This is a genomic window from Duganella sp. OV510, from assembly GCF_900100205.1.
In the GTDB taxonomy this organism is placed as follows: Bacteria; Pseudomonadota; Gammaproteobacteria; order Burkholderiales; family Burkholderiaceae_D; genus Rugamonas.
The window spans coordinates 1-57,671 of record NZ_FNEQ01000014.1 but is presented as its reverse complement, the minus strand read 5'-3'; the positions used below and the strand labels follow the sequence as shown (position 1 = coordinate 57,671).

At 65.2% G+C, this 57,671-nt stretch carries 38 protein-coding genes (1 of these 38 running past the window's edge); 20 read left to right on the top strand and 18 right to left on the bottom strand.

Annotated features, from left to right (window positions below; translation table 11 throughout):
- Positions 1-719 carry the end of a M28 family peptidase gene (locus tag BLS51_RS27430; RefSeq protein WP_090192091.1) on the top strand. It extends 877 nt beyond the left edge of the window, so the window shows 719 of its 1,596 coding nt (coding positions 878-1,596); its start codon lies off the left edge, out of view; it ends in the stop codon at positions 717-719.
- A 14-nt stretch (positions 720-733) separates the two neighbouring features.
- On the opposite strand, the gene BLS51_RS27425 is transcribed toward BLS51_RS27430, so the two are convergent.
- The 3 genes from BLS51_RS27425 to nudC are packed head-to-tail and all read right to left on the bottom strand — an operon-like array spanning position 734 to position 3,501.
- On the bottom strand, positions 734-2,065 hold the full coding sequence (locus BLS51_RS27425; RefSeq protein ID WP_090192093.1) for a thioredoxin family protein: 1,332 nt from the start codon (positions 2,063-2,065) through the stop codon (positions 734-736).
- A gap of 5 nt (positions 2,066-2,070) precedes the next feature.
- Positions 2,071-2,631: a GTP cyclohydrolase I FolE gene (gene folE / locus BLS51_RS27420; protein ID WP_090192096.1), complete on the bottom strand. Its 561-nt coding sequence runs from the start codon at positions 2,629-2,631 to the stop codon at positions 2,071-2,073.
- A 51-nt stretch (positions 2,632-2,682) separates the two neighbouring features.
- Positions 2,683-3,501 carry an NAD(+) diphosphatase gene (gene nudC / locus BLS51_RS27415; protein WP_090192201.1) on the bottom strand — a complete coding sequence of 273 codons (819 nt, stop codon included), beginning with the start codon at positions 3,499-3,501 and terminating at the stop codon, positions 2,683-2,685.
- 206 nt (positions 3,502-3,707) lie between these two features.
- Between nudC and BLS51_RS27410 the strand changes: the two genes are divergently transcribed.
- The 7 genes from BLS51_RS27410 to BLS51_RS27380 all read left to right on the top strand — a co-directional run bounded on the left by BLS51_RS27410 (position 3,708) and on the right by BLS51_RS27380 (position 25,778).
- A complete protein-coding gene (locus BLS51_RS27410; RefSeq protein ID WP_090192099.1) occupies positions 3,708-18,506 on the top strand; it encodes a hypothetical protein in 14,799 nt (4,932 codons plus the stop codon).
- A gap of 168 nt (positions 18,507-18,674) precedes the next feature.
- On the top strand, positions 18,675-21,881 hold the full coding sequence (locus tag BLS51_RS27405; protein WP_090192101.1) for an O-linked N-acetylglucosamine transferase family protein: 3,207 nt from the start codon (positions 18,675-18,677) through the stop codon (positions 21,879-21,881).
- 15 nt (positions 21,882-21,896) lie between these two features.
- Entirely contained in the window at positions 21,897-22,787 is an 891-nt protein-coding gene (locus BLS51_RS27400) for a glycosyltransferase family 2 protein (RefSeq protein WP_090192104.1), read from the top strand.
- A 15-nt stretch (positions 22,788-22,802) separates the two neighbouring features.
- Positions 22,803-23,678 carry a glycosyltransferase family 2 protein gene (locus BLS51_RS27395; RefSeq protein WP_090192107.1) on the top strand — a complete coding sequence of 292 codons (876 nt, stop codon included), beginning with the start codon at positions 22,803-22,805 and terminating at the stop codon, positions 23,676-23,678.
- A 14-nt stretch (positions 23,679-23,692) separates the two neighbouring features.
- A complete protein-coding gene (locus BLS51_RS27390; RefSeq protein WP_090192110.1) occupies positions 23,693-24,109 on the top strand; it encodes a sugar 3,4-ketoisomerase in 417 nt (138 codons plus the stop codon).
- A 7-nt stretch (positions 24,110-24,116) separates the two neighbouring features.
- On the top strand, positions 24,117-25,229 hold the full coding sequence (locus tag BLS51_RS27385) for a DegT/DnrJ/EryC1/StrS family aminotransferase (RefSeq protein ID WP_090192114.1): 1,113 nt from the start codon (positions 24,117-24,119) through the stop codon (positions 25,227-25,229).
- A gap of 3 nt (positions 25,230-25,232) precedes the next feature.
- On the top strand, positions 25,233-25,778 hold the full coding sequence (locus BLS51_RS27380) for a GNAT family N-acetyltransferase (protein WP_090192117.1): 546 nt from the start codon (positions 25,233-25,235) through the stop codon (positions 25,776-25,778).
- Here the strand turns inward: BLS51_RS27380 and BLS51_RS27375 are convergent, their stop codons facing one another.
- Genes BLS51_RS27375 through BLS51_RS27335 form a run of 9 tightly spaced genes read right to left on the bottom strand, consistent with a single transcriptional unit; the run spans position 25,779 to position 33,752 of the window.
- On the bottom strand, positions 25,779-27,119 hold the full coding sequence (locus tag BLS51_RS27375) for a class I adenylate-forming enzyme family protein (RefSeq protein ID WP_175472710.1): 1,341 nt from the start codon (positions 27,117-27,119) through the stop codon (positions 25,779-25,781).
- 2 nt (positions 27,120-27,121) lie between these two features.
- Complete coding sequence (locus BLS51_RS27370; protein WP_090192121.1) at positions 27,122-27,355, bottom strand: acyl carrier protein; 234 nt, start codon at positions 27,353-27,355, stop codon at positions 27,122-27,124.
- Positions 27,345-29,207 (bottom strand): HAD-IIIC family phosphatase, encoded by a 1,863-nt coding sequence (locus BLS51_RS27365; protein WP_090192123.1) that lies wholly within the window; start codon positions 29,205-29,207, stop codon positions 27,345-27,347. The genes BLS51_RS27370 and BLS51_RS27365 overlap by 11 nt, the downstream gene beginning before the upstream one ends.
- Entirely contained in the window at positions 29,204-30,451 is a 1,248-nt protein-coding gene (locus BLS51_RS27360; RefSeq protein ID WP_229207777.1) for an SDR family oxidoreductase, read from the bottom strand. Before BLS51_RS27360 ends, BLS51_RS27365 begins: the two co-directional genes overlap by 4 nt.
- Positions 30,415-31,431: a 3-oxoacyl-ACP synthase III family protein gene (locus BLS51_RS27355; protein WP_090192125.1), complete on the bottom strand. Its 1,017-nt coding sequence runs from the start codon at positions 31,429-31,431 to the stop codon at positions 30,415-30,417. Before BLS51_RS27355 ends, BLS51_RS27360 begins: the two co-directional genes overlap by 37 nt.
- The gene (locus tag BLS51_RS27350; RefSeq protein ID WP_090192127.1) at positions 31,428-32,126 is read right to left on the bottom strand and encodes an MBL fold metallo-hydrolase; all 699 of its coding nucleotides are present in this window, start codon (positions 32,124-32,126) and stop codon (positions 31,428-31,430) included. The genes BLS51_RS27355 and BLS51_RS27350 overlap by 4 nt, the downstream gene beginning before the upstream one ends.
- A 1-nt stretch (position 32,127) precedes the next feature.
- Entirely contained in the window at positions 32,128-32,850 is a 723-nt protein-coding gene (locus BLS51_RS27345; protein ID WP_229207778.1) for an SDR family NAD(P)-dependent oxidoreductase, read from the bottom strand.
- Positions 32,847-33,149, bottom strand: coding sequence for a hypothetical protein (locus BLS51_RS27340; protein WP_090192131.1), 303 nt, complete (start codon positions 33,147-33,149; stop codon positions 32,847-32,849). The genes BLS51_RS27345 and BLS51_RS27340 overlap by 4 nt, the downstream gene beginning before the upstream one ends.
- 18 nt (positions 33,150-33,167) lie before the next feature.
- On the bottom strand, positions 33,168-33,752 hold the full coding sequence (locus tag BLS51_RS27335; protein WP_229207779.1) for a GNAT family N-acetyltransferase: 585 nt from the start codon (positions 33,750-33,752) through the stop codon (positions 33,168-33,170).
- Between the two features lie 161 nt (positions 33,753-33,913).
- Between BLS51_RS27335 and scpA the strand changes: the two genes are divergently transcribed.
- From scpA to BLS51_RS27320, 3 genes are all read left to right on the top strand, one after another.
- Entirely contained in the window at positions 33,914-36,196 is a 2,283-nt protein-coding gene (gene scpA, locus BLS51_RS27330) for a methylmalonyl-CoA mutase (RefSeq protein ID WP_090192133.1), read from the top strand.
- Between the two features lie 4 nt (positions 36,197-36,200).
- Positions 36,201-37,199: a methylmalonyl Co-A mutase-associated GTPase MeaB gene (gene meaB, locus BLS51_RS27325; RefSeq protein ID WP_090192135.1), complete on the top strand. Its 999-nt coding sequence runs from the start codon at positions 36,201-36,203 to the stop codon at positions 37,197-37,199.
- Between the two features lie 114 nt (positions 37,200-37,313).
- Complete coding sequence (locus BLS51_RS27320; RefSeq protein ID WP_090192138.1) at positions 37,314-37,967, top strand: hydrolase; 654 nt, start codon at positions 37,314-37,316, stop codon at positions 37,965-37,967.
- 69 nt (positions 37,968-38,036) lie between these two features.
- Here BLS51_RS27320 and BLS51_RS27315 read toward each other — a convergent pair whose 3' ends face one another.
- Both BLS51_RS27315 and BLS51_RS27310 read right to left on the bottom strand, forming a co-directional pair.
- Positions 38,037-38,459: a CBS domain-containing protein gene (locus BLS51_RS27315; protein WP_090192139.1), complete on the bottom strand. Its 423-nt coding sequence runs from the start codon at positions 38,457-38,459 to the stop codon at positions 38,037-38,039.
- Positions 38,449-38,928: a VOC family protein gene (locus tag BLS51_RS27310; protein WP_217636506.1), complete on the bottom strand. Its 480-nt coding sequence runs from the start codon at positions 38,926-38,928 to the stop codon at positions 38,449-38,451. The genes BLS51_RS27315 and BLS51_RS27310 overlap by 11 nt, the downstream gene beginning before the upstream one ends.
- A gap of 66 nt (positions 38,929-38,994) precedes the next feature.
- Between BLS51_RS27310 and BLS51_RS27305 the strand changes: the two genes are divergently transcribed.
- The 9 genes from BLS51_RS27305 (at position 38,995) to BLS51_RS27270 (ending at position 48,278) form a co-directional block, all read left to right on the top strand.
- The gene (locus BLS51_RS27305; RefSeq protein WP_090192143.1) at positions 38,995-41,841 is read left to right on the top strand and encodes an O-linked N-acetylglucosamine transferase family protein; all 2,847 of its coding nucleotides are present in this window, start codon (positions 38,995-38,997) and stop codon (positions 41,839-41,841) included.
- A gap of 124 nt (positions 41,842-41,965) precedes the next feature.
- Entirely contained in the window at positions 41,966-42,193 is a 228-nt protein-coding gene (locus BLS51_RS29610; RefSeq protein ID WP_090192145.1) for a hypothetical protein, read from the top strand.
- Between the two features lie 61 nt (positions 42,194-42,254).
- A complete protein-coding gene (gene rfbF, locus BLS51_RS27300; protein ID WP_090192147.1) occupies positions 42,255-43,028 on the top strand; it encodes a glucose-1-phosphate cytidylyltransferase in 774 nt (257 codons plus the stop codon).
- Positions 43,025-44,101, top strand: a complete 1,077-nt coding sequence (gene rfbG / locus BLS51_RS27295; RefSeq protein WP_175472709.1) for a CDP-glucose 4,6-dehydratase — start codon at positions 43,025-43,027, stop codon at positions 44,099-44,101. The genes rfbF and rfbG overlap by 4 nt, the downstream gene beginning before the upstream one ends.
- A gap of 10 nt (positions 44,102-44,111) precedes the next feature.
- Positions 44,112-45,431, top strand: a complete 1,320-nt coding sequence (gene rfbH, locus BLS51_RS27290; protein ID WP_090192151.1) for a lipopolysaccharide biosynthesis protein RfbH — start codon at positions 44,112-44,114, stop codon at positions 45,429-45,431.
- Between the two features lie 7 nt (positions 45,432-45,438).
- The gene (locus tag BLS51_RS27285) at positions 45,439-46,038 is read left to right on the top strand and encodes a hypothetical protein (protein ID WP_090192153.1); all 600 of its coding nucleotides are present in this window, start codon (positions 45,439-45,441) and stop codon (positions 46,036-46,038) included.
- Entirely contained in the window at positions 46,035-46,802 is a 768-nt protein-coding gene (locus BLS51_RS27280; protein ID WP_139168807.1) for a hypothetical protein, read from the top strand. Before BLS51_RS27285 ends, BLS51_RS27280 begins: the two co-directional genes overlap by 4 nt.
- A 10-nt stretch (positions 46,803-46,812) precedes the next feature.
- On the top strand, positions 46,813-47,373 hold the full coding sequence (rfbC, locus tag BLS51_RS27275) for a dTDP-4-dehydrorhamnose 3,5-epimerase (protein WP_090192158.1): 561 nt from the start codon (positions 46,813-46,815) through the stop codon (positions 47,371-47,373).
- A complete protein-coding gene (locus BLS51_RS27270) occupies positions 47,370-48,278 on the top strand; it encodes an NAD-dependent epimerase/dehydratase family protein (protein WP_090192161.1) in 909 nt (302 codons plus the stop codon). The genes rfbC and BLS51_RS27270 overlap by 4 nt, the downstream gene beginning before the upstream one ends.
- 39 nt (positions 48,279-48,317) lie before the next feature.
- Here BLS51_RS27270 and BLS51_RS27265 read toward each other — a convergent pair whose 3' ends face one another.
- The 4 genes from BLS51_RS27265 to BLS51_RS27250 form a co-directional block, all read right to left on the bottom strand.
- A complete protein-coding gene (locus BLS51_RS27265; RefSeq protein WP_090192163.1) occupies positions 48,318-49,103 on the bottom strand; it encodes a glycosyltransferase family 2 protein in 786 nt (261 codons plus the stop codon).
- Between the two features lie 20 nt (positions 49,104-49,123).
- A complete protein-coding gene (locus BLS51_RS27260; protein ID WP_090192166.1) occupies positions 49,124-50,488 on the bottom strand; it encodes an HlyD family type I secretion periplasmic adaptor subunit in 1,365 nt (454 codons plus the stop codon).
- Positions 50,461-52,575 (bottom strand): peptidase domain-containing ABC transporter, encoded by a 2,115-nt coding sequence (locus BLS51_RS27255; RefSeq protein ID WP_229207780.1) that lies wholly within the window; start codon positions 52,573-52,575, stop codon positions 50,461-50,463. The genes BLS51_RS27260 and BLS51_RS27255 overlap by 28 nt, the downstream gene beginning before the upstream one ends.
- Before the next feature lie 233 nt (positions 52,576-52,808).
- Positions 52,809-57,671, bottom strand: a 4,863-nt coding sequence (locus BLS51_RS27250) for a beta strand repeat-containing protein (protein WP_229208075.1), incomplete at its 5' end; no start/stop codon positions are given.

Below are 57,671 nucleotides of genomic sequence, written 5' to 3'. Positions count from 1 at the left end.
CGCACAACGTCGTGGCGCGCATCCCCGGTTCCGATCCCAAGCTGAAAGATGAAGTGGTGGTGTACACCGCGCACTGGGACCATTTCGGCATCGACGAGACGCTGCCCGGCCCGCGCACGCAGCAGATCTTCCACGGCGCAGTCGACAACGCCAGCGGTGTCGCCGCGCTGTTGCAGATCGCCCGCGCCTACAAGGCGCTGCCGGTGGCGCCGAAGCGCAGCATCGTATTTGTCGCCACCACCGCGCAAGAGCGCGGCCTGCTGGGCGCACAATACTATGTGCGCCATCCGCTGTACCCGATCAGCAAGACGGTACTCAACCTCAACATCGACGGCATGAACCTGTGGGGCCGCACGCGCGACATCGAGCTGAGCGGCATGGGCAAATCGACGGCGGACGAGTTGGTGAAAGCGATCGCCGCCAAGCAAGGCCGCGCTGTCCGCGCGGACAGCAACATCAGCTACGGCAGCTACTACCGTGGCGACCAGCTGGAATTTGCACGCGCCGGCGTGCCGACGGTCTACCTGCGCAGCAGCGCCGGCAAACAGCTGTACTACACGGCGCACCAGTTCCATACCGTGCACGACACCGTGCAACCCAACTGGAACACCACCGGTGCGATCGACGATATCCAGCTGCTATACCAGGCCGGCTACCAGGCCGCCCAAGCCAAAGACCAGCCCAAGTGGCACCCCGACGCCGAATTCCAGCGCCACTAACCCCCAATCCGGGGTCAGTTCTGCCAAATGTACATGAGCTTGTGTGCGTTTGGCAGAACTGACCCCGGATTGAGGGTGGCGATTTTGGGGGCGAGTTTTTGGAGTTGGCTGAGGTTGCGTTGTTGGCGGGCGTCGGGGCCGGCGGCGTCGATGTCGGCTTGCAGGCTTTGCAGCGCTTGCGCGATGCGGGCGCTGTCTTGCGGCGTGAGGTCGATCAGGCTGAGCAGGTAGGTGACGCCCCATTGCAGCCGCGTCGCCGGACCCACGGCGGCCGCCCAGGCGCGGGCGTACCAGTCCAGCACGGCGGCGCTGTCGTTGCGGCGCCGGGCGCTTGCGGCCAGGCTCAGCATGAAGTAGTACGGGGAATGTGAACGCGGCAGTTCGGCCAGCAGCACTTGCTCGGCCTGCGCCGCCAGGCCGGCGTCGTTCAGCGCGCTGACGGCGGTGTTGACCAGCGTGTGGCGTTCGTATGGATCGTCCGATTCCGCCAGCGCTGCTGCCACGCGCTCGCTGACTTGCTGTTGCAGGCCTTGCGCCGGTGCCAGCAGCCGCGCCAGGCGCATTTGCAGGCGCACCGCCATCAGGCGGTCAGGCGCACTCAGCCAGAAGTCGTCTGCCCATTGCGCCGCCACGCTGCTTAGCGCCGCCGCCAGTTCTTCGCGGCGGCTGGCGATCTTGATCAGGTTCAGGCCGCTGTTGTTGAAGATGTCCATGTTGGAGCGCGCCAGCCGCGCATCGGCCAGCACCGACAGCAGCATCGCCGCGTCGGCCACGCCGGTCGCCAGTTGCGCGTGCAGGCTCAGGCGCACGGCGGCGTCCGGATTGCTGCTGGCAGCCGCCAGCGCAGTCAGCGTCGGCGCCAATGCGCGTTCGCCCAGTAGCGTGCCTTCGTCGGTGTCCCAGGAGTAATTACTCAGTAGCGACCACTCGTCGGCGCTCGGCGCGCGCGTGCCGACCAGCGCGGCGTCCAGCGCGGCGGCGGCCGATGAGCCGGCCGCATGCACGGCCAAGGCGGTGTCGAAGGCGGCAACAAACAATTCGCCGTCCAGCTCGCACGGCAGGCGCGTGATTTCGCTGCCATCCGGTGCATACAGCACCAGCGTCGGGTAGCTGCGCAGGCGGTACTGCGCCGCCAGCGCTTGCGCGCCCGGGCTGTCGCCGTCAAGGTGGTAGCACAGCACGGCGGCGGTGCGCTGGACGAATTCATCGCGCGCGAAAATCTCGGCCTTGACGCGATTGCACGGCGGGCACCATGCGGCGCCCCAGTACAGGAACAGCGGACGCTGCTGCGCCCGCGCCAGTGCAAAGGCAGCGTCGATGCTGCCGTCCAGCCACGCGATCGCCATCGTCCTTAATCCCTGGCCAGCGCCAGGAATTCGGTGCGCATCGCCAGGTTGGGCTGCAATTCGCCCAGCATGGCCGAGGTCACCGTTTCTTCGCCCGGCGTGCGGATGCCGCGGCTTTCCATGCACAGGTGGCGGCATTTGACGATGACGCCCACCGCTTTCGGTTCCAGCACTTCCATCAGCGCGTTGGCGATCTGCATGGTCATGCGTTCCTGCACCTGCAGGCGCTTGGCGAAGCAGTCGACCAGGCGGGTCAGCTTCGACAGGCCGACGATCTTGCCGTTCGGGATGTAGCCGATGGTGGCCTTGCCGAAGAACGGCGCCAGGTGGTGCTCGCAATGGCTGTACACCGGGATGTTGCGCACGATGATGAATTCGTTGTACTGCTCGGCGCCGTCCTCGAACGCCTTCAGCAGCTCTGCCGGTTTCTGTTCATAGCCCGAGGTCCAGTGCTTCCACGCCTTGGCGACGCGCGCCGGCGTCTCCAGCAGACCGGGACGGTCCGGGTCCTCGCCGATGCTGGCAATCAGCCGGCGCCAGTCGTTTTCAGTAAATTCTTGGGACATGATGAAACACCTTTTTTTAAATTTGCCCGACAGTATATCGGACCTGCGGCCCTACCGCTTGGGCCGGTGGGCGTCGATCAGCCGCGCCGCCACCGACACCTTGACCGGCAGTTCCGGCCATTCATCATCCGGGCCGAACCAGCGCGCGTCGGCGATTTCCTCCGGCTGCACGCGGATCTCGCCGTCCAGATAGTCGGCGGTGAAGGCGATCATCAGCGAATGCGGGAACGGCCACGACTGGCTGGCGAAGTATTGCAGGTTGTGCACCTTGAGGCCGACCTCTTCCTCCACTTCGCGGTGGATCGCTTCCTCGATCGATTCGCCGGCCTCCAGGAAACCGGCCAGCGCCGTATAGCGCTTGTACGGCGAGTTGGTATGCATTGCCAGCAGCACCTGCTCGCCCTTGCGGATCAGCACCATCATCGCCGGCGAGATGCGCGGATAGGCGCTGTGCCCGCAGTTCGGACACTTGTAGCAGCGCTCGCCGTCCAGCAGCTGCAACGCGGTTGCGCAGACGCCGCAATAGCGGTGCGTGCGCGCCCACTCGACCAGCTGGGCGCCGCGCCCGGCCAGGCCGAGAAAGCTGTCATCGAGCGTGCCGAACAGCGCGCGCAGGCCGTGATAGGCGAAATCCGGCCCCGGCAACAGCGCTTCGTCCAGCCAGGCGGCCTGGTAATACCGGCCGTCCCACGTGCCCAGCGGGTGGATGCGGTCCGCCGCCAGCGGTAGCGCAGCCAGGTCCGCTGCATCCGGCAAGCCCATATTACTGTTGCGCAAAAGCAACTGGCCGTGATGAAAGACAAAAGTGTGCGCCGCAGCAGTCACTTGCGAACGAATAGTCGGAATAAATGTGGCGGGAGTTTGCAGCATGGCCGGGAAATAAGGGATCAACGCGAATCGGCATCTTACAGTGTTTCCGGATTACTTATTTTGCGCGAAGAATTTATGACCGTCCGATGACAAAAATGAGCGCTAAGTCATTGTTTTCAGGCCAAGAATTGGCACCAATTTAAGCCTTTTTTCTCCAGTTAATATCGTTTAACGGTACTATATATTTCCCCTGGGAGATTATAAACATGGCATCCACTGTACCTGACCTGACGACCGACCAAATTCAAGCCCTGAGCAACGCGCAAATCGCCGCCTTCACAACGGCCGATGCCGCTGCCTTGAGCACGCTGCAAATGAGCGTGCTGAGCCCGAGCCAGCTGAGCGCGCTGGGCACGGCGCCGCTGCGCGTCCTGTCGGCGCAGGTACTGCAAGCGATGACCACGCAACAGATCAACACCGGCCTGAGCACGCGCCAGGTGGCAGCCTTCACGCCGGAGCAGTTTTCCCTGCTGACGACCGCCCAGCTGACTGCCGGCCTCAACGCCGAGCAGTTCAGCAGCCTCACCACCGCCCAACTGTCGGTGCTGACGCTGGCGCGCATGGCCATCCTGCAGACCGAAGACGTCGCCGCGCTGCGCACCGCCCAGTTGGTGTCCTTGGCGCCGGAGCAGGTACGCGCGCTGACCACCGCCCAGATCCAGGCCCTGACCACCGCCCAGACCACCTCGCTGAAGACCTCGCAGGTGGTGGCGCTGACCACCGCGCAAGTAGCCGCCATTGCGCTGGATGACGTGGTGGCGCTGACCACCGCCCAGCTGAACGTGCTGGACCCGAACCAGCTGGCCGCCTTGGGCACCGCGCAAATGGCCGTGCTCAGCACGCGCCAGATCACCAGCCTGTCGGTCGGCCAGATCGGCCTGCTTGGCACGGCACAACTGGCCGCGCTGGGCAATGATGGCTTCAGCGTGCTGAAGTCCCAGCAGATCGCCAGCCTGACCAACCAGCAGCTCAGTGCCCTCAGCACCGACCAGATCATTGCGCTGACCACCGCGCAAGTGGTGGCGCTGACGCCGCAGCAGCTGGGCCTGCTTTCCAGCCGCCAGTTGAACGCGATGGAAGCGCAGGACCTGGCCGCGCTGCGCACCAACCAGGTAGCGGCGCTGAGTACCAGCGCCACCGCCTCGCTCAGCGTCAGCCTGATGGCCGCGCTGACCACGGCGCAGATCGCCGCCCTGCCGGGCACCCATGTGCGCGCCTTGACCACCGACCAGATCGTCGCCCTGAGCATGAACCAGGTGGCAGCGATGACCACGCTGCAAGTCCAGGCGCTCAGCAACGCCCAATTGGCGGCGATTGAAAACGCCGACATCGCCGCACTGAAGAGCGCACAGCTGAACGCGCTCAGCACGGCACAGCTGAACGCCTTCGGTACCGACCAGATCATCGCCCTCAGCACCCAGCAGGCCGCCAGCCTGGCGGTGACGCAGGTTGCCGCCCTCAGCACCGCCCAGCTGGCCGCGCTGGAAATCGCCGATCTGGTGGCGCTGCGCTCGCAGCAGGTGGCCGCCATCAGCAGCCAGGGCATCGCCGCGCTGGAACTCAGCCAGGTGGCCGCGCTCACCACGCTGCAGGTTGCCGCGTTGCAGAACAACCAGCTGGCCGCGCTCAGTAGCGACCAGATCGCCGTGTTCAGCACGGGGCAGGCAAATGCGCTCAGCACGCTGCAGATCGGCGCGCTGTCGACGCGCCAGGTAGCGGCGCTGACCGCCGACAGCCTGGCCAGCCTGAAAACCTCGCAGATCGCCGCCCTCGGCAGCGCCGCGATTGCCGCGCTGACCACCGATCAGATCGTCGCCCTGAAAACCGCGCAAGCCGGCGCACTCAGCGCGCAGCAGCTGGCGGCGCTGTCCAGCGACCAGCTGGCCGCATTGGAAAACACCGACCTGGCCGCACTGAAGACGGCGCAGCTGAGCGGCCTCAGCACCGCCAACATCGCCGCCCTCAGCACCGATCAGGTAGCGGCACTGACCACCGCCCAACTGTCGACGCTGGCCACGCGCCAGCTGAACGCGCTCGGCACCGACCAGATCGTCGCCCTGACCACCGCCCAGGCCAGCACGCTGACCACGCTGCAAATCGCCACACTGGCCACCAGCCAGGTGGCGGCGCTGGAAAACCGCGACCTGGCGGCGCTGAAGACCGCGCAGATCGCCGCACTGACCACCAATCAGCTGAGCGCACTGGGCACCGACCAGATCAACGCCCTCAGCTCGCTGCAGGTATCGGTGCTGACCACCCAGCAGGTGGCCGCGCTGAGCAGCGATCAAGTGCTGGCCTTGCAGGCCTCGGCACTGGCGGCGCTGAAATCGCAGCAGGTAGCGGCGCTGACCAGCGCCAATGTCAACGCGCTGACCACCGCCCAGGTGGCGGCGCTGAGCACCGCCGTGTTGACCTCGTTCACCACCAGCCAGATCGCCTCGCTGACCACCGACCAGATCGTCGCGCTGACCACGCAGCAAAGCGCCGCGCTGCTCACCCGCCAGGTGGCGGCGCTGACCTCGGACCAGGTCGCCGCGCTGGAAGTCCAGGACCTGGCCGCCTTCAAGAGCGCGCAGATCGTCGTGCTCGGCACCGCCCAGATTGCCGCGCTGAACACCGCGCAAATCGTCGGCCTCGGCTCGCAGCAGGTCGCCGCGCTGAGCACCGCGCAAGTCGCCACGCTCAACAGTGAGCAACTGGCGGCGATGGAAACCCGCGACCTCGCCGCACTGAATTCGGTGCAGGCGGCCGCGCTGAACGCCAATGCCGTCGCCGCGCTGGACGTCACCCAGTTTGCCGCACTGACCACCAATGTGCTGAGCAACCTCGGCACCGCCCAAATCAGCGCGCTGACCACCGACCAGATCGTCGCCCTGACCACCGCGCAAGCCAGCATGCTGTCCACGCGCCAGATCGCCACGCTGTCGGCCGACCAGCTGGCCGCGATGGAGTCGCGTGACTTCGCCGCCCTGAAAACCGCGCAGATCGCCGCCCTCGGCACCGCGCAGATCAGTGCGCTGGGCACCGACCAGGCCGCCGCCCTGACCTCGCTGCAAATCGCCGGCCTGAGCACGCTGCAAGCGGCCACGCTGAGCGCCGAACAGCTGGCGGTCATCCGCACCAACGGCCTGGCCGCGCTGCAATCGCGCCAGGTCGTGGCGCTGAGCACCGACGCCATTGCCGCGCTGACCACCAGCCAGTTCGCCGCGCTCAGCTCGACTGTGCTGAGTTCGCTGACCAACGCCCAGGTGGCGGCACTGACCACCGACCAGATCGTCGCGCTGACCACCGCGCAAAGCGGCGTGCTGAGCACCCGCGAAATCGCCGCGCTGTCGTCCGACCAATTGAATGCGCTGGAAACGCAGGACCTGGCCGCGCTGAAAACCGCGCAGATCGCCGCCCTCGGCACAGCACAGGTCAGCGCGCTGAGCACCAGCCTGATCGTCGCGCTGGCGTCGCAACAGGTGGCGGCGCTGAGCACGCAGCAAATCGCCGCGCTGAATGCCGACCAGATGGCCGCGCTGGAAACCCGCGACCTGGTGGCGCTGCAATCGCGCCAGGTGGTGGCGCTGGGCACCGACGCCATCGCCGCCCTGACCACCGGCCAGTTTGCCGCGCTGACCACCGCCGTGCTGAGCGCGCTCACCAACGCCCAGCTGGCCGCACTGAGCACCGACCACATCGTGGCGCTGACCACCTTGCAGGCCGGCGCGCTGAGCACCCGCGAAATCGCCGCCCTGTCCGACGACCAGCTGGCGGCATTGGAAACCCGCGACCTGGCCGCCTTGAAAACCAGCCAGACCGTCGCCCTGTCCACCAGCCAGATCGCCGCGCTCGGCACCGCCCAGGTGGCGGCGCTGACTTCGGCCCAGGCCGGCACACTGACCACCCAGCAACTGGCGGCGCTGAGCGCCAGCCAGGCTGCGGCCCTGCAAACCGCCGCGCTGGCCGCGCTGCAAACACGCCAGGTGGCAGCACTCCCCACCGACGCCGTTGCCGCGTTGACCACCGCGCAGTTCGCCGCGCTGACCACCGCCGTGCTGACCTCCTTCAGCACGGCCCAGGTCGCCGCGCTGAGCACCGACCAGATTGTTGCGCTGAGCACGCTGCAAGCCAGCGTGCTGACCACGCGTGAAATCGCCGCGCTGTCGTCCGACCAGGTGGCGGCCTTGCAGACACAGGACTTTGCCGCGCTGAAAACCAGCCAGATCATCGCCATCGGTTCCGACCAGATGGCCGCCCTCAGCACCGACCAGATCGTCGCGCTGACCACCGCCCAGGCCGCCGCGCTGACCCAGTCGCAGCTGAACGCGCTGTCCACCGAACAGCTGGCCGCGATGGAAACCCAGGACTTCGCCGCGCTGCGCACCAGCCAGCTGCTGGCCCTCGGCACGCGCAGCATCGCCACCCTGAGTCCGGCGCAAGTGGCGTCGCTGAAGACCGAACAGATTGCCCAGCTGAGCTCGGACCAGATCCAGGTGCTCAGCAGCGCCCAGCTGCGCGCGCTGACCACCATGCAGGTCAACGCCCTCAGCACCGCGCAGATCGGCTACCTGCTGACCCAGCAAGTGGCGGTACTCACCACCGCCGACTGGGCCGCGCTGAAGACCACCCAGCTGAACGCACTCAGCTCCGACCAGCTGGCCGCCGTCACCAGCGCGCAGATCGTCGCGCTGACCACGCTGCAAGCCAGCCAGCTGTCGACCCGCCACATCGCGGCGCTGTCGACCGACCAGCTGAACGCACTGGAAACGCAGGACCTGGCCGCACTGACCAGCGCCCAGATCGGCGCCCTCGGCAGCGATGCCGTGGCGGCGCTGGACCTGGCGCACCTGGCCGCCTTGGCCACCCGTCAGATCGTCGCGCTGAGCACCGCGCAAGTGCAGGCGCTGGGCACCGACCAGGTGGCGGCACTGACCACGCTGCAAGTCAGCAACCTGGGCACCGCGCAGATTGCCGCGCTCGGCAGCGACCAGCTGCTGGCGGTTGAAACCGTCGACCTGGCGGCGCTGAACTCGCGCCAGATTCAGGCGCTGGGCACCGAGCAGGTCAGCCTGCTGAGCACGCAGCAAATCGTCGCGCTGAGCTCGCAACAATTCAATGCCATGAGCTCGCGCCAGCTGGCCGCGCTGACCACCGACCAGATCGCAGCGATCGAATCGCGCGACCTGGTGGCGCTGCAAACCGCGCAGATCGGCGGCCTCGGCACCGACAACCTGAACGCGCTGACCAGCAACCAGCTGCGAACGCTGACGTCGCAACAACTGGCGGCCATCGGCACCGCGCAGCTGAGCCAGTTGAACACCGCGCAGATTGCCGCACTGAGCACGCAGCAGGTAGCCAGCCTGCTGACCCAGCAGATTGCCGCGCTGACCACCGACCAGATCGACGCACTCGGCACGCTGGACATTTCTGTGTTGAAAACCGCCCAGGTGGCGGCACTCGGCACCAGCCAGATCAGCAGCCTGGCCACCAGCCTGATCGTCGCGCTGAGCTCGCAACAAGTGGCGGCGCTGAGCAGCAAGCAGCTGGCCGCGCTGTCGTCCGACCAGGTGGCGGCGATTGAAACCCGCGACCTGCTGGCGCTGCAAACGGCGCAAATCGCCGGTCTGTCCAGCGACAGCCTGAACGCCCTGACCACCGCACAATTGCAGGCCTTGAACAGCGCCCAGCTGGGCGCGCTCAACACCGCGCAGCTGCAAGCGCTGGGCACCGACCTGATCGCCGCGCTGAGCACGCTGCAAGCCAGCAGCCTGACCACCGCCCAGATCGCCGCCCTGAGCAGCGACCAGCTGGCCGCGCTGGAAACGCAAGACCTGGCGGCACTGAAAACCAGCCAGCTGAACGCCCTGGGCAGCGCCCAGATCGGCCTGCTGAGCACGGCGCAAATCGTCGCCCTCGGCAGCCAGCAGTTCGCCGGCCTCTCCAGCAAGCAGCTGGCGGCACTCAATAGCGACCAGATCGCCGCGATTGAAACCCGCGACCTGGTGGCGCTGCAAACCGCCCAAATCGTCGGCCTGTCCAGCGACAGCCTGGCCGCGCTGACCACCGCGCAATTGCAGGCGCTGACCACGGCACAGATTGGCGCCCTCAGCACCAGCCAGCTGCGCGTGCTGGGCAGCGACCAGATCTCCGCGCTGAGCACCTTGCAAGCCAGCACGCTGACCACCGCCCAGATCGCCGCACTGACCAGCGACCAGCTGGCCGCACTGGAAACCAGGGACCTGGCCGCGCTGCGCACCGCGCAGGTGGCAGCCCTCAGCACCGTCCAGATCAGCCAGCTCAGCACCGCGCAGATTGTTGCGCTAGGCACCCAGCATTTCATCGGCCTCAGCACCAAACAGCTGGCGGCGCTCGACAGCGACCAGTTCGCCGCCATCGAAACCCGCGACCTGGCGGCGCTGCAAACCGCGCAGATCGCCGGCATCAGCACCGCCAACCTGACCGCACTCAGCACCGCCCAGCTGCAAGCACTGAACTCGGCACAGATTGCCGCACTCAGCACCAACCAGCTGCGCGCGCTGGATACCTTGCAGATTGCCGGCCTCAACACGCTGCAAGCCGCCAGCCTGACCACCGCGCAGATCGCCTCCCTCAGTAGCGACCAGTTGCAGGCGCTGGAGTCAGCCGATCTGGCCGCACTGAAAACCAGCCAGATCGCCGCCCTCGGCAGCGCCCAGGTCGGCCTGCTGACCACCGCGCAGATCGTCGCGCTCGGTTCGCAGCAGGTTGCCGCGCTGAGCAGCCGCCAGTTGGCCGCGCTCGACAGCGACCAGATCGCCGCGATTGAAACCCGCGACCTGGTGGCCATCCAGACCGCCCAGCTCGCCAGCCTCGGCAGCGACAGCCTGAACGCACTGGGCAGCGCCCAGGTACAAGCGCTGAGCTCGCAACAACTGGCCGCGATCAGCAGCAACACGCTGCGCGCGCTGGCCTCCGAACAGATCGCCGCGCTGACCACGCTGCAAGTCAGCAACCTGCTGACCAGCCAGATCGCCGCGCTGACCAGCGACCACCTGGCCGCCCTCAATGCCGCCGACATCGGCGCGCTGAAGACCGCCCAGATCGCCGCACTGAACACCAGCCAGATCACCCAGCTGAGCACCGCGCAAATCGTCGCGCTGACGTCGCAGCAGATCGCCGCCCTGAGCACCCGCCAGGCCAGCGCGCTGACCACCGAGCAGTTGGTGGCGATTGAAACCCGCGACATCGGCGCCCTGCTGACCGCGCAAATCGCCAACCTCGGCACCGCCGGCCTGGCCGCGCTGACCACGGCGCAATGGCAGGCGCTGTCCACCGGCCAGATCGCCGCACTGAGCAGCGTGCAGTTCCGCGCGCTGGAAACAGCGCAGATCGCCGCCCTCAGCACGCTGCAAGCCAGCAGCCTGGGCACCGCCCAGATCGCTGCGCTGAACAGCGACCAGCTGCGCGCGCTGGAAACCGACGACCTGGCCGCGCTGCGTACCGCGCAGATCGCCGCGCTGTCGACCGAACAGGTCAGCCTGCTGACCAGCCAGCAGATCGTTGCCCTCAACACGCTGCAAATCTCCACGCTGAGCACGCGCCAGCTGGACGCGCTGGAAACCAGCCAGGTGATCGCGCTGGAAACCCGCGACCTGGCCGCGCTGCGCACCGCGCAGATGATCGGCCTGTCGAGCGACAGCCTGAATGCGCTCAGCAGCACGCAAATGCAGGCGCTGACCAGTGCGCAATTGCAGGCGCTCAGCAGCGTGCAACTGCAAAACCTGGCCACGCGCCAGCTGGCGGCGCTGAGCAGCGCCCAGCTGGTCAACCTGGCCACGGCGCAGATGCCGCAACTCAGCAACGCCCAGCTGGTCGCCATCGGCACCGCCATGCTGGCCCTGCTGAAGACCCAGCAGATCGCCGCACTGAACAGCAGCCAGGTCGCCGCGCTGAACAGCGCGCAGATCGTCGCCCTGACCACGCTGCAAGTCAGCAACCTCGGCACGCAGCAAGTTGCGGCGCTGGGCAGCGACCAGCTGAACGCGCTGGAAAGCCAGGACCTGAGCGCGCTCAAGTCGCAGCACATTGCCGCGCTGAGCTCGCAACAAATCGCCGGCCTGAACACCACTCAGGCGGAAGCGCTGACCACCGCGCAAGTGGCTGCCCTGAACAGCGCGCAACTCGGCGCTGTCGGCACGGCCCAGTTGCAAACCTTCTCCACCGCTGATATCGCCGCGCTGAAAACCACCCAGCTGGGCGGCCTCAGCGGCGACCAGCTCGACGCGCTGCTGAGCGACCAGTTCCGCGCGCTCAACACGGCGCAGCTGAATGCGCTGACCACCAGCCAGTTCCAGTCGCTCGGCAGCCAGCAGATTGTTGCCCTGAGCACGCTGCAAGCCAGCAACCTGTCCAGCGCGCAGTTGCAGGCGCTGAGCAACAGCCAGCTGGCCGCGCTGGAAACCGAAGACCTGGCGGCACTGAAAACCGCCCAGATCAACGTCCTCAGCACCAGCCAGATCGTGCAGCTGAACAGCGCGCAGATCGCCGCCCTGAGCACGCTGCAAGTCAGCAACCTGAACACGCAGCAAGTCGGCGCGCTGGCCACCAGCCAGATCCAGGCGCTGGAAACCCAGGATCTGGCCGCGCTGAAGACCGCGCAGATGCAGGTGCTGAACAGCAACCAGCTGGGCGCCATCACCACCGACCAGTTGCAGGCGGTCACCACGGCCCAGCTGTCGTCGCTGAGCACGGCGCAATTCCAGACGCTGCTCACCGCCCAGATCGCCGCACTGACCACCCGCCAGGTCAGCACCCTCGCCACCGCGCAGATCGCCGCGCTGGCCAGCGGCCAGTTGGCCGCCTTCAACTCGGATGAAATCGCCGCGCTGCGCAGCGCCCAGATCGGCGCGCTGCGCACCGAACAGGTGGTGACGCTGAGCACCGACCAGATCGTCGCGCTGAGCAGCAACCAGGTGGGCGCCATGACGACCGCCCAGCTGTCGTCGCTGACCTCGAACCAGGTATCGGTGTTGAGCGCCGACGACTTTGCCGCGATGAACACCGCGCAACTGGCCGCGCTCGGCTCGCTGGGCAACCTCAGCACCGACCAGATCCAGGCACTCACCACGGCGCAGATCGCCGCTCTCAGTACCGTCCAGATCGCCGCGCTGAACAGCGCCCAGGTGATCGCCCTGACCACGCGCCAGATCGGCGCCGTCAGCACCGACGGCGTGGCCGCGCTGAGCAGCAGCCAGCTGGCAGTGCTGGAACTGGAAGACCTGGCCGCGATGCGCACCGCGCAGATCGCCGCGCTGTCGACCGGCCAGATCACTCTGCTGAGCACCGACCAGATCCAGGCACTGACCTCGGCGCAGATCAGCAACCTGTCTACCCAGCAGTTTGCCGCGCTCGGCACGGCGCAAGTGCAGGCGCTGGGCAGCGACGACCTGGCGGTATTGAAAACCGCCCAGATCAGCGTACTCAGCACCGACCAGATCCACGCACTGGCGCCGGAGCAGGTGCAATCGCTGGGTGTCACCCAGCTGAACGCGCTGAGCAGCACCCAGTTGCAGTCGCTGAGCACCGACCAGAGCATCGCCCTGACCACACAACAATATGCGGCGCTGTCGACCGCCCTGATTGCCGTGCTGACCACCCGTCAGCTGAGCGTGATTGAACTGGAAGACCTGGCCGCACTGAAAACCGCGCAGATCGCCGCGCTGGACACCGCCCAGTTGCAGGCGCTGGCGCCGGACCGCATCGCCTCGCTGAGCGTCACCCAGGTGCAGGCACTCAGCAGCGCCCAGTTGCAAGCGCTGACCTCGGACCAGCTGCAGGCAATGGAAACCCAGGACCTGGCCGCGCTGAAAACCGCGCAAATCATCGCGCTGAGCACGCAGCAACTGAACACCCTGCTGGAGCCGCAGCTGCAAAGCCTGGGCCTGACCCAGCTGCAAGCGCTGACCAGCACCCAGTTGCAAGCGCTGGGCAGCGACCAGATCTACAGCCTGACCACGCAACAATTCGGCATGCTGACCACGGCGCAGATCGCGCTGCTGACCACCGCCCAGCTCGGCGCCATCGCGCTGGAAGACCTGGCCGTGCTGAGCAGCGCGCAAATCCTGGCGCTCGGTTCCGACCAGCTGCAATCGCTGACGCTGGACCGCATCGCCGCGCTGACCACTGCCCAGGCGCAAGCCTTGAGCACCAGCCAGCTTTCATTGCTGACCACTGCGCAGATCCAGGCGCTGGAAACCGAGGACATCAACGCGCTGCGCACCGCGCAGTTGCAGGCGCTGGGCAGCGACCAGCTGAACGCGCTGCTGCAACACCAGATCCAGGGCCTGGGCTCGGCCCAGTTGAACGGCCTGAGCACGGCGCAATTCCACGCGCTGGGCAGCGACCAGATCATCGAGCTGACCACCGCCCAGATGGTGCAACTGGCCACCGCGCAGATCGCCGCGCTGAGCGCGTCGCAACTGGCAGCGATGGAACTGGAAGACCTGGCAGCCCTGCTGACCAGCCAGCTGGCAGTGCTGAGTACGCAACAAATCAGCCAGCTCGACCTGGCCCACATCGCCGCGCTGACCACGCAGCAGGCGGCCGGCCTCACCACCGGCCAGCTGTCCTCGCTGACCACCGGCCAGTTCCAGGCGCTCGGCACCGACGCGCTGCAAGCGCTGAGCGGCACCCAGGTCGGCGCGCTGACCACCGATCAGCTGAGCACGCTGACGCCTGACCAGCTGCAAAACCTGCGCACCGACCAGATCGAAGCGCTGAACTCGGCGCAGGCGCAATCGCTGACCACCGCGCAGATCGACGCGCTGACCGCGACGCAGATCACCAGCCTGAGCACGCGCGCGCTGAACGCGCTGAGCAGCCAGCAGATCGCCGCCATCAGCACCGACAACTTCGCCGTGCTGTCCAGCAACCAGATCGCCTCGCTGAACGCGGCGCAGTTTGGCGCCATCAGCACCAGCCAGATGGTGGCGCTGACCTCGTCCCAAGCCGCCTCGCTGAGCACCGCGCAAATCGCCGCCTTTAGCAGCGACCAGCTGGACGCGCTGGAGACCCGCGACTTCGTTCTGCTGAAAACCGCGCAGATCGCCGCCATCACCACCAGCAACATCGCGGCGCTGACCACCGACATCGTGCACGTGCTGACCACCGCCCAGGTGGCCGGCCTGAGCAGCGACCAGATCGCCGCGCTGGGCACCGACCACATCGAAGCATTGACCAGCGCCCAGGTCACCACGCTGAATTCGGCGCAAATCGGCGCGCTCAACACCGACCAGGTCGGCGCGCTGAGCACCGAAGACTTCATCGCGCTGCGCAGCAACCAGCTGGCCGCCTTCAACACCGCGCAGTTCGCCGCACTGACCAGCGCCCAGCTGAACGCGCTGTCGACCAGTGCCTTCACCGCGCTGACCACGGCCATGCTGGCGTCGCTGACGGCGTCGCAGTTCAGCCAGCTGAATACGGCGCAGGTGGGCGCGCTGACCTCGTCCCAGGCCTACGCCTTGAGCACCGACCAGCTGGCGGCGCTGAACACCGACCAGTTCAGCGTCATCAACACCAACGCCATCCGCAACCTGCAATCCGACCAGATCGGCGCGCTGTCCACCGACCAGATCGTCGCACTGGCCACGCAACAGGTGCGCGCGCTGACCAGCACGCAGCTGAACGCGCTGCTGACCGATCAGATCGTCGCGCTGGAAACCGCCGATCTGGCCGCGCTCACCACGGCCCAGTTCACCCAGCTGTCGACCGACCAGTTGCAGGCGCTGCTGACCGACCAGCTGGCAACGCTGTCGACCGCGCAGATCAGCACGCTAACCACCGACCAGCTCAGCGCCGGACTGAACACCGACCAGATCGTCGCGCTGACCACCGCGCAAGCGGCAGCGCTGGCCACCCGCCAGGTCGCCGCATTGACCAGCGACCAGGTCATCGCGCTGGAAACCGATGACCTGTCCGCCTTCAGCACACGCCAGATCGTCGCCCTGACCAGCGACCAGCTTGCCGTGCTCGGCACCGACCAGCTGAACGGCCTGACCACCGCCCAGCTGGCGGCGCTGACCACCAGCCAGCTGATCAACGGCCTCGGCACGCAGCAACTGGTGGCGCTGGACACCAATCACATCAGCGCGCTGACCACCGCGCAGCTTGCCTACGGCCTGAGCGCCGACAGCATCGCCGCCCTTGGCACCGACCAGATCGCCGCGCTGCGCACCGCGCAATCGGCCGCGCTGGCAACGCTGCAAGTGGCGGCGCTGAGCACCGACCAGGTGGTCGCGCTGACCACCGCGCAGGCCGCCACGCTGACTACGCAGCAGGTTGCCGCGCTGACCACCGACCAGGTGGTGGCGCTGGAAACCGTGGACCTGTCGTCGTTCAGCACGCGCCAGATCCAGGCGCTGACCATCGAGCAGGTGGCCGCGTTGGCGAGCCTGCAACTGAACAGCCTGACCACCGCCGAATTCGCCGCGCTGACCACCAACCAGCTGAGCCTGGGCCTGACCACCGACCAGCTGGTAACGCTGGACAGCGCCCACATCAGCACGCTGACCACCAGTCAGCTGGTGGCCGGCCTCGGCATCGCGGTCGCCGCGCTGACCACCGACCAGATCGCCGCACTGCGCACCGCGCAGTCGGCCGCGCTGGGCACGCTGCAAGTGCAGGTGCTGGGCACCGACCAGATCGTCGCGCTGACCAGCGACCAGGCCGCAACGCTGACCACCCAGCAGATCGCCGCGCTCAGCAATGAGCAGGTGGCGGCGCTGGAAACCATCGACGTCAACGCCCTCAGCACCCGCCAGCTGAACGCCCTCAGTGCCGCCCAGCTCGGCGCGCTGGGTTCCGACCAACTGAACGCGCTGGGCACCACGCAGTTCGCCGCGCTGGGCACCAGCCAGCTGGCCAACGGCCTGGCCAGCGCGCAACTGGCGGCGCTGGATACCGATCACATCAGCGCACTGACCACCGCCCAGCTGGCTTACGGCCTGACGCTGGACAACCTGGCGGCGCTGACCAACACCCAGTTGCAGGCACTGCGCACCGCGCAGATCGCCGCGCTGACCTCGTTGCAAGCCAGCGCGCTGGGCACCGACCAGATCGCCGCGCTGTTGCCGTCGCAGATGACCGGCCTGTCCACCGCGCAGATGCCGGCGCTCAGCGCCGACCAGCTGGCCGCGATGAACACCGATCAGATCGCCGCGCTTGACACGCAAGACGTCGCCGCGCTGAGTGCCGGCCAGTTCATCGGCCTGTCGACCGACCAGACGGTGGCGCTGACCACCGCCCAGGTACGCGGCCTGAAAACCGCGCAGATCGCCGCCATCGACGGCGGCCAGATCAGCGTCTTCACCAGCGACCAGTTGCAGGCGCTGAGCACGCAGCAGGCCAACGCGCTGAGCGTAGCGGCAGTGACCACGCTGTCGACCGACCAGCTGGGCGTGCTGAGCACCGCCACCATCGCCGCACTCGGCACGGTGCAGATCGCCAGCCTGAGCGTCAGCCAGCTGCATGGCATCAACACCGAACAGGTACAGGCGCTGACCAGCGCGCAGCTGGGCGCGATGACCGCCGACCAGCTGTTCGCCTTCAGCACCAGCCAGATCGTGGCGCTGCGTACCACGCAGATCGGCTACCTGACCACCACCCAACTGGCGGCGCTGTCCAACACCCAGGTGCAGGCGCTGTCGACCGAGCAGATCGCCTCGATCAAGCTGAGCCAGATCACCGCGCTGACCATCGACCAGGTCGGCGTGCTGGGCAGCGACCAGCTGCAGGCGCTGACCACCGCGCAGATCCAGACCCTGTCGAACACCCAGCTGACTGCGCTGACCACGCCGCAGGCGGGCGCGCTGACCACCACCCAGATGGCGGCGCTGAAGAACGCCCAGCTGGGCGCGCTGGACGCAACGCAGATCTACGGCTTCAGCACCGACCAGCTGGGTGCGTTGAGCACCAGCCAGTTCGGCGCGCTGACCAATGCGCAGATCGGCTACCTGTCGACCGACCAGATCGCCGGTCTGAGCACCGACCAGGCAGCGGGCCTGAAGACCAGCCAGCTGATCGTCTTCACCAACGCCCAGCTGCAAGCGCTGGGCACCAACCAGGTCGCGGTACTGGCCACGGCCGGCCTCAGCGCGCTGAGCGTGGCGCAAGCCGACGCCTTCAGCGCCGGCCAGGTAGCGGCGATGTCGGTGGCGCAGACCATGGCACTGAACTCGGCCTCGGTCAACTACGCGACGCCGCTGATCCTCGACCTCGACGGCAACGGCGTGCAGACGCTCAGCATCACCGCTGGCGTGCAGTTCGACATCCGCGCCGACGGCAGCAAGGTACAGACCGGCTGGGTAGACGCCCACGACGGCCTGCTGGCCCTGGACCGCAACGGCGACGGCGTCATCAACGACGGTGGCGAGCTGTTCGGCAGCGGTACCACGCTGGCCGACGGCAGCAAAGCCAGGGACGGCTACGCCGCGCTGCGCGAGCTGGACACTAACGGCGACGGCCAGATCACCGCCGCCGACAGCGCCTACGCAGCGTTGCGCGTATGGGTGGACGGCAATTCCGATGGCGTCAGCCAGGCGGACGAGCTGAAGACGCTGGAACAGCTAGGCATCGCCGCGATCGGCGTCAAAGCCAGCAGCACCCTGATCCAGCAAAACGGCAACCTGATCGGCCTGACCGGCAGCTACACCAGCACCGACGGCAGCGAGCACCAGAGCGCCGACGCCTGGTTCCTGGCACAGAAAGCAACGTCCACTTCCTCGCTGCAACAGCAAGTCAGTGGCCTGAGCAACGCCATCGGCAGTTACGGCGCGGCCCCTGCGGCGCAAACGCAACAGCCAGCGCTGACGCTGAACCCGGCTGCCACCGCTACGGTAGCCGAATCCGCGCCAGCCCTGGCAATGGCCGACGCCCTCAAGCACTACCGCGCCAGCCAAGGCCTGCAAGGCGCAACGGCACCGCTAAGCAACAAGCCAGCGTTCGAAGAACCCGCGCAAAACTGGTTCAGCGTGCCTAAACGTTAAGCAACAAACCCAAAACCTGGGGTCAGTTCTGCCAAATGTACATGAGCTCGTGTACGTTTGGCAGAACTGACCCCGGTTTTGGGTCTTGCTCCAGAGCCAAAAGTTGCCCCTTATCCTGCGACAAAAAGGTATGATAGGGATCGGACTGAAACAACTTTACGCTCTGCTATGACCGCTCAAGTACCCGCAGCACCCGCTCCTACCGATAACAGCCCGCTGGGCACTGTCATGGCCATGGCCGCCAACGGCCAGTTGTCCATTCCGGACCTGTTCGGCGCCGCTGCCGTGCTGCAGGAAAGTGGCCAGTTGCCGGCCGCCATCGCGCTCTACCGCACCTGGATCGAGCACACGCCGTCGCCGCTGATGTATGCGGCCTGCTTCAACCTGGCCGTGGTGCTGTCGAATTCCGGCGACGATCCCGGCGCCGAGGTGGTGCTGCGCAAGGCCATCGCGCAGAATCCGAATTTCATCGAGGCCCGCCTCAATCTCGGCACGCTGCTGGAACGCACCGGCCGCCCGGATGACGCGCTGGCGATGTGGAAGTCCATCATCAATGATCCGATCGAGCCGGACGTCAAGGCCAACCAGACGCTGTACGTGCAGACGCTGAACAACCTCGGCCGCCTGCTGGAGATCCAGAAGCGCTACCCGGAAGCGGAAGCCATGCTGGCCACCAGCCTCGGCGTCGATCCACAACAGGCAAACGTGATGACCCACTGGGTCCACCTGCGCCAGAAGCAGTGCGAATGGCCGGTCTACGCCGGCCTGGAAAATATTTCGCTTGCCACCATGATGGAAGGCACCTCGGCGCTGGCCATGCTCAGCGCGTCCGCCGATCCGGCCCAGCAGCTGGCCGCCGCCAAGCGCTTCGTCAACGAGAAGATCAATGCCGCCGTGGCGCCGCTGACCGGCCAGCACGGCTACGGCCACCAGCGCCTGCGCATCGGCTACCTGTCGTCGGACTTCTGCTCGCACGCGGTGTCGATCCTGACCGCCGAGCTGTATGAGCTGCACGACCGCAGCAAGTTCGAGGTCTATGCCTTCAGCTGGAGCCGCGAGGACGGTTCGCCGATCCGCGCGCGCGTGGTCAAGGCTATGGACCATTACATCCGCATCGACAAGATGACCGACGAGCAGGCCGCCCGCACCATCCGCGCCCACGAGATCGATATCCTGGTCGACCTGCACGGCCTGACACTGGGCGCCCGTCCGCAGATCATCGCCTACCGCCCGGCGCCGGTGCAGCTGACCTACCTCGGCTTCCCCGGCAGCACCGCGCTGCCCGGCATCGATTACGTGATCTCCGACGAGTTCCTGATCACGCCCGAGATGGAGCCGTTCTTCACCGAGAAACCGCTGCACCTGCAGGACTGCTTCCAGATCAACGACCGCCAGCGCGCCATCGCGCCGACGCCGACCCGCGCCTCGGTCAACCTGCCGGACGACGCCTTCGTCTTCTGCTCGTTCAACAACAACTTCAAGTTCACGCCTGACCTGTTCAGCGTGTGGATGAACATCCTGCGCCGCGTGCCGAATTCGGTGCTGTGGCTGGTGGCCGATTATCCGGAAGTGCGCGAGAACCTGTTCCGCCACGCCGAGCAGGCCGGCATCGACCGCAACCGCATCATCTTCAACAGCCGCGCCGTGCCGGCCGAGTACCTGGCGCGCTACCAGCTGGCCGACCTGTTCCTCGATACCTTCCCGTTCAACGCCGGCACCACCGCCAGCGATGCGCTGTGGGCCGGCCTGCCGCTGCTGACCTGCGCCGGCCAGACCTTCTCGTCGCGCATGGCCGGCAGCCTGCTGCGCGCGGTCGACCTGCCGCAGCTGATTACGCACAGCTTCGAAGACTACGAAGAGAAGGCGGTGGAACTGGCCAACAACCCGGCGCGCATCGCTTCGATGAAGCGCCAGCTGATGGCCAACCGCCTGACCTGCGCGCTGTTCGACAGCCCGCGCTTCGTGCGCAATATGGAAGCCGCGCTGCAGAAGGTGGCCAAGCCGGCCGCGCCGCGCCTGGCCGCGCCGGAACACGCGGTGCGTCCGCAGGAACCGTCGCAGCCGGCCGAACCGGCGCGCATCGACCAGATTCCGATCATCACCGTGTCCTACAACGCGCCCGATCTGATCGAGGCGCTGCTGCGCACGCTGCGCCAGTTCTACAGCAACCGCGTGTACGTGATCGATGGTTCCAATCCGGACGTGGCCGAGCAGATCCGCGCCATCACCGACAGCCATGACAATGTCGAATTCATCCCGTTCGGCTACAACATCCACCACGGCCCGGGCCTGGCGTGGGCGATCAATCACCTCGGCCTGTCGGGCGAGGTGCTGTTCCTCGATTCCGATGTCGAGATCCTCAAGGCCGGCTTCCTCGAATCGCTGCATGAACACCTGCGTCCCGGCATGTACGGCGTTGGCAATACCCAGCTGGTCAACGAGCAGGGTTACGACCGTCCGCAGGATGGCGCCGTGCGCTATCTGCACCCGGCCTGCATGCTGACCAATATCGAGGTGGTGCGCCAGTGGCCGCTGCCGATCAAGCACGGCGCGCCGCTGATCCCGACCATGCTGGCGATCCACGCCGCCGGCGCGCACGACCTGATCGGCCTGGTGCCGTGGGTGCACGACGATTTCGCCAAGGAGCCGAAGCGCCACTTCATCAAGCATGACTGGCAGGGCACGGTGATCCGCACCGGCGGCTACCACTACGACCTGCCAAGCAGCACCACCACCGTCAATGCCGACCTGCTGCACTTCATGCCGCTGGATGCGCGCAAGATCGTCGAAGTGGGCGTGCGAGACGGCACCTTCGCCAAGGCCTACAAGCAGCGCAACGCCATCTGCAACTACACCGGCATCGAGGCCGATCCGGCGCCGGCGCAGGCCGCGCGCCCGCATTGCGATTTCGTCTTCAACGACGACATCGAACACGCCGGCCCGGAATTCTGGGACCACGTGCGCAACGCCGACACCTGGGTGCTGGACGAATCGCTGGAGCACATGAACGATCCGTGGAACGTGCTGCAGAAGATCCGCACCAACATCGCGCCGGGCGGCAAGATCGTCGCCACCATCCGCAACTTCCAGCACTGGAGCATCCAGGCGCGCCTGAACGCCGGCGACATCCGCTACGGCAGTCAGGGACTGGAGAAGCAGCGCAAGCGCATCTTCACGCGCGGCGCCATGCTGGAGATGTTCCAGCAGGCCGGCTTCCAGATCAGCGGCGGCAGCGCGCGCATCATCGACGAACCAGCGCGCGAGAAATACCTGCCGGCGATCCGCCTGATGGCCGGCGCCAGCGGCCTCGATCCGGTGGTGGCGGTGGAAGACGCCCTGCCATGGCAATACATCGTGACCGCAGTTGCGGCATAACGGAGAGCACAGCGCATGCCACTGCCACTCGTCAGCATCGTCATCCCGTCGTACAAGCCGGGACACTTCGAACAGACCCTGAAGACGGCCATCGGCCAGACCTATCCGCGCATCGAGATCCTGGTCAGCGACAACTGCCCGACCGAGGAGATCCGCGACATCTGCGCCAGATATCCGCAAGTGACCTACCAGCGCAACACCGCGCTGCGCGACAAGAACGTGCTGGGCGCCTTCTTCTCCGGCAAGGGCGAATTGATCAAGCCTCTGTTCGACGACGACCTGCTGCATCCGTTCTGCGTCGAGCGCATGGTGGCGACGATGAACCAGGAAGCCAGCGTGCAGCTGGTGTTCTCGGCTTCGCAGGTGATCAACATCGACAACGAACGGGTCGCGCCGCGCCGCCCGTATGAGGTCAACGGCAGCATGTCGGGCCGCGACCTGCACCGCAGCCTGCTGCTGGGCGAACGCAATATCGTCGGCGAATTCAGCACCATCATGTTCCGCCGCGAACGGCTGTGGGAGATCGGCCCGCTGCGCCTGTTCCACTACGGGCAGCAGGACTGCACCTTCGGCCTGGCCGACGTTGCCGCCTACATCAACCTGGCCGGCAACGACAATGTGTTTTATATCGACGAAGAGCTGTCCTACTTCCGCAAGGACAAGCGCCACGAGTCCTATTCCAACTACCGCCATAATCCCGACGTCATCCGCTGCCTGTCCGACTCGATCGACCTGCTGCTGGAATCGTATGACGCCGGCGTGGTCACTGGCGAGGAAGTGCTGTCGCTGTGTGCGCGGGTGGAAGGCATACCGGCGGAACTGAACGAGGTTTTCCCGCTGATTAATGTGTCACAGCAGCGCTACCGGGACTATCTCGCGCGCATCGGCGCGGCCGCGTCAATTTGAGGAGCAAGAGAACACATGAGTTTGCCATTAGTCAGCATCGTCATCCCCTCGTACAAGGCGGCGCATTTCGAGCAGTGTCTGCGCTCGGCCATCGGCCAAACCTATCCGCGCATCGAGATCCTGGTCAGCGATAACTGCCCGACCGAGGCGATCCGCGATATCTGCGCCAAATACCCGCAGGTGATCTACCAGCGCAACACCGCCATCCGCGACAAGAATGTGCTGGGCTCCTTCTTCTCCGGCAAAGGCGATTTGATCAAGCCCTTGTTCGATGACGACATCCTGCACCCGTTCTGCGTCGAGCGCATGGTCGCCACCATGAATATGGATCCGGGCGTGCAGCTGGTGTTCTCCGCCTCGCAGGTCATCAACGTCGACAACGAGCGCACCGAAACGCGCCGCCCGTATGAAGTCAGCGGCAGCATGTCCGGGCGCGACATGCAGCGCTCGATGGTGATCGGCATGCGCAACGTCATCGGCGAATTCAGCTCCATCATGTTCCGCCGCGACCGCCTGTGGGAGATCGGCACCAAGGGCCTGTTCCACTACGGCGCCTGGGACTGCACCTTCGGCCTGGCCGACGTCGCCGCCTACTTCAACCTGGCGCAGGACGGCACCGTGTTCTACATCGACGAGGAGCTGTCCTACTTCCGCCACGACCAGCGGCTGGAGTCGAACTCCAACCCGAGCGTCAATCCCAACTTCGGCTACTGCTTTTCCGACTACATCGATCTGGCGGTGGAATCGCAGCTGGCCGGCGTGATCTCGAACGAAGAACTGGTGGCGCTGCGCGACACCGTCGACGGCGTCGCCGCCCGCCTGAGCGGCGTGTTCCCGATGGTGGCCACCTCGCAGCAGCGCTACCACGACCATATTGCAGCCCTGGGCTGAACGGAGAAACGACCATGATGGACCAATGCCGAATTATCGACCTGCCCAAGCACCACGACCCGCGCGGCAACCTGTCGGTGATCGAGGGCGGCATCCATGTGCCGTTTGACATCAAGCGTGTCTACTACCTGTACGACGTGCCGGGCGGCTCCTCGCGCGCCGGCCATGGCCACATCGAGCTGCAACAGCTGTTCATCGCCATGTCGGGCAGCTTCGACGTCATCGTCGACGACGGCTACGAGCGCAAGAAAATCCACCTGAACCGTTCGTACTACGGCCTGTACGTGCCGGGCATGATGTGGCGCGAGGTCGAGAACTTCTCGTCCGGCGGCGTATGCCTGGTGCTGGCCTCGACACTGTACGATCAAAAAGACTACTACCACGACTACGACGAATTCGTCGCTGCGGCACATCATCACAAAACCAAGTGAGCATGACATGAGCGTTCCCTTCCTCGACCTGAAAGCAATCAACCTGGCGCAGGGCGCCGAGCTGGAAGCCGCGTTCAAGCGCGTGCTCAATTCCGGCTGGTACATCCTCGGCTCGGAAACCGCCGCTTTTGAAGCCAGCTTCGCCGAATACTGCGGCAGCGCGCACGGCATCGGCGTGGCCAACGGCCTGGATGCGATCTTCCTGATCCTGAAGGGCTACGGCATCGGTCCCGGCGACGAAGTCATCGTGCCATCCAACACTTTCATCGCCACCTGGCTGGCGGTCAGCCATTGCGGCGCCAGGCCGGTGCCGGTGGAGCCGGTGGCAGGCACCTACAACATCGATCCTTCGCTGGTTGAAGCGGCCATCACCGCCAACACCAAGGCCATCATCGCGGTCCACCTGTACGGCCAGCCGGCCGACATGCAGCCGCTGAAAGACATCGCCAAGCGCCATGGCCTGAAGCTGATCGAAGACGCGGCCCAGGCACACGGCGCGCGCTACCACGGCGGCGTCGCCGGCCAGTTGGGCGACGCGGCAGCCTTCAGCTTCTACCCTGGCAAGAACCTGGGCGCGCTGGGCGACGGCGGCGCCGTCACCACCAGCGACGACGCGCTGGCGGAACGCATCCGCACCTATCGCAACTACGGCTCCAAGATCAAGTATTACAACGACGTCCCCGGCTACAACTCGCGCCTGGACGAATTGCAGGCAGCCCTGCTGGCGGTCAAGCTGCCGGCGCTGGACGCGGGCAACCAGCAGCGCCGCGCGGTCGCCGCCTATTACCAGCAGCACCTGGCCGGCATCGACGGCCTGACGCTGCCGGAGATTCCATCGTGGGCCGAGCCGGTATGGCACTTGTACGTGGTGCGTCACGCGCAGCGCGACCGCCTGGCCAAGAAGCTGGCGGAAAAGCAGATCGGCACCATCGTCCACTACCCGGTGCCGCCGCATTTGCAACCGGCATATGCGGACATGGGCTACAAGGAAGGCGACTTCCCGATCGCCGAAGCGATCCACCGCGAGGTACTGAGCCTGCCGGTATCGCCGACCATGACGCTGGACGATGCCGCCGAAGTGGTGGCTGGCGTCAAGTCCGCGCTGGCGGAGCTGGGCTGAGCGATGTTCCGCAAGCCGCGTTCAGTACGCGGACGGCAGTTGCTGTTCCGCGACGCCACCGTGGCGGATGCGGAATTCATCCTCGCCTTGCGCACGGATCAGAAGAAGGGTGAGTTCCTGTCCGCCACCACGCCGGACGTGCAGCAGCAGCGCGACTGGCTGACGCGCTACGCGTCCGACGACACGCAGGTCTACTTCATCATCTGCAAGCCGAACGGCACGCCGGTGGGCACCGTGCGGCTGTACGACCAGCGTGGCGATTCCTTCTGCTGGGGATCATGGATCAAGAGCGATGGCGCGCCGAGCGGCTTCGGCGTCGAATCGGCGCTGATGGTGTATGACTTCGCGCTGCAAGTCGGCTTCCAGCGCGCGCACTTCGACGTGCGCAAGGGGAATGCGTCGGTGATTCAGTTCCACGAGCGCTTCGGCGCCGTGCAGGTCGGCGAAACCGGCGACGACAACCTCTACGAAATGAGCAACGCCGCCATCCAGGCGGCGCTGCAGCAATATCGCAAATACCTGCCCGACGGCGCCGCCGTCGTCTTCTGATTACTCGCGGCGGATTTTCTTCTGGCGCGCGCTGTGCAGCGGGCCTTCGGTCAGCACCACCTTGGCGGGCACCTTGAACGGCGCCAGGTGCGCCAGGCATTCGTGGCGGATGCGCTTCTTCAGGCTTTCCGCCGTCTCCGGCTGGTCCACCACAATCTTCGCCACCACGATGTTGCCGAGCAGCGCGTGCTTCTCGCCATACACCGCCACGTCCTGCACGTTGTCCATCTCCAGGATCACACTTTCAACTTCCGACGGGTAGACCTTCTGGCCGGCGACGTTGATCAGGTCCGTCACCCGGCCGAGGATGCGGAAGTAATCGCCATCCACTTCCACCTGATCCTGCGTGTTGAACCAGCCATCAGCGTCAAACTCCGACGGCGCGTTCAGGTAGCCGATCATCGCGTACTGCGATTTGATCCACAGCACGCCATCCACAACCTTGGTCTGGAAGCCTTCGCCGCCCACACGCACCCACAGCGAACCGTCTTCACGCGACTGCGAGCGCAGCACGCCCACTTCCGACAGGCCGTAAGTTTGCAGCAGATCGACGCCAGGGAACTGCGCGCGCACGCGGTCCAGCGTCGATTGCGGCATGACTTCGGTTCCGTAGGTGATGCGCTTCAGCGACGACAGGTCGTACTTGTTTTGCAGGTGAGACGCCATCATCAGCGTCAGGAACGATGGCGTGGCAGGCAGCAGCTCCACCTTGTACTTCTCGATCGCTGCGCAGATGTTGGCCACGGAGCGGTCCGCCACTGTCACTACCGTGCCCAGGCTCGACGTGATCGCTAGAATGGTGTTGATGCCGCCGAAGTGGTCGATCATCAGGAACGGGATCGCCACTACCGGCGTGCGCTGCTTGCGGAATTTCTCCGCGACCTGGTTGAAGTCGTGCAGGATGCCTTTCGGCTTGCCGGTCGAGCCGGACGAGAACAGCACCATGCCCGGGGTGCCGCGATGGCGGAATTCATTCAGCAGCGCGTTGTCGCTCTTCAGGCCACGATGGGTAATCGCGGCGTCGCGGCCTGCCGCGTCGAACTCCACATACCATTCGCAGCCGGAGACCGACAGCGCCACCGACTCTTCCACCACCGAGGTGCGCGTCAGCGGAATCACGATGCTGCCGTTGCAGCCCAGCGCCATGATCATGCAGAACACTTCCGGCGAGTAGTCGCCCAGCACCACCACGGTGTCGCCGCGCTGAATGCCGGCGGACTGCACGCGCTGGTAAAAATCATCTATCGAGGCGACTACGCCGCCATAGCTGACTTCACGGCCTTCGTGGATGAAGGCGATGCGCTCCGGCGCGGTCTGGAATCGTTCGATCAGCCATTCCATGGTCACACTCCCAGGTCGTTCAACACCAGCTTGATCAGTTTGTAGGAGGTGATATTGCCGGCGTCTTCGTCGGGAATGGTCACCTTGAATTCTTCTTCCAGCGCCAGCACCAGGTTCATATGGCGCAGCGAGTCCCAGCTTGGCACGTTGTCCATGCTGGAGTCTTCATTGATCGTGGCAGCATCCACGTTCAGCATGGTGGCCATTACTTGTTTCAGTGCGTCTTCATTCAACATAAGTCATCTCTATCCATGGATTGGGGGGCGCGGCGAAATCCGCTGTGGCGACGGCGTATCTGCGCACGCCTTCGCTGGTTTGTTCTTGCTCGTTCATGCCGAGGCGGGTGTAGAAATCCACCACCTGGGCATTCTTTGCGCTCGGGATGAATTCCGCGCGCAGTTCGGTGCAGCCGCGCTGTGCGGCGTCGGCGGCGATGCGGGTCCAGATGCCCGTCTCGACGCCGCGCCCGATCACGCGGCAGCTCATCAGGAAGTTCTCGGCGATGGCGGTGGCGCCGTCGTAGCGGATCACCGCCACGCCGGTCAGGCCGGCATTGCCGAATTTGTCGCTGACCACCAGCGAGTACACCGCATGCGTGTCGCCGTCCATCATCTGCTCGATCTCGGCCACGCTGTAGCGGCGCGTGGTCAGGTTGAACTGGTTGGACTTCTGCGACAGCTCGCTGATGCGGCCGGCGCTGGCGCGCGCGTTGCGCGTCAGTTCCACCTTCAGTTCCAGCGACGCCAGGTACTCTTCCTGCGAACCGGATTGCGCCTTCAGTTCCTCGGCGCCGGCGCGCTGGCGGTATTGTTCGGTCTTGCCCTTGCTGTCGGCGGCGATGCCGCCGGCCAGGAACAGCGATTTGATCTCGGCCACCACGCGCGGGTAGTCGGACAGCGTGGCCGGCACCTGCACGGTCTTCACCATCGGCAGCTGCTGGCGCACGGCTTCGCATTCAAACGACGAATCGTCGAGGAAGACTATGCTGTCCAGGCCCACATTGAGTTCCTGCGCCAGTGCGCGCAGATTGGAGGGCTTGTCTTCCCAGTTGACCTTCTTGGCCACCAGTTGCGATTCCTTCAGTACCATGTCCGGATGCTTGTGCAGCACTTCATCGACATCGTCCGGGTTGTTCTTGGTGATCAGCGCCAGCAGGATGCCTTGCCGTTCCAGCGCGGCGAATTCCTGCTGCATGCGCCAGAAGATATTGCCAGGGTAGTCGTAGGGTCCGAGCTTGATGCCGTTCAGCAGATCTTCGCCGATGACGCCGCCCCACAGCGTGTTGTCGCAGTCTAGCGCCAGCACCTTGTAGAAATGGGCGCCGAAGCCGCGCGCGGCGGCGGCGATGCGGCACGCCAGTTCGTTCATGTAGGCGCCGGTGTACGGCGCCTTGCTGCGGAAGTAGAAACGCGTGTCAAAGGCCGAGTGCCGGCCGACCGTGCGCACGATGTCATCGGTGTCGATCAGGCGGATGTTGGCGTAGGCGGCGGCTTCTTCGCGCAGCGCGGCGTTGAAGCGCGCCAGCACCAGTGCAACCGCGTCCTGGCCGCCGGCATCGGCGGCGCTGCCCATGCGGTGGAAGGTGCCGAGATAGATCGCCGGCACGGCGCGCGCCTTGTCAAACGCCATGCGGTAGCGCTGGCGCAGTTCCGCTTCCTTGGCGTCGATGATGGACGGGTCCAGGCTCTCCAGCTGCGCTTCAAATGATGGCAGCAGGTTGTCGAAGAACGGCAACAGCACGATTTGCTCGACGCCGGCCTGCGCGAACAGGTCGATGTCGCCGATCGGGTCGTCGTAATTGCCGGCCACCAGTTCGATCCTGGCGCCGTTCAGCAGGCCGTGCTTGCGCAGGTAGATGTTCAGCAGGTCGACCGTGGCGGAGGATGAGATGCCGATCTTGACGGTGCGCGGCTGTTCTTCCTTTTCCAGCGCTGTCACGGCTTGCGTCAGCTGCATCATGGTGCTGTCGGCTTTCGCCAGCACCGCCAGCGCGGCGTCGCGTGGCGACAGCGCAGACGCAGCGACGGCAGCGGTTGCGCCAGTCGCGGTTGAGGCAGGAGCGCCAGGCGTCGTTGGGCTTGCGCTCATCGCATCGCCATCCCGCCGTTGACGGCCACGGTGTCGCCAGTGACAAAGCCGGCATCATCGGACACCAGATAGGCCACGGCCGCCGCCACGTCGGACGGCTTGGCCAGGCGGCGCAATGGCGTCTGGCGCGCGATCATCAGCTGCGCCTTTTCAGGGATGTCGCCGATCAGCGTGGTTTCGCACATGCCTGGCGATACGCAGTTGACAGTGATGCCCTGCGGGCCGAGTTCCGCCGCCATGTAATTGGAGAACACCTGCAATGCCCCCTTGGCCATCGCATAACCGGTCCACGTCACGGACGGCTGGCCATCCAGCACCTGCGAGGTGATGTTGACGATGCGGCCCCATTTGCGCGCGGCCATGTCCGGCACCACGGCGCTGGTCATCAGGAAGGCGCCTTTGACCTGCACGTCGAGCTGCTGCTGCACGTCGGCCCATGCGGTCACGCCGAACGGTTTCGGATTGATATGTGGCGAGGCGTTATTTACCAGCACGCTCACCGCGCCGAAAGCCTTCACCGCCGCTGCAAACAGCGCCTGCGCGCCAGCCTCGGTGGCGATATCCGCCTGCACCGCCAGCGCCCGCCCGCGACGCTTGCCCTCGCCGCCAACGGCGGCATTGATCTCGGCGACAATCTGCGCCGCGCGGTCGGCCTGGCCGCGGTAGTTCACCACCACGTCAAAGCCATCCGCTGCCAGACGCTGGCAGATCGCCTTGCCGATGCCGCCGGCGCCGCCGGTCACTATCGCCACGCGCGGACGCGCGTCGGCCGCCGGCCTGGCTTCCGGCTCCGCCGCCACCAGCACCTTGACCTTGCCCACACCAGTCAAAATCAACTGCTGGTTCTGATTGACGATTCTGGTATCCAGCTCCAGCAAGCGCTCGCGCTCATGCTTCTTCACCACTGTGGCACTGATGGTCAGCACATCGCCCAGCCGCACCGGCAGCAGGAACTCCATATTCTGCGACACCCACAGCGCACCAGTGCCCGGCAGCTTGGTGCCGATCACCGTCGAAATAAACGAAGCGCCCAGCATGCCATGCACCACGATATCCTTGAACGACGTGGTCTCCGCATACGCGCGGTCCACATGCAGCGGATTGTCATCGCCGGTCATCTCGACGAACTTGCGCACATCGGCTTCGGTGATGTGCTTGGTCAGCGTCTGCGTCTCGCCAACCTGGATGGCATCGAAATCCTTGAACATCACGCCGCCTTCCGCACCGGCATATGCCAGCGCCATACCGAAGCACCAAAGTTGAAGCCGGCGCCGACCGCCGCCAGCACCACCAGCTGGCCATCCTTCATCAAGCCTTTCGACACCGCCTCGCTCAACGCGATGCCAACCGAGGCCGCGCCGGTATTGCCGATCTCCTGCACATTGGTGAAGGTCTTCTCCATGCCGTAGCCCATCTTGCGCACCACGTACTCGATCATGTTCAGGTTAGCCTGATGGAACACCAGGAACTCCACCTCTTTCGGATCGATGCCGCTCTTGGCGCAAGCCTTGCGGATCACCGTCGGCAAGTGTGTGATCGCCTGCTTCCAGGTGGCGATGCCGTTCATCTCCATGTAGTCCACCGACGCGTCCCATTCACGGTCCCTGGAGCCGAAGCTGGAACCGCCGCCGCGCATACGCACCGCCTCGAAGTTCGAACTGTCGGTATGGAAAGCCGACGCCATGATGCCCTTGCCCTTCTCGGTGCGGGTCAGTACGGCAGCGCCGGCGCCATCGCTCATGTAGATCGCCGAATTGATGTCGGCGCGGTTGATGTAGCGCGAATTCAGCTCGACGCCGATCACCAGCGCATTGCGCACCGTCGGATCGACCAGCATGCGGTCCGACGCCACCGTCAGGCCGGTGACGAAGCCGGCGCAGTTGGCCTGCACGTCAAAGATCTGCGCATGCGGCGCCTTCAGCAGCATCTGCACCTTGGCCGACACCGGCGGGAAGATGTAATCGCCGGAGAAGGTGCAGACCACGATCAGATCCACCTCGTCAGCCGGAATACCGGCCATGTCCAGCGCGTTCTGCGCCGCCTTGGCGGCATAATCGGAGGCCGAATCCTCAGGCCGCGCCAGATAACGGCGCTTGATGCCGGTCTTCTCCATGATCCACTCCGGGCCAACCTCCAGGTTGGCGCACAGCGTTTCGTTATCTTCGATCAGGTCGGGCAGATGATGGCCCACGCCGGCGATGGCGACGCCGCTATCGATAGTCATAGTTCTACAGCTTTCGTTTCAGTGGAATGGGGCAAGCCCAGGAATTCAAGCAGCGCGCGATTGGTCGCGCGCACCTCGGCGCCGCTGGCGCAACCGCCATGGCCCGGATAGACGATGCGCTCCGCCGTCAGCAGCGGCCACAAGGCCAGTATCGATTGTTTCAGCATCTCGGGCTGCTCGCCCGGCAGATGCGACAGGCCGACGCCGCGCGTGTAAATGGTGTCGCCGGTGAACAGCGCGCTGCCCAGTTCAATGATGCAGGAACCCGGCGTATGGCCCGGCGCGCCGTGGAAAGTCAGCGCGTGGCCGGCCACATCGACCGACTCGCCGCTGGCCACCGCCGTAATCTCGCCCGGCTGCTCGATGCGCGAGGCCAGCTTGAACGCCATCAGCAAAAAATTCGACGCCTTCAGCAGCTTGCGGTCGGCACCGTGCAGATACACCGGCACGCCGAATTTCTTCTGGAAGAACGCGGCCGAACCGGCATGGTCGAAATGGCCGTGCGTGCAGAACACCGCAGTCGGCGTCAGCGCCAGCTGCTGCATGGCCAGGTCGATGGCGGCCGGGTCCAGCCCACCGTCGATCAGCACGCAGCGGCCGTCGCCGGTGCCGCACAAATAAGCATTGGATGGAAACTCGCCGCTGGTCACTCGCCAAACGTCGCCGCCGCCCCAGTGACCGACCGGCGCCAGCATCTTAGTTGACTCCGCCCAGGAACACGGTCTGCGCGGTGATCTGCGACGAGCGCTCGGCGGCGAAGAAGTCGATCACGTTGAGAATATCGTCTTCCTTCGACATGCGCGGCACCGGCAGGCCGGCGATGATGGCGTCGATCTTGTCGCGCGGCAGCTGCGCCAGCATATCGCTTTCGATGGCGTTGATGCCCAGCGTGTTGCAGGTGACGTTCATCGTCGCGAACTCCTTGGCCATCACATTCGCCAGGGTCGACAGGCCGGCCTTGCAAGCGGCGTACATCGAATCGCCGATCGGTTCCAGCGAGGCCGCCATCGAACCGATGTTGATGATGCGGCCCCATTTACGCTTGCGCATCATCTTGGCGGCTTCGCGCGACACCATGAAGGGGCCGAGCAAATTCACGTTGACCATCGCCTGCGCGGCGGCCGGCGGCATGATCATCGAATACTGCGAGGTCAGCACGGCGGCGTTGTTCACCACGATCTGGATCGAATCGGTCACCTGCTTCAGCGCCGCAAAGCCCTTGATGACGGACTCGGTGTCGCCTACATCCACCTCGAAGTGGTGATAGTTCGGGTGCGCGATCGAACCGGCGCCACGGGCGAAGCCGATCACCTTGTCGGCGCCGTGGTTCAGAAAGTGCTCGGCGATGGCCTTGCCGACGCCGCGACGGCTGCCGGTCACCAGCACCACTTTGCCTGCGTACAGACCTGCGCTCATCATTTGCCCTCGTTGACCAGGATCATGATGTAGTTGAGCAGGGTCTGCACGTCGTCGAACGGCGAGATTTCCTGGCTCATGGCACGGTCGTCGGTCAGGCTGATGCTGCGGCCCAGCGCGGTCGACACATCGCCTTCAACGTCAACGATCACCGACACCAGCGCCAGCGAATCCAGCGTGGCGTTGGGTCCGAACAGCGGCGTGTTCGGGCCGGCTTCGAATTTCTCGTCGTCCGCCAGTTCGTCGTTCAGGTTCTGCAGGGCGCGCAGAATGATTTCCAGCACATTCTCTTTAGTCAACATCAAATCTTCCTTGGGGGGTTAAGCGTGGGTGCGGCGGGCAGCGGTGATCAGGGCGTTCATGCGGGGATAGGACTGCGTGCGGGCTTCTTCCACCAGCAAGCCGAGGATCACGGCGTCCTGCCATTTGCCGTCGATGAAATAATGGCTGCGCATGCGGCCTTCTTCCTTCATGCCCAGATACTTCTGCCACTTCACCATCAGCGGATTGCCGGAGGCCACCGTGCCGTGCAGGCGGATCAGGTCCAGCTTGTCGAAGGCAAATTCATACAGCAGCTTCATCGCCTCGACGGCAGCCGGGATGCCCTTGGCGGCCTCTTCGTCGCCGATCAGGAAACGCCCGGTTTCCGCATGGCGGTTGACCTTGTTGATGCCCACCAGCGACAGCATGCCGATGGCGCGGCCATCCTTCAACTCGATCATGAAATTATATTCGGAGGCTGGCCGGCTAGCAATCCAGGCAGCCTGTTGTTCGACCGTGGCGGCGCCGGCGTTCAGCAGGCGGGCGCGGTCGGCCTGGCGCCAGGCGAAGGTCTGGGCGGCGTCGTCGGCGCGCATCATGCGCAGCGTGACAAATTCACCTTCCAGTTTGACGGTATCGTTCACAAAAGCTCCGGTTTGGCATGTTATTAATGCGGACCAACTTTACCATAAGCGCCGGGGCTTGCGGTCCGTAAAACAGGGGGGTGTTGCCCCGTCTGTCTTTTTACCCACAAGGTGTCGGGCTGCACGGTACAATCGGCGCATCTTATTCGGCAAGGCACCCAATGGAACACCCGCGCGCACCGACTCCCACCCCGTCGCTGGACGACTGGCGCAAGGCGGCCGCGCGCTCGGCTCCCGGTGGCGACGCAGCGCGCCTGGACACTCCGCAGGCCGATGGCATTACGCTGAAAGCGCTGTACACGGCAGCCGACCTGGAAGGCCTGCCGCACACCGACACCCTGCCCGGCTTTGCCCCCTTCGTGCGCGGCCCGCAAGCCAGCATGTACGCGGCGCGGCCGTGGACCATCCGCCAGTACGCCGGTTTCTCGACGGCGGCCGAGTCCAACGCCTTCTACCGCCGCGCGCTGGCCGGCGGCGGCCAGGGCGTATCGGTGGCGTTCGACCTGGCCACTCACCGTGGCTACGATTCCGACCATCCGCGTGTCAAGGGCGATGTCGGCAAGGCCGGCGTGGCAGTCGATTCGGTCGAGGACATGAAGATCCTGTTTGACGGCATCGACCTCGGCAAGGTGTCGGTATCGATGACCATGAACGGCGCCGTGCTGCCGGTACTGGCCGGCTACATCGTCGCTGCCGAGGAGGCTGGCGTGGCGCCGGAACAACTGTCCGGTACCATACAGAACGACATCCTGAAGGAATTCATGGTGCGGAATACCTATATTTATCCGCCCGAACCGTCGATGCGCATCGTTGCCGACATCATTGCCTACACGGCACAGCACATGCCGAAGTTCAATTCCGTGTCGATTTCCGGCTACCACATGCAGGAAGCCGGCGCCACGCCGGCGCTGGAACTGGCGCTGACCTTGGCCGATGGCATGGAATATGTCCGCACCGCACTCGGCAAAGGCATGGATGTGGATGACTTTGCCGGCCGGCTGTCATTCTTCTTCGGCGTCGGCATGAACTTTTACCTGGAAGTGGCCAAGCTGCGCGCGGCGCGGCTGCTGTGGTGCCGCATCATGCAGGATTTCGGCGCCAAATCGCAGAAATCGCTGATGCTGCGCACGCATTGCCAGACCTCCGGCTGGTCGCTGACGGTGCAGGACCCGTACAACAACGTGGTGCGCACCACGGTGGAAGCGATGGCCGCCGTGTTTGGCGGTACCCAGTCGCTGCACACCAACTCGCTGGACGAAGCGATCGCGCTGCCGTCCGAATTTGCCGCGCGCATCGCCCGCAACACCCAGCTGATCCTGCAGGAAGAAACCCAGATCACCAACGTCATCGACCCCTGGGCCGGTTCCTACATGATGGAAAAGCTGACGCAGGACGTGGCCGACCAGGCCTGGGCCATCATCCAGCAAGTCGAGCAGATGGGCGGCATGACGCAGGCGGTCGGCTCCGGCTGGGCCAAGCTGAAGATCGAAGCGGCGGCGGCCGACAAGCAGGCGCGCATCGATGCCGGCAAGGACGTGATCGTGGGCGTCAACAAATACCAGAGCGGCATCGAGGACCAGGTCGAGGCGCGCGAGATCGACAACAGCGCCGTGCGCGAGCAGCAGATCGCCCGGCTGGCCGAGATCCGCGCCGCGCGCCACCAGGCGGCAGTGGGCGCGGCGCTGGCCGAACTGGGCGTGGCGGCGTATGAGGGCCACGGCAACCTGCTGGAACTGGCGGTGCGCGCCACCCGCCTGCGCGCCACCGTCGGCGAGATTTCCGACGCGCTGGAGCAGGCCTGGGGACGGCATCGCGCGGCCAGCCAGAGCGTGTCTGGCGTGTATGCGGCGGCGCTGGCGGATGACGAGAACTGGACCCGTTTGCGTGGCGAAGTCGAACGCTTCGCGGAAGAACAGGGCCGCCGGCCGCGCATCATGGTCGCCAAGCTGGGACAGGACGGGCATGACCGTGGCGCGCGCGTGGTCGGATCGGCGTTTGCCGATCTTGGCTTCGATGTCGACCTGGGGCCGCTGTTCCAGACGCCGGAAGAAGCGGCGCGCCAGGCCATCGAGAACGATGTGCACGCGCTTGGCGTGTCATCGCTGGCGGCCGGCCACAAGACGCTGGTGCCGGAACTGATTGCCGCGCTGCGTGAGCAAGGGGCGGACGACATCATCGTGTTCGTCGGTGGCGTGGTGCCGACGCAGGACCATGGCTTCCTGTATCAGGCCGGCGTCAAAGGCATCTTCGGCCCCGGCACGCCGATCCCGCTGTGCGCGGCAGAAGTGCTGCAACAGATCCGCGAAGTCCTGGACGGCCCGGCGGGCGATGGTCACGCGGCCGCCAGCGACGCGCCCGTGCCCGCGTGCGCCGACGATGCCGAGGCAGCAGCAGCGGTCGCCCTGGCGCTGGGCGCAACGGCCGGCACCTCCTCCATCACCTGACCGCATGGCAATCGCGCCTGACGATGCCGCCCTTGCCGCCGCGCTGATCGGCCGGCAGCGACGCGCGCTGGCCAAGGCCATCACGCTGGTGGAATCCACGCGTCCCGACCACCGGCTGCGCGCCCAGGCGCTGCTGGACCACTTGCTGCCGCATACCGGCAAGGCACTGCGCATCGGCATCAGCGGCGTGCCGGGCGTCGGCAAATCCACCTTCATCGAAAGCTTCGGCATGCACTTGCTGGAGCAGGGCTTGCGGCTGGCGGTGCTGGCGGTCGATCCCTCGTCGCCGCTGACCGGCGGCTCCATCCTCGGCGACAAGACCCGCATGGAGCGCCTGTCGCATCAGGAAGCCGCCTACATCCGGCCCTCGCCGGCGCGCGGCGCGCTGGGCGGCGTCGGCCACCAGAGCCGCGAAGCCATGCTGGTGTGCGAGGCGGCCGGCTTTGATGTCGTCATCGTCGAAACCGTCGGCGTCGGCCAGAGCGAAACGGCGGTCGCCGGCATGTGCGACGTATTCCTGCTGCTGCAACTGCCGAATGCCGGCGACGAACTGCAAGGCATCAAGAAAGGCATCCTCGAACTGGCCGACATCATCGTCTACAACAAGGCCGACCTCGACCCGCGCGCCGCCGCCGTGGCGGCCGGACAGCTGAAAGCCGCGCTGCACATGCTGCGTCCGGCCTCGCCGCACTGGCAGGTGCCGGTGCTGCAAGCCAGCGCCAGTACCGGCGCCGGCATCGCTGATGTGTGGGCGGCGTTACAGCGGCACAAAGCCGCCATGCAGCAAAGCGGCGACTTCGAAGCGCGCCGCCGGCACCAGGCGCAAGCGTGGATCTGGCACATCATCGAAGCCGGCCTGCAGGAACGCTTCCGCAGCGACGACGCCATCCGCCAGCAGCTACCACAAGCGCTGCAACAGGCGGCCGACGGCGAGACCAGCCCCGCCACCCTGGCGGCACAGTTGCTGGACACCTTCTTCGATCATCGAAATTTTCGAAAATAAGACGGTAAGTTTTCCGCTTTTTGAATGCATTGGGCTCCCGCATAATGCATTCCATCAGCGCAGAACACAGCGCCAAACACCAAATCGAAAATTTTGAACATTTAGGAGAGTATTATGCCAACCGCCATCGCCAAACCAGGTCAAACCCTGCTGAACCCAACCAACCACACCCTGATCATGATCGATCACCAGTCGCAGATGTCGTTTGCCACCAAGTCGATCGACCCGGTCCAGCTGCGCAACAACGTCGCACTGGTGTCGAAAGCCGCCAAGGAATTCAAGGTACCGACCATCCTGACCACGGTAGCGGAAAAATCCTTCTCCGGCCCGATCTTCAACGAGATCAAAGACGTGTTCCCGGACGAAGTCGCCATTGACCGCACCACCATGAACACCTGGGAAGACCCGCGCATCGCCGAGCGCGTCAACGCCATCGGCAAGGACAAGATCGTGCTGGCCGGCCTGTGGACCTCGGTATGCATCGTTGGCCCGGCACTGTCCGCCCTCGACCAGGGCTTTGAAGTCTACGTCATCACCGACGCCAGCGGCGACGTTTCCGACGAAGCGCACGAACGCGCCGTCGAGCGCATGATCCAGGCCGGCGCCCGCCCGATGACCTCGTTGCAATACCTACTGGAACTGCAACGCGACTGGGCCCGTGGCGAGACCTACAACGAAACCGTCGCCACCTCGATCGCCCACGGCGGCGGCTACGGCCTCGGCCTGATCTACGCCAAAACCATGTTCAACGCCTCCGAAGCCCACTAAAAAAACCGGGGTCAGTTCTGCCAAATGTACATGAGCTCGTGTACGTTTGGCAGAACTGACCCCGGTTTTTCAGGATTCTTCGTCGGAGTGGCGGCTGTGCAGGCTGCGCAGGATGTCGCGCCAGCTGAGGATGCCCACCAGGCGGTCGTCGTCGCTGAGGATGGGGATGCAGGAGATCGCGTGCTCGCTGAACATGTCGATCGCCGCGTCCACCGTGGCGTCTTCGCGCAGGCATTTCGGCTTGCGCGACATGATCTGGTGCACCCGCTTGTTCAGCGTGGCGGCGTCCTTGTAGGTTTCGACGCTGGTGCCGATGTTCGGGCTCAAGGCCTTGAACAGGTCGCGGTCCGACACCACGCCCAGCAATTCGCCATTCTCCAGCGCCAGCAGGTGGTGGAATTTGCTGTGGTCGAAAATCTCTTTGACCAGGCCCAGCGTGTCGTCCAGCCCCACCGTCACTACGTTGCGGCTCATGATGTTTTTAACCAGCATTCCGACCTCCACGATACGCGGCTATCACCTCGGCCGGCGCCTGCACCAGCTCGATCAGCACGCCGGCGCCGCCAATCGGAAATGCTTCATTCGCCTTGGGATGCAGAAACACGATGTCGTGCCCGGACGCGCCCTTGCGGATGCCGCCCGGCGCGAACCGCACGCCCTGCGCCGTCAGCCACTCCACCGCCAGCGCCAGGTTGTCCACCCACAGCCCGATGTGGTTCAGCGCCGGCTGGTCCACGCGCGGCGAGCGCGCCGGGTCCAGCGGCTGCATCAGGTCCACTTCCACCTGGAACGGTCCGCTGCCCAGCAGCACGATATCCTCGTCGACGTTCTCTTTTTCGCTGACAAAATGGCCGGATGGCGCCAGCCCCAGCATGTCGACCCACAGCTTGCGCAGCGGCTCCTTGGAGGCGGCGCCCACCGCGATCTGCTGCAGGCCGAGGATTTCAAATGGTCTAGCCATCATCACTACTGTCTCACTTTGTATGCGAAGATTGAATCCTAGACGGATTCAGCCGACAATACCAGCATGAGCTCCAGCCAACCCAGCGACGAATCGCATCTGCAGGAACTGAACCGGGCCCTTGCCGCCAACGAACTGACGCAAGCGGCCAAGGTGGCGTTTGTATTGGCCAAGCGCGGCAGTTTGCCGATCATGCAACTGATCGGCCTGGCCGGGCTGATGGGCCACGCCGGCCAAGCCGCGCGCGCCGCCGAGCTGTATCACCTGTGGCTGCGCTGCACCGAGTCGCCGCTGCTGTTTGCCGCCTGGTACAACCTGGGCGTGCTGCAAATCCAGGCCGACGAGCAGCAGGAAGCCGAACAGTCGCTGCGCGCGGCATTGGCCATCAAGCCGGATTTCATCGACGCCCGCATGGCCCTCGGCAGCCTGCAGGAACGCCTGCGCCAGCATGAGGCAGCCTTGTCCACCTGGCGCGCGGCGCTGGCGCAAATCGATCCCGACCATCCCGCCAGCCGGCCGCAACAGATCCAGGCGCTCAACAGCGTGGCGCGCGTGGCGGCGCTGCGCCAGCACTATCCTGAAGCCGAAGACGCCTGCGCGCGCAGCCTGCTGCTCGATCCGAAACAGCCGGACATTGCCGCCCAGTGGATCCAGCTGCGCCAGCAGCAATGTGCCTGGCCGGTGTGCGCGCCGCTGCCCGGCCTGGCCGAAACCGAACTGGCCAACAGCGCCTCGGCTGCCTCTTCGCTGTGCATCAGCGACGATCCGGCCGAACAACGGGCCGCAGCCGGCCGCCATCCGGTCAACCGCGCCGCCGCGCCGGCGCCGCTGGCCGACGAGCAGGGCTATCTGCACCGCAAGCTGCGCATCGGCTACCTGTCGTCCGACTTCGGCAGCCACGCCGCCCGCCTGACGGCCGAGCTGTACGGCCTGCACCAGCGCGAGCAGTTTGAAATCTACGGCTTCAGCTGGAACGAGGAAGACCGCAGCGGTCTGCGCGCGCGCGTCGCGCCGCAGATGGACCACCATATCCGCCTGACGGTGATGAGCGACCTGCAGGCGGCGCAAACCATCCGTGCCCACGAAATCGACATCCTGGTCGACCTGCACGGCCTCGGCGCCGACGGCCGGCCCGGCATCCTGGCGCACCGCGCGGCACCGGTGCAGATCAGCTGGCTCGGCCATCCGGGCAGCAGCGCCATGCCGGCGGTCGACTACATCCTGGCCGACGCCTTCGTGCTGCCACCGCAACTGGCCGCCTCCTTTAGCGAACAGCCGCTATACCTGCCGGACTGCGTGCAGCTGCACGACCGCCGCCGCGCCGCCGTCCCCCCGTCCGCGCCGGCGCCAACCCGCACCAGCTGCGGCCTGCCGGAAGACGCCTTCGTGTTCTGCAACTTCAACAGCAGCCGCAAGCTGGCGCCGGCACAGTTCGCCGGCTGGATGCGCATCCTCAAGCGCGTGCCGGGCAGTGTGCTGTGGCTGGCTGCCGATAGCGAGCCGGTGCGCGACAACCTGCGGGTGGCGGCATTGCGCCATGGCGTCGCCAGCGAGCGGCTGCTGTTTGCCGCGCGCGTGGCGCCCGCCGATTTTCTGGCGCGGCTGCAACTGGCCGACCTGTGCCTGGACACGCAGCCGTTCAGCGGCGGCGCCGCAGCCGCCGATGCGCTGTGGGCCGGCGTGCCGCTGCTAACCCAGGCCGGCGACAGCTACGCCGCCCGCCTCGGCGGCAGCCTGCTGCACGCCATCGACCTGCCGGAACTGGTGACGCACAGCGCCAAAGCCTATGAAGACAAGGCCGCGCGCCTGGCCGGGAAACCGGAGGAGCTGGCGCGCCTGCGCCGCCGCCTGGCCAAAAACCGCGACAAGGCACCGCTGTTCGACACGCCGAAACTGGTGCGCGAACTGGAACAACTATACCTGCAAGTGGCGCGCGGCACGCTGCAACAGGACGGCGCCGCATCCCGGCCGGACGTCAGCCTGCCGCTGGTCAGCATCCTGATCCCGACTGGCGACCACGACAGTCCCGAGCAGCTGGAATACACGGTGCGCAGCGCGCTCGACCAGCACTACGGCCGCTGCGAAATCATCGTCAGCGACAGCGGCAAGGGCGACGCCCGCCGCCGCAGGCTGGCCAGGCTGCAGGCCGCCCATGCCAGCCTGCGCTACAACCGCGCCCCCACACTGGATGCCGGGAGCAACCTCGACCACTGCCTGACGCTGGCCCTGGGCGAATACATCGCGGTCGCCCCGCCCGGCGAGGTGCTGCACGCCGACAAGATCAGCCGCATGATGCACTTTTACCAGGCCTATCCCGCCATCGGCCTGGTGGCCTGCTGGCGCCAGCCGGTCGACGCACACGGCCAGCCGCTGCCCGGCGCCCCCTTGCTGCCGGCCGAAACCGCGCTCAGCGGCGCCTCGCTGGCGGCGGTGCTGCTGGCCAACGAACGCGGCGCCGGCGACGTGCTGTGCCAGCCGGCCAGCCTGCTGCTGCGCCGCGAGCAACTGGGCGCAGCCTTCGGCCACTACCGGGGACGGCGCTACCGCCCGCTGGCTGGCGTCGCCACCGCGCTGGCAGCGCTGACTGGCCGCGAATGCGCCTACCTGCCGGCCCCCCTGTCCAGCTACCAGCCGGCCGCAGCGCTGCCGCCAGCTGGCGCCGAGGCGCAACCGGAAGGCCTGCAAGCGGCGCTGGAACGCCTGTACCTGTTGTATGAAGACCACACCCGCCAGAATTTCCTGACCGATGGCGCCACCTTCAAGGCACTGCTGGCCAGGCGTCTCGACGCCCTGACCACACTGGTGCGCGACCACCACGCCACGCTGGCCGCTGGCGACCCGCAACGCAGCGTGATCCTCCAGCAGGCGCTGAGCCAGGGCTATCATTTGCTGCTGGCGCCCGCCGGCGCCTAAACCGCCCCACCAGACTGGATGTGAATAACTCACCTTCCTGCATGGCAGCAGCCACGCCGCCATCTCGCTGCTGCAACACCCCGCGCCTTTCGATTTCGTACTGCCCGGCCCCGAGGAACTGGGCATGCAGCCGGGCTTCCGGTCGCTGTCGATGATGCGCATGATGCTGGCAGACGCGCGCCTCGGCGAAGGGCAGACATCACGCCACTGTCGATACGGGCGGCGGACGGCAACCTGCGCGACGCGTTGTGTGCCGACGCTGCAAGCCGAGGCGCCGCACCCGCTGCACGTCGAACTGGGCGGCGATAGCGCCGCCGAATGCGGGGAAATGTTCAAACACATTGGCCGCTAATCAGCCTGTATTTTTCGTTTAAAATAAGCCACGCCTACGCACCACACACAACGGGGAATTCATGAAAGCAGTCATACTGGCCGGCGGCCTGGGCACACGGCTCAGCGAGGAAACCACCGTCAAGCCGAAACCGATGGTCGAGATCGGCGGCAAGCCGATCCTGTGGCACATCATGAAGAGCTATTCGGCTCACGGCATCAACGATTTCGTCATCTGCTGCGGCTATCGCGGCTACATCATCAAGGAATTCTTCGCCAACTACTTCCTGCACACCTCGGACGTCACTTTCGACCTGCAGGCCAACAGCATGGAAGTGCATCAGCGTTACGCCGAACCGTGGCGCGTCACGCTGATCGACACCGGCGCCGACAGCATGACCGGCGGCCGCCTTAAGCGCGTGCGCGAACACCTGAAAAACGAGGAAGCATTCTGCTTCACCTATGGCGACGGCGTGGCCGACATCGACATCACCGCCTCGATCGCCTTCCACCAGGCACACGGCAAGCTGGCCACCATGTCGGCAGTGCTGCCGCCGGGCCGCTTCGGCGCCATCGACATCGACGGCCAGCGCATCGTCAGCTTCAAGGAAAAACCGCAGGGCGACGGCGCCTGGATCAACGGCGGCTACTTCGTGCTGTCGCCGAAAGTCATCGACTACATCGCCAACGACGCCACCATCTGGGAAAAAGAGCCGATGGAAACGCTGGCCCTGGAGAACCAGATGGATGCCTTCTTCCATCACGGCTTCTGGCAGCCGATGGATACGCTGCGCGACAAGATCCACCTGGAAGACCTGTGGGAAAGCGGCAAGGCGCCGTGGAAGAAGTGGCCATGAGTCCAGCGTTCTGGCAAGGCAAGCGCGTTTTCCTGACCGGCCACACGGGTTTCAAAGGCAGCTGGCTCAGCCTGTGGCTGCAACAGCTGGGCGCGCACGTGACCGGCTACGCGCTGCCGTCGCCGAGCAATCCCAGCCTGTTCGAGGTGGCCCAGGTCGGCAGCGGCATGAGCTCCATCACCGGTGACATCCGCGACGCCGCCGCCTTGCAGCAAGCCATGCGCGAAGCCCGGCCAGAGATCGTCATCCACATGGCGGCGCAGGCGCTGGTGCGGTATTCCTATGTCAATCCGGTCGAGACCTACGCCACCAACGTCATGGGCCTGGTCAACTTCTTTGAAGCGGTGCGCAACACACCCGGCATCAAGGCGGTGGTCAACGTCACCAGCGACAAGTGCTACGAGAACAAGGAATGGGCCTGGGGCTACCGTGAAAACGAAGCCTTCGGCGGCTACGACCCGTACAGCAACAGCAAGGCCTGCGCCGAACTGGTGACGGCCGGCTACCGTTCGTCGTTCTTCAATCCGGAAAAATATGCCGAGCACGGCGTGGCGCTGGCTTCTGGCCGCGCCGGCAACGTCATCGGCGGCGGCGACTGGGCGGAAGACCGCCTGATACCCGACATGGTGCGGGCGATTGCCGCCGGCCAGCCGGTGCGCATCCGCAGCCCGCACGCGATCCGCCCGTGGCAGCACGTGCTGGAGCCGCTGTCCGGCTACCTGACGCTGGCCGAGCACCTGTACCTGCACGGCGCGGCGTTTGCCGAAGGCTTCAACTTCGGCCCACATGACATCGACGCCCGCCCGGTCGAGTGGATCATCGAACGCCTGTGCCAAAGCTGGGGCGACGGCGCCGCCTGGGAGCTGGACGCCGCTCCGCAGCCGCATGAGGCACACTATCTGAAACTGGACTGCTCCAAGGCGCGTGCGCGCCTGCAATGGCAGCCGCGCTGGCACCTGGGCCACACCATCGAGCAGATCGTCGCATGGCACCAGGCGCACATGCGCGGCGCCGACATGCGCGCGCTGACACTGGCGCAAATCGCCACCTATCAAAACACCGCACCACTTTAAGGCAGCAATCATGAGTCAAACCAAAGAACAACTGCGCGAGCAGATCATCAAGCTGGTGGCCGAATACGGCGCACTGGCCAGCGTACCGAAACCTTTCGAACCGGGCGTGACCGTGATCCCGCCAGCCGGCAAGGTGGTCGGCGCACCGGAGATGGAACTGATGGTCGAGGCCTCGCTGGACGCCTGGCTGACCACCGGCCGCTTCAACGACCAGTTCGAGGCCAGGCTGGCCAAGCTGATCGGCGTTGACTTCCTGATCACCGTCAACTCCGGTTCGTCAGCCAACCTGGTCGCCTTCAGCGCGCTGACCTCGCCGAAGCTGGGCGCGCGCGCCATCCAGCAGGGCGATGAAGTGATCGGCGTCGCCGCCGGCTTCCCCACCACCGTCAACCCGATCATCCAGTTCGGCGCGGTGCCGGTGTTTGTCGACGTCGAGCTGGGCACCTACAACATCGACGTGAGCCAGCTGGAAGCGGCGATCTCGCCGAAAACCAAGGCCATCATGCTGGCGCACACGCTGGGCAATCCGTACAACCTGGACGTCATCACCGCCCTCTGCAAGAAATACAATCTGTGGCTGATCGAGGACTGCTGCGACGCGCTCGGCTCGACCTACAACGGCAAGATGGTCGGCACCTTCGGCGACATCGGCACCATGTCGTTCTACCCGGCCCACCACATCACCATGGGCGAAGGCGGCGCGGTGTTCACCAACAACCCGGAACTGAAAGCGATCGCCGAATCGTTCCGCGACTGGGGCCGCGACTGCTACTGCCCGCCAGGCAAGGACAACACCTGCGGCAAGCGCTTCTGCCAGTGCTTCGGCACACTGCCGCCCGGCTACGACCACAAGTACACCTACAGCCATCTCGGCTATAACCTGAAGATCACCGACATGCAGGCCGCCTGCGGCCTGGCGCAGATCGACCGCGCGGCCGGCTTCGTGCAGTCGCGCAAGGACAACTTCGCCTACCTGAAAGACCGCCTGAAGTCGTGCGAGGAATTCCTGATCCTGCCGGAAGCCACCGAGAACTCCGATCCATCGTGGTTCGGCTTCCCGATGACGCTGAAGCCGGAAGCGAATGTCGCCCGGGTCGACCTGCTGACCTACCTGGACCAGCACAAGATCGGCACCCGCCTGCTGTTCGCCGGCAACCTGGTGCGTCAGCCATATATGCAGGGCCGTCACTACCGCATCTCCGGCGAACTGACCAACACCGACCGCGTGATGAACGACACCTTCTGGGTCGGCGTCTATCCGGGCCTGTCGCGCGAGATGCTGGACTTCGTGGTCGACAAGCTGGAATCCTTCTTCGGCGTCAACTTCTAGGCCGGCGATGGAACAGTACATCGTCCCCTTCCGTTCGATGCTGCCGCCCAACGCCCGCCTGCTGGTGCAGGCCGGCGCCAGCAACAGCGAGCTGGCGCAGGACTACCGCGCGCTGTATCCGGCTTCCTGCACGCTGGTGGTGGAGGCCGATCCGGCGCCTGCGCAGCAGGCGCGCGACTATGCCGAGCGCGTCTACCTGGCCGACCTGGAAAGCGCCGGCGACGCCTTCTACAAGCAGCTGGAATGGGCCGATGGCTGGTACTTCGACACCACGCTGGAGCAGTTTGCCAACCCGCTGCAGGTGCTGCAGCAGGTGCGCAAGGTGATCCAGTTCGACGCCAGCATCACCGCCCGCATCATCAACCGGCACTACTGGGATGCACCGTCCGTTCCGCCGCGCCACGCCTGGGGCATCAATGACATGCTGGTACTGTTCCAGCAGGCTGGCTTCCGCGTCGACAACGGCGTGCTGCTGAACCCGGGGCCGCTGCCGCCGGCGATCGAGGACGCGCTGCGGCAGCAGGCCGCCAGCAGCGGCGCCGCGCCGCAGACGCTGCTGGATGCGGCCCAGCCTTCCCACTACCTGATTAAGGCCGTGCCCGCGTGATGAACGATAAACCGCTGTTTTACTGCATCGCCCACGCGCCCTTCAACTGGAAGATGCCGGACTTCATGACCATGCTGGGCTCCGGCAGCTATGTGCCGGAAAACGGCCTGGCGATGAGCCAGCTGATGTCGCCGGAAGAGGCGGCGCGCAACCGCTACCTGGGCGAATACCTGGCGCTGTTCGAGGTGCGCCGCCAGCTGATCGCCAACAAGGCGACCGGCTTTGTCGGCTTTTGCCATTACCGGCGCTTCGCGCTGACCCATCTGATCGGCACGCTGGACGGCTTCAACATGCACGCCCATCCCGACCTGCTGGCCCAGGTGAAGCCCGAGCATTTCTATGGCGACGGCCAGACACCGATCGTGCCGATCACGGTCAGCTGGCCGGGCACGCTGCTCCAGCAGTACGAGGCCAACAACGTCGGCCGCGACCTGCTGATGTTCTTCGGCGACGCCATCGACTGCGGCGTCATCACCCACAAGGAAGCAGCGGATTTCCTGAGCAGCAACGCCTTCATCGCCGCGCCGACCGTCTCGTACATCCCGGTCACATGGTTCATCGAGATAGCGCACGACCTGGAACTGGTGGCGTCGCGCTTTTTCCGCCACCACTACATCCACCGCCCCGGCTACGAGGACCGCAGCATCGCCTTCTGCTGCGAAAGGCTGCAGGCACTGATGCTGGCCAAACGCATCGAAGCCTGGGAGGGCAACAAGGTCATCAAGCGCCCGCTGGTGCTGCTGGACGCCACCTTCCCCAAATAGCAAGGCCATCATGCAGATCATTCCGACCGCTATTCCCGGCTGCTTCCAGATCATCACCGACATCCGCCGCGATGACCGTGGCAGCTTCGTCAAGGTATTCCACGAAGACATCTTCCGCCAGCACGGACTGGCGACCGACTATGCCGAGGAATACTATTCGACCTCGCAGCGCGGCGTAATCCGCGGTCTGCATTTCCAGACGCCGCCGCACGACCACGCCAAGCTGGTCTACTGCGCGCAAGGCGCGGTGCTGGACGCCGCACTGGACCTGCGCCGTGGCTCGCCGGCTTACGGTCAGCACATCACGCTGGAACTGAGCGCCGACAATGGCCACATGCTGTACCTGCCGGCCGGCCTGGCGCACGGCTTCTGCTCGCTGAGCGAACAATCGCTGATGACCTACAAGGTCACCACCACCTACGCGCCCCATAATGACGGCGGCGTATTGTGGAATTCTGCCGGCATCGCCTGGCCGGTGCAGGAGCCGGTGATGTCGCCGCGCGACCGTACCTTCCCGGCGCTGGCGATGTTCGAATCGCCTTTCGTCTACAACGCCGGAGCCGACGCATGAACGCTGTAACGCCCGCTTCCACAGCGCCGCGCCGTGCGCTGCTCACCGGCGCCTCCGGCTTCGTCGGCGCCGCGCTGACGCGCCGCCTGCTGGCCGACGGCTGGGAAGTCCACCTGCTGCTGCGCGCGAGCTCGTCCACCGAAGGCCTGCCGCCGCAGGCACAGGTGCATCGCCATGACGGCAGCACGCTGCAACTGATCGACATCATGCGCGCCGCCGCGCCACAGGTGGTCTTCCACCTGGCTTCGCTGTTCCTGGCCGCGCACAAGCCGGAGGATGTCGAGCGCCTGATCCACGCCAATCTGCTGTTCTCGACGCAGCTGGTGGAAGCCATGGCCGCCTGCGGCGTGCGCCAGCTGGTCAACACCGGCACCTCATGGGAACACTACGAGGACCAGGCCTACAATCCGGTCTGCCTGTACGCCGCCACCAAGGCCGCCTTCACCGCGCTGCTGCACTACTACGTCGAAGTGCACCAGCTGCGCGTGATCACGCTGAAGCTGTTCGACACCTACGGCGCCGGCGACACGCGGCCCAAGGTGCTGAACCTGCTCAAGCGCGTGGCCAACGAGGGCACGTCGCTTGGCATGTCGCCAGGCGAACAGCTGGTCGACCTGGTGTATATCGATGATGTGATGGACGCCTTCGTGCTGGCCAGCGAGCAGCTGGCGACGCAGGCGGCAGGCATCGAGGAGTACGGCGTCTCCAGCGGCCAGCCGGTGCCGCTGAAGGAGATCGCCGCGCTGTATGCGCAGGTCAGCGGCAAGCCGCTGAATATCGCATGGGGCGGCCGTCCCTACCGCGAGCGTGAAGTGATGCTGCCGTGGCACAGCTATCGCAGCGTGCCGGGCTGGCGGCCCAAGGTCGGGCTGGCGCAAGGCCTGGCGCTGTTCCACAACAGCTGACGTCGTCCCGGCGCAGGCCGGGACCCATACGACGGCGGCTTAGAAGTTGTCCAGATCCAGCTGAATATTCGCGCTCGCCATCAGCGCCTGCCGCGCCAGCCGGGTTTGCATATTCGGCGCCGGATGCTTGCGGTACAAATGCAGCATCACCTCAACAATCTTGTCGTCGCGCGAATTGCCGCGCCGCATATTCTCCGGCGCCGTGGCGGCACTCTTGTGTATCACTACGCCATCGGTATCGAAATACACGAGTTCACGGCCAGCCATCGCCGCCAGCAGGAACTCCCAATCCTCGTAAATAATCAGATCGGTCTCGTTGCGCACGCCGCGCAGCACATCGCTGCGGTAGGCGATGCAGCTGTTCGGGATGCGGTTGCGCACGTACACGCTGTCGAACGTCACGTCGGCAATCGATGCCTTCTGCGCTTCCGACAGCAGCTTCGGCGGGAACACCGTGCGGTCCTCGTGCTGGATCTGGAAATCGTGGAACAGCAGCGCCGGCTTGTCCTGCAACAGGCGCGCCTTCAGCTTGGCCAGGTGGTCCGGGCGATAGGTGTCGTCGTCGTCGAGGAACAGGATGTACTCGGAATCGGCAATCGCCAGGCCCATATTGCGGCTGGCGGCGGGTCCCGGCACGCCGGTGGCGCGCAGCACATAGTCGAAGCGCTTGTCGAGCTGCGTCAGCTGCTGGTATGGCGGCAGATAGCCGGGCGTGTCGGACACGATCACCACCTTGAAATCCTGGCAGGTCTGGGCGATCAGCGATTCCAGCGTGCGGGTCAGCAGCAGCGGGCGGTCATGGGTAGGAATGATGATGGTAAACACGTTGCGGCTCCAGCTAGGAATTAAGGTTCGCGGATCGATTCGTCCAGCGCGCGGGTCAACGGGAACAGCAGGTAGGACATCACCGTGCGATGGCCCACCACGATCTCCGCCGTCACCGTCATGCCGGGCAGCAGGCGCGCGCCGGCCGGCAGTTTGCGCAGCTTGCCGGTGTAGGGCACGCGGCTCAGGTAGAAGGCATCGGTGCCGCCGCCCTTGTCGGCATTTTCGCGCTTGAAGGAATCCTGGCTGATGAAGCGGATTTTACCGTCCAGCATGCCGTGCTCCTGGAACGAGAAGGCATCGATTTTCAGGTGCGCCGACAGGCCCGGCTTGATGCGGCCGATATCCTGCGAATCGATCTGCACCTCGGCCTCCAGCTCGGCGCCCAGCGGCACCAGCGTGAACAGCGCCTCAGCCTCGCGCACGATCGAGCCGACCGACAGCTTGCCGATTTCCAGCACCACGCCGTCCGACGGCGCCACCATCTGCACCATCTTGGCGCGCTTGTCGGCCTTGGCCAGCTGCTCGTTGATGCTGTCGCGCTCGCGGCTGGCGCTCAGCAGGTCTTCCATCGACTTCTGCCGCCAGCTGCGCTCAAACGCCGCCCGCTCCGATTCTGCCGACGCCAGTTCACGGCCCATCTCGATCAGCTTGTTGCGCTGCAAATCCATGTCGCGCTCGACTTCCAGGCGGCGGTCGCGCGCTTCCAGCAGATGCATCTTGGCGCCGAACTGCTCGGCCATCAGCTGTTCCTGCATGGCTTCCACCTCGCGCAGCGACTTCACCCGCTGGGCCAGGATGGTCTGGTCGTGCTTGTTGGTTTCCAGACCGGCTTTGAGGCGCGCGATGTTCTGCTCCATCTTGTTCTTCTGCGCTTCGTAGTTGGCCTTGCGCTCGCTCGACAGCTGCGCCTGCAGCAGCGCGTCGTCGCTGGCGCCGGAAGCGAGATTGGCGCCCTGCTTGCCCGACAGCTCCGCGCGCAGGCCGGCAGCCTGGGTGTCCAGCGATTGCAGGCGCAGGCGCAACTGGGTTTCGTCGGCGGCGGTGAAGGTCGGGTCCAGCGTGGCCAGCAGCTGGCCTTTCTTGACGATCTGGCCAACGCGCACGTCGATGCTCTGGATGATCGAGGTATCCAGCGGTTGCACCACGATGTTCGGCAGCGGATTGACCAGCTTGCCGTGGGCGATGACGATCTTGTCCACCGGCGATACCGAGGCCCAGATGATGAAGAACACAAACGCGCCCAGCAGAACGTGCAGCGTCAGCCGCACGAACTTCGGCAGCGGATTGCGCTCGATGGCGTCCGCATCCGGCAGGAACTCGATTTCGGTCTCGTCCTTCTTGCCGCGCTTGAAGTTTAAAGGTGACTTGTTTGCTGGTTCCATAAGTGCTGGTAAGTTTCGCTACGGGTAAGCAGTTCTTCGTGGCGGCCGGAATCGACCAGCGAGCCTTGATGCATGACCATGATGCGGTCGGCGTTGACCAGCGTGGACAGGCGGTGGGAAATCATCACCACCGTGCGGCCCACGGCAATCTTCGACAGGTTGCTGATGAAGATGGCTTCCGATTCCGGGTCCAGCGCCGAGGCGGCTTCGTCCAGGATCAGGATACGCGGCCGCGCCACCAGCGTGCGCGCGATCGACAGGCGCTGCTTCTGGCCGCCGGACAGGTTGGTGGCGTTTTCTTCCAGCATGGTGTCGTAGCCCTGCGGCAGGCGTTCGATGAATTCGTCGGCGCCGGCAGCCTGCGCAGCGGCCACCAGTTCTTCAAACGTGGCGTCCGGCTTGGTGATCGACAGGTTGTCGCGCACCGTGCCGCGGAACAGGAAGTTCTCCTGCAACACCACGCCGATCTGGCGCCGCAGGTGCGGCAATTCGATCTCGCGCGCATCAAAGCCGTCAAAGCGCACCAGGCCTTCCTGCAACGGATACAGGCCCTGGATCAGCTTGGTCAGCGTGGTCTTGCCGGAGCCGGAACGGCCGACAATGCCGACTACCATGCCTTTTTCGATGGTGAACGAAGCCTTGTTCAGCGCCAGGTTCTGCGCGCCCGGATAGCGGAACACCACGTTGTCGAACTTGATCTCGCCTTCCAGCACCGGACGCAGGCCGTTGGCGCCTGGGCGGCCTTCCGGCGCGCGGTTCATCACCTCGCCCAGCATGCGCACCGACAGCGCGGTTTCCTGGTATTCGTTGACCAGGCCGACGATGGAAATCAGCGGCTGCGTGACGCGGCCGGACAGCATCTGGAAGGCGATCAGCGCACCGACCGACAGCGTGCTGTCGAACACGTCGGAGGCGCCGACGATAATCAGCGTCACCGGCATCAGCTTGCCGAGGAAGTCGGTCAGCGAGTTGCCGGCGATGGAAATCTGGCCAACGCGGAAGTGCATGGTGATGGCTTCGGCCGAACGCTGGTCCCACACGCGGCGCTGCGACGGCTCGATCGCCAGCGCTTTCACCGTGCGCATGCCGTGGATGGTTTCCACCAGCATGCCCTGGCGCTGGCCCTCGGCCGAATACAGCGCGCTCAGGCGACGCTGGAAGGTCGGCACCATGGCCAGCACGATGCCGCCGATCATGGCGGCAAACAGCAGCACGATCAGCGTCAGCTTCATCGAGTAGCTGAACAGGATGGGAATGAACACCACCAGCGCGATCAGGTCGAGCCCGGTCATGAACAAACGGCCGGTGAGGAAGTTGCGGATCTTTTCCAGCTGCTGCATGTGGCGCGTGACCACGCCGGCGCTGGTGGTTTCAAAGAAGTCGATCGGCAGCGACAGCAGGTGGCCGAACACGCGCCGCGTCAGCCGCATGTCGATCTTGTTGGAGGCGGCCAAGGTCAGCGTCTGGCGCAGGAAGCCGAAGGTCGAGTCGAAGATCAGCGCGGCGACGATGCCGACGCCCAGCACCTGCAAGGTGGTCACGCTCTGGTGCGTCAGCACCTTGTCGATCACCAGCTGGAAGAAGATCGGCGAGGCCAGCGCCAGCAGCTGCATGGCGATGGCGGCGATGAAGATGTCGCGGAAAGCCGCCTTCTGCTTGAGAATCTCGGGAATGAACCAGCGCAGGCCGAACGGCTGGTTGGGATCGGTCAGCTTGTGCTGGCGTTTGACGAAGAACACCTCACCCTTCCAGCGCTTCTCGAATTCGCTGCGTGCCACCATTACCACCTGGGCGTTGGCGGCGGCCGGGTTCAGCACGGCGGCCTGATCCTCGCCACCGTTCTCGCCCGGCTTGACGCCGACCACGATGATCATATTGCCGTCCGCCAGCCGCGCCATGAGCGGGAACACGCCGCCCTGCGCCATCAGGCGCGACCAGGTCAGCGTGTCCGCCTTGGCTTTCAGGCCGATGTCGGACGCAATGCGCAGCAGCGCACCAGTGGTGGGTTCCTCCGCCCGCAAGGCGTTTTCATCAATGATGCGTTCCGGATTGATTTGCAGACCATGATGCTGCGCGATGGCAGTCAAGCACTGAATCGCGGTGTGGGGGAATTTATCTTGCATAGGCCTGTAAAGGAAAAAGCTTGCATTGGCGCACTATCGTGCCAGCTTGAGGATTCTAACCCAGTGCAACGTTTCACGCCGCCTTTTCTGTTGTAGAAAAACAAGTGCTTTTACCTTGCTATTCGCTCGCTCAAAAAAAAACGGCAAGGCCCGCAGGCCTTGCCGTTGTTGACGCTAGCGTTTAAGCAGCGTGGTGCTTACTTGGCAGCCAGGATGCCTTGAGCATGGTTGCCGGTCAGCAGCGCTTTCAGACGCTGGGTTTCGTCGCTGGCGACCTGACCCGATGCGGCGGTCAGCTTGTTGTCGTAGCTACCGATCGCGCTAGCCAGGGCTGCCACTGCCGTGTTGTTGGCGGTAGGCATTTCCAGCTTGGTGGCGGTCGGCGTCGACGACGCGGCGTTGAAGCTGGCCAGGGCGCCCGACAGGTTGCTTACCGAGCTGGTCAGCGACGAGGCGCTGTTGTTGACGGCGAACCAGACGTCGGCGGCAGCGTGGGATGCGCCGTCGGCCGTCTCGAAGGTCGAGGTCAGGCCGATGGTGTTGCCGTTGTTCGACGAACCATCCACTTTGGCGTTCAGGCTCAGCTTGGTGATGCCGAGATCGGTCAGCGATTTCAGCTCGTCCGCAGTGCTGATGCCGTCGGCATTGCCGTCGACCCACACTTGCAGCTTGCTGAAGGCGCCGTCCTTGGCATCGATCACGCCGTCGCCGTTGGTGTCCAGCTCAGCCAGGGCTTCGTAGCCGTTCGACGCTTTCGAGCCGTTGGCCAGCGTGGTGCCCGTGCCGAACAGTTCGCTACCGTCGTTGATGCTGCCGTCGCCGTTGCGATCCAGAACCAGCAGGCCGTCACCGCCTGCGATCCAGCCGGCTTGTTCCTTGCTGCCGTCTGCATTCAGGTCGAAGCTGACACCGTTGCCGGCGGCCAGCGTGGTGATGCCGTCACCTTTCAGGTCCAGCACGATCGGCGAGATGCCGTGCGAGGCGTTGAACAGCGCCGAAGCCTGGGCCGTGCTCATGGCCTGGGTTTGCGACGAGGTCAGCGCGTTGGCCTGCTGCGAGGTCAGATTTTTGATCTGGCCGGTGGTCAGCGCCACGATCTGGTCGGTGGTCAGCTTGACCAGCTGGGTGGTGCTCAGCGCTTTGAACGAAGCGGTCGACAGTGCTTGCAGGTCAGCCGTTTCGATCGCCGCGATGCTGTTGGTCGACAGTGCGCGCAGCTGGTTGGTGCTCAGTGCGTTGAACTGGTTGCTCGACAGCGCCACGACCTGGTCGGTGCTCAGGCCGACGGCAATCGCCGCAGTGCTCAGCGCAGCCACCTGGGCGGTGCTCAGGGTTTTCACCTGGTCGGTGCTCAGCGCGGCCACCTGGGCGGTGCGCAGGATGGCGATCGTCGAGGTTTTCAGCGCGCCGATGTCGGCCGTTTCGATCGCTGCCACGGCGGCGGTCGACAGGGCGTTCACTTGCGCGGTGCTCAGCGCGCCCACCTGGTTCGAGGTCAGGCCGGCCACCTGGTCGGTGGTCAGGCCGTTGGCCACTTGCGAGGTGGTCAGCACGGCAACGCTGCCGGTCGACAGGCTGGCGACCTGGTCGGTGCTCAGCGCCTTGATCTGGTTGCTGGTCAGCGCTGCGACAGCAGCGGTTTTCAGCACGTTCAGATCAGCCGTTTCCAGGTTGGCGATGGCGGCGGTGCTCAGCGCCACCACTTGCTGCGAGTTCAGCGCGGCAGCCTGGGTGGTGGTGAAGGCAGCCACCTGGTCGCTGTTCAGTGCGGCGAAGGCAGCGGTGGTCAGCGCGATCGTCTGGGCCGCCGACAGCGAGTTCACCTGGTCGGTGGTCAGCGCGGTGATCTGCGCCGATTTCAGCGAGGCGGCGCCGGCGGTGGTCAGGCCCACGATATCGCGGGTTTCGATCGCGCCGATGCTGTTGGTCGACAGCGCGCCTACTTGCGCGGTGGTCAGCGCGGCAACCTGGGTCGAGGTCAGCGCAACAACCTGGTCGGTGGTCAGACCGTTGGCGATTGCGTTGGTGCTCAGCACAGCCAGTTGGGCGGTTGCCAGGGTGTTGACCTGCTCGGTGGTCAGTGCAGCAACCTGGGCAGTGTTCAGCACGTTGAAGGACGAAGTCTTCAGCGAAGCCAGGTCTGCGGTTTGCAGCGCGGCAACCGAGTCGGTGCTCAGGGCAGCAACTTGCGCGCTGCTCAGGGCGTTCGCTTCAGCGGTGGTCAGCGCCACGACCAGGTCGGTGGTCAGCGCCTTGATCTGATTGGTGGTCAGGGCGGCGACGGCTGCGGTTTTCAGTGCGGCGAAGTCCTGGGTTTGCAGCGCGGCAATTGCGTTGGTCGACAGCGCCACAACTTGCTGCGTGTTCAGCACGGAAGCTTGCGTGGTGGTCAGCGCAACCACTGCGTCGGTGCTCAGGCCAGAAACTGCGGCGGTGGTCAGCGCAATGATCTGGTTGGTCGACAGTGCAGCCACTTGATCCGAGGTCAGTGCAGCCAGTTGCGCCGATTTCAGGGCGGCGATGCCAGCAGTGCTGAGGCCGCCAATGTCGCGGGTTTCAATCGCGCCGATGCTGTTGCTCGACAGGGCAGCTGCTTGCGCGGTGGTCAGCGCAGCGAACTGTTGCGAGGTCATCGCCACCACTTGATCGGTGGTCAGGCCGTTGGCGATTGCCGTGGTGCTCAGGACAGCGAACTGACCGGTAGCCAGGCCGTTGACTTGCTCGGTGGTCAGTGCAGCAACCTGGGCCGAGTTCAGCGCAGCGAACGCTGCGGTTTTCAGCGCGGAGATGTCAGCGGTTTCCAGCGCAGCGACGGAGTCGGTGCTCAGGGCAGCAACTTGGGCGCTACTCAGGGCGTTCGCTTCAGCGGTGCTCAGGGCAACGATCAGGTCAGTGGTCAGTGCCTTGATCTGGTTGGTCGACAGACCGGCGATCGCAGCCGTTTTCAGGGCAGCGAAGTCCTGGGTTTGCAGCGCCGCGATGGCGTTGGTGCTCAGCGCAGCAACTTGCTGCGTGGTCAGCGAAGCAGCCTGGCTGGTGGTCAGTGCCACAATCGCGTCGGTGCTCAGGCCCGATACAGCGGCGGTGGTCAGCGCGATGATCTGGTTGGTCGACAGTGCAGCCACTTGATCCGAGGTCAGTGCAGCCAGTTGCGCCGATTTCAGTACCGCGATACCGGCGGTGCTGATGCCTGCGATGTCGCGGGTCTCGATGGCGCCGATGCTGTTGCTCGACAGAGCACCCACTTGCGCGGTGGTCAGCGCAGCGAACTGTTGCGAGGTCATCGCGACCACTTGATCCGTGGTCAGGCCGTTAGCCAGGGCAACGGTGCTCAACACTGCGAACTGACTTGAGGCCAGGCCGTTGACTTGCTCGGTGGTCAGTGCAGCAACCTGTGCCGAGTTCAGGGCCGCGAACGATGCGGTCTTGATGGCGGCGATGTCAGCGGTTTCCAGCGCAGCAACTGCGTCGGTGCTCAGGGCAGCAACTTGGGCGCTGCTCAGGGCATTCGCTTCAGCGGTGCTCAGGGCGACGATCAGGTCGGTGGTCAGCGCTTTGATCTGGTTGGTGGTCAGGCCAGCGATCGCAGCGGTTTTCAGTGCGGCGAAGTCCTGGGTTTGCAGCGCGGCAATCGCGTTGGTCGACAGGGCGACAACCTGCTGAGTGGTCAGCGAAGCAGCCTGGCTGGTGGTCAGCGCGACGATTGCGTCAGTGCTCAGGCCCGATACAGCGGCGGTGGTCAGCGCGATGATCTGGTTGGTGGTCAGTGCAGCCACTTGATCCGAGGTCAGTGCAGCCAGTTGCGCCGATTTCAGGGCAGCGATGCCAGCGGTGCTGATACCCACGATGTCGCGGGTTTCAATCGCGCCGATGGCGTTGCTCGACAGAGCACCCAGTTGGGCGGTGCTCAGTGCTGCCAGTTGCGACGAGGTCAGAGCGACAACCTGGTCGGTGGTCAGACCGTTGGCGATGGCGTTGGTGCTCAGGGCGCCCAGTTGTGCGGTGGCCAGACCGTTGACTTGCTCGGTGGTCAGTGCAGCAACTTGAGCCGAGTTCAGGGCCGCGAACGAGGCGGTCTTGATCGAGGCGATGTCAGCGGTTTCCAGCGCAGCGATAGCGTCGGTGCTCAGGGCAGCAACTTGCGCGCTGCTCAGGGCATTCGCTTCAGCGGTGCTCAGGGCAACGATCAGGTCGGTGGTCAGCGCCTTGATCTGGTTGGTGGTCAGGCCAGCGATCGCAGCGGTTTTCAGTGCGGCGAAGTCCTGGGTTTGCAGCGCGGCAATCGCGTTGGTCGACAGGGCGACAACCTGCTGAGTGGTCAGCGAAGCAGCCTGGCTGGTGGTCAGCGCGACGATTGCGTCAGTGCTCAGACCCGATACAGCGGCGGTGGTCAGCGCGATGATCTGGTTGGTGGTCAGTGCAGCCACTTGATCCGAGGTCAGTGCAGCCAGCTGGGCCGATTTCAGGGCAGCGATACCAGCGGTGCTGATACCGACGATGTCGCGGGTTTCAATCGCGCCGATGGCGTTGCTCGACAGGGCACCCAGTTGGGCGGTGCTCAGGGCAGTCAGTTGAGCCGAGGTCAGGGCAACCACTTGATCAGTGGTCAGACCGTTGGCGATCGCGTTGGTGCTCAGTGCACCCAGTTGTGCGGTGGCCAGGCCGTTGACTTGCTCGGTGGTCAGTGCAGCAACCTGTGCCGAATTCAGGGCCGCGAATGCTGCGGTCTTGATGGCGGCGATGTCAGCGGTTTCCAGCGCGGCGACTGCGTCGGTGCTCAGGGCAGCAACTTGCGCGCTGCTCAGGGCGTTGGCTTCAGCGGTGCTCAGGGCAACGATCAGGTCGGTGGTCAGTGCCTTGATCTGGTTGGTGGACAGACCGGCGATGGCTGCGGTTTTCAGGGCAGCGAAGTCCTGGGTTTGCAGCGCGGCGATGGCGTTGGTCGACAGGGCAGCCACTTGCTGGGTGGTCAGCGAAGCAGCCTGGCTGGTCGTCAGTGCGACGATTGCGTCGGTGCTCAGACCCGATACAGCGGCGGTGGTCAGCGCGATGATCTGGTT

Excerpts from the sequence above, each read along its gene's own strand:
- BLS51_RS27355 (WP_090192125.1), bottom strand. The coding sequence starts at position 31,431 with ATGACTATCGATAGCGGCGTCGCCATCGCCGGCGTGGGCCATCATCTG.
- BLS51_RS27315 (WP_090192139.1), bottom strand. The coding sequence starts at position 38,459 with ATGCTGGTTAAAAACATCATGAGCCGCAACGTAGTGACGGTGGGGCTG.
- nudC (WP_090192201.1), bottom strand. The coding sequence starts at position 3,501 with ATGCTGCAAACTCCCGCCACATTTATTCCGACTATTCGTTCGCAAGTG.
- BLS51_RS27370 (WP_090192121.1), bottom strand. The coding sequence starts at position 27,355 with ATGTTGAATGAAGACGCACTGAAACAAGTAATGGCCACCATGCTGAAC.
- BLS51_RS27340 (WP_090192131.1), bottom strand. The coding sequence starts at position 33,149 with ATGTTGACTAAAGAGAATGTGCTGGAAATCATTCTGCGCGCCCTGCAG.
- rfbC (WP_090192158.1), top strand. The coding sequence starts at position 46,813 with ATGCAGATCATTCCGACCGCTATTCCCGGCTGCTTCCAGATCATCACC.
- BLS51_RS27365 (WP_090192123.1), bottom strand. The coding sequence starts at position 29,207 with ATGAGCGCAAGCCCAACGACGCCTGGCGCTCCTGCCTCAACCGCGACT.
- scpA (WP_090192133.1), top strand. The coding sequence starts at position 33,914 with ATGGAACACCCGCGCGCACCGACTCCCACCCCGTCGCTGGACGACTGG.
- BLS51_RS27320 (WP_090192138.1), top strand. The coding sequence starts at position 37,314 with ATGCCAACCGCCATCGCCAAACCAGGTCAAACCCTGCTGAACCCAACC.
- rfbH (WP_090192151.1), top strand. The coding sequence starts at position 44,112 with ATGAGTCAAACCAAAGAACAACTGCGCGAGCAGATCATCAAGCTGGTG.
- BLS51_RS27405 (WP_090192101.1), top strand. The coding sequence starts at position 18,675 with ATGACCGCTCAAGTACCCGCAGCACCCGCTCCTACCGATAACAGCCCG.
- BLS51_RS27395 (WP_090192107.1), top strand. The coding sequence starts at position 22,803 with ATGAGTTTGCCATTAGTCAGCATCGTCATCCCCTCGTACAAGGCGGCG.
- BLS51_RS27400 (WP_090192104.1), top strand. The coding sequence starts at position 21,897 with ATGCCACTGCCACTCGTCAGCATCGTCATCCCGTCGTACAAGCCGGGA.
- BLS51_RS29610 (WP_090192145.1), top strand. The coding sequence starts at position 41,966 with ATGCAGCCGGGCTTCCGGTCGCTGTCGATGATGCGCATGATGCTGGCA.
- BLS51_RS27360 (WP_229207777.1), bottom strand. The coding sequence starts at position 30,451 with ATGGCGCTGGCATATGCCGGTGCGGAAGGCGGCGTGATGTTCAAGGAT.
- BLS51_RS27270 (WP_090192161.1), top strand. The coding sequence starts at position 47,370 with ATGAACGCTGTAACGCCCGCTTCCACAGCGCCGCGCCGTGCGCTGCTC.
- BLS51_RS27375 (WP_175472710.1), bottom strand. The coding sequence starts at position 27,119 with ATGGAATGGCTGATCGAACGATTCCAGACCGCGCCGGAGCGCATCGCC.
- meaB (WP_090192135.1), top strand. The coding sequence starts at position 36,201 with ATGGCAATCGCGCCTGACGATGCCGCCCTTGCCGCCGCGCTGATCGGC.
- BLS51_RS27350 (WP_090192127.1), bottom strand. The coding sequence starts at position 32,126 with ATGCTGGCGCCGGTCGGTCACTGGGGCGGCGGCGACGTTTGGCGAGTG.
- folE (WP_090192096.1), bottom strand. The coding sequence starts at position 2,631 with ATGTCCCAAGAATTTACTGAAAACGACTGGCGCCGGCTGATTGCCAGC.
- BLS51_RS27285 (WP_090192153.1), top strand. The coding sequence starts at position 45,439 with ATGGAACAGTACATCGTCCCCTTCCGTTCGATGCTGCCGCCCAACGCC.
- BLS51_RS27390 (WP_090192110.1), top strand. The coding sequence starts at position 23,693 with ATGATGGACCAATGCCGAATTATCGACCTGCCCAAGCACCACGACCCG.
- rfbG (WP_175472709.1), top strand. The coding sequence starts at position 43,025 with ATGAGTCCAGCGTTCTGGCAAGGCAAGCGCGTTTTCCTGACCGGCCAC.
- BLS51_RS27345 (WP_229207778.1), bottom strand. The coding sequence starts at position 32,850 with ATGATGAGCGCAGGTCTGTACGCAGGCAAAGTGGTGCTGGTGACCGGC.
- BLS51_RS27310 (WP_217636506.1), bottom strand. The coding sequence starts at position 38,928 with ATGGCTAGACCATTTGAAATCCTCGGCCTGCAGCAGATCGCGGTGGGC.
- BLS51_RS27305 (WP_090192143.1), top strand. The coding sequence starts at position 38,995 with ATGAGCTCCAGCCAACCCAGCGACGAATCGCATCTGCAGGAACTGAAC.
- BLS51_RS27410 (WP_090192099.1), top strand. The coding sequence starts at position 3,708 with ATGGCATCCACTGTACCTGACCTGACGACCGACCAAATTCAAGCCCTG.
- rfbF (WP_090192147.1), top strand. The coding sequence starts at position 42,255 with ATGAAAGCAGTCATACTGGCCGGCGGCCTGGGCACACGGCTCAGCGAG.
- BLS51_RS27425 (WP_090192093.1), bottom strand. The coding sequence starts at position 2,065 with ATGGCGATCGCGTGGCTGGACGGCAGCATCGACGCTGCCTTTGCACTG.
- BLS51_RS27380 (WP_090192117.1), top strand. The coding sequence starts at position 25,233 with ATGTTCCGCAAGCCGCGTTCAGTACGCGGACGGCAGTTGCTGTTCCGC.
- BLS51_RS27260 (WP_090192166.1), bottom strand. The coding sequence starts at position 50,488 with ATGGAACCAGCAAACAAGTCACCTTTAAACTTCAAGCGCGGCAAGAAG.
- BLS51_RS27385 (WP_090192114.1), top strand. The coding sequence starts at position 24,117 with ATGAGCGTTCCCTTCCTCGACCTGAAAGCAATCAACCTGGCGCAGGGC.